The organism is Lentibacillus sp. L22, assembly GCF_040812445.1.
GTDB lineage: Bacteria > Bacillota > Bacilli > Bacillales > Amphibacillaceae > Lentibacillus_C > Lentibacillus_C daqui.
Window position 1 is genome coordinate 1 of record NZ_JBFNXI010000029.1, and the last position, 42,116, is coordinate 42,116.

At 40.4% G+C, this 42,116-nt stretch carries 41 protein-coding genes; 31 read left to right on the forward strand and 10 right to left on the reverse strand.

Annotation, left to right across the window (positions count from 1 at the left end; genetic code table 11):
* The first annotated feature begins 128 nt into the window (after positions 1-128).
* From ABRT01_RS12410 to mbcS, 7 genes are all read left to right on the forward strand, one after another.
* Complete coding sequence (locus ABRT01_RS12410) at positions 129-950, forward strand: YihY/virulence factor BrkB family protein (RefSeq protein ID WP_269410109.1); 822 nt, start codon at positions 129-131, stop codon at positions 948-950.
* Positions 951-1,107: 157 nt separating this feature from the next.
* Positions 1,108-1,944, forward strand: a complete 837-nt coding sequence (locus tag ABRT01_RS12415) for a transporter substrate-binding domain-containing protein (protein ID WP_367747560.1) — start codon at positions 1,108-1,110, stop codon at positions 1,942-1,944.
* Positions 1,945-2,637 (forward strand): amino acid ABC transporter permease, encoded by a 693-nt coding sequence (locus tag ABRT01_RS12420; RefSeq protein ID WP_367747563.1) that lies wholly within the window; start codon positions 1,945-1,947, stop codon positions 2,635-2,637.
* Positions 2,638-2,924: 287 nt separating this feature from the next.
* Positions 2,925-3,317 carry an OsmC family protein gene (locus ABRT01_RS12425; protein ID WP_269410106.1) on the forward strand — a complete coding sequence of 131 codons (393 nt, stop codon included), beginning with the start codon at positions 2,925-2,927 and terminating at the stop codon, positions 3,315-3,317.
* A gap of 214 nt (positions 3,318-3,531) precedes the next feature.
* The gene (locus ABRT01_RS12430) at positions 3,532-4,332 is read left to right on the forward strand and encodes a YfkD family protein (RefSeq protein WP_367747567.1); all 801 of its coding nucleotides are present in this window, start codon (positions 3,532-3,534) and stop codon (positions 4,330-4,332) included.
* A 111-nt stretch (positions 4,333-4,443) separates the two neighbouring features.
* Positions 4,444-5,241 (forward strand): delta-lactam-biosynthetic de-N-acetylase, encoded by a 798-nt coding sequence (gene pdaA, locus ABRT01_RS12435; protein ID WP_367747570.1) that lies wholly within the window; start codon positions 4,444-4,446, stop codon positions 5,239-5,241.
* Between the two features lie 231 nt (positions 5,242-5,472).
* On the forward strand, positions 5,473-7,053 hold the full coding sequence (gene mbcS / locus ABRT01_RS12440; RefSeq protein WP_269410103.1) for an acyl-CoA synthetase MbcS: 1,581 nt from the start codon (positions 5,473-5,475) through the stop codon (positions 7,051-7,053).
* A gap of 247 nt (positions 7,054-7,300) precedes the next feature.
* Here the strand turns inward: mbcS and ABRT01_RS12445 are convergent, their stop codons facing one another.
* Entirely contained in the window at positions 7,301-8,332 is a 1,032-nt protein-coding gene (locus ABRT01_RS12445; RefSeq protein ID WP_269410102.1) for an LCP family protein, read from the reverse strand.
* 375 nt (positions 8,333-8,707) lie between these two features.
* Here ABRT01_RS12445 and ABRT01_RS12450 point away from each other — a divergent pair, with 375 nt between their 5' ends.
* The gene (locus ABRT01_RS12450; RefSeq protein WP_269412600.1) at positions 8,708-10,840 is read left to right on the forward strand and encodes an ATP-dependent Clp protease ATP-binding subunit; all 2,133 of its coding nucleotides are present in this window, start codon (positions 8,708-8,710) and stop codon (positions 10,838-10,840) included.
* Between the two features lie 411 nt (positions 10,841-11,251).
* On the opposite strand, the gene ABRT01_RS12455 is transcribed toward ABRT01_RS12450, so the two are convergent.
* From ABRT01_RS12455 to ABRT01_RS12465, 3 genes are read right to left on the reverse strand one after another with little or no spacing between them, the layout of a single operon-like run.
* On the reverse strand, positions 11,252-11,869 hold the full coding sequence (locus ABRT01_RS12455; protein ID WP_269410101.1) for an ABC-2 transporter permease: 618 nt from the start codon (positions 11,867-11,869) through the stop codon (positions 11,252-11,254).
* Positions 11,853-12,728 carry an ABC transporter ATP-binding protein gene (locus ABRT01_RS12460; RefSeq protein WP_269410100.1) on the reverse strand — a complete coding sequence of 292 codons (876 nt, stop codon included), beginning with the start codon at positions 12,726-12,728 and terminating at the stop codon, positions 11,853-11,855. Before ABRT01_RS12460 ends, ABRT01_RS12455 begins: the two co-directional genes overlap by 17 nt.
* 2 nt (positions 12,729-12,730) lie before the next feature.
* On the reverse strand, positions 12,731-13,105 hold the full coding sequence (locus ABRT01_RS12465; protein ID WP_269410099.1) for a GntR family transcriptional regulator: 375 nt from the start codon (positions 13,103-13,105) through the stop codon (positions 12,731-12,733).
* A gap of 227 nt (positions 13,106-13,332) precedes the next feature.
* Between ABRT01_RS12465 and ABRT01_RS12470 the strand changes: the two genes are divergently transcribed.
* The 3 genes from ABRT01_RS12470 (at position 13,333) to ABRT01_RS12480 (ending at position 15,351) form a co-directional block, all read left to right on the forward strand.
* Positions 13,333-14,211: a ComEC/Rec2 family competence protein gene (locus ABRT01_RS12470; protein ID WP_269410098.1), complete on the forward strand. Its 879-nt coding sequence runs from the start codon at positions 13,333-13,335 to the stop codon at positions 14,209-14,211.
* 95 nt (positions 14,212-14,306) lie between these two features.
* Positions 14,307-15,152: an SPFH domain-containing protein gene (locus tag ABRT01_RS12475; protein WP_269410097.1), complete on the forward strand. Its 846-nt coding sequence runs from the start codon at positions 14,307-14,309 to the stop codon at positions 15,150-15,152.
* Between the two features lie 19 nt (positions 15,153-15,171).
* Complete coding sequence (locus ABRT01_RS12480; RefSeq protein ID WP_269410096.1) at positions 15,172-15,351, forward strand: type II toxin-antitoxin system antitoxin; 180 nt, start codon at positions 15,172-15,174, stop codon at positions 15,349-15,351.
* A 484-nt stretch (positions 15,352-15,835) separates the two neighbouring features.
* Here ABRT01_RS12480 and ABRT01_RS12485 read toward each other — a convergent pair whose 3' ends face one another.
* Positions 15,836-16,252, reverse strand: coding sequence for a helix-turn-helix domain-containing protein (locus tag ABRT01_RS12485; RefSeq protein ID WP_269410094.1), 417 nt, complete (start codon positions 16,250-16,252; stop codon positions 15,836-15,838).
* A 142-nt stretch (positions 16,253-16,394) separates the two neighbouring features.
* On the opposite strand from ABRT01_RS12485, the gene ABRT01_RS12490 reads away from it, so the two are divergent.
* On the forward strand, positions 16,395-16,742 hold the full coding sequence (locus tag ABRT01_RS12490) for a hypothetical protein (protein ID WP_269410093.1): 348 nt from the start codon (positions 16,395-16,397) through the stop codon (positions 16,740-16,742).
* Between the two features lie 141 nt (positions 16,743-16,883).
* Here ABRT01_RS12490 and ABRT01_RS12495 read toward each other — a convergent pair whose 3' ends face one another.
* Positions 16,884-17,015, reverse strand: coding sequence for a YfhE family protein (locus tag ABRT01_RS12495; RefSeq protein ID WP_269410092.1), 132 nt, complete (start codon positions 17,013-17,015; stop codon positions 16,884-16,886).
* Positions 17,016-17,197: 182 nt separating this feature from the next.
* Positions 17,198-18,094, reverse strand: a complete 897-nt coding sequence (locus tag ABRT01_RS12500) for a TIGR01777 family oxidoreductase (RefSeq protein ID WP_367747579.1) — start codon at positions 18,092-18,094, stop codon at positions 17,198-17,200.
* Between the two features lie 144 nt (positions 18,095-18,238).
* Between ABRT01_RS12500 and recX the strand changes: the two genes are divergently transcribed.
* From recX to ABRT01_RS12515, 3 genes are all read left to right on the forward strand, one after another.
* Positions 18,239-19,054, forward strand: a complete 816-nt coding sequence (recX, locus tag ABRT01_RS12505; RefSeq protein ID WP_269410090.1) for a recombination regulator RecX — start codon at positions 18,239-18,241, stop codon at positions 19,052-19,054.
* 525 nt (positions 19,055-19,579) lie between these two features.
* The gene (locus ABRT01_RS12510; protein ID WP_269410088.1) at positions 19,580-20,605 is read left to right on the forward strand and encodes an NERD domain-containing protein; all 1,026 of its coding nucleotides are present in this window, start codon (positions 19,580-19,582) and stop codon (positions 20,603-20,605) included.
* A 477-nt stretch (positions 20,606-21,082) separates the two neighbouring features.
* The gene (locus tag ABRT01_RS12515) at positions 21,083-21,415 is read left to right on the forward strand and encodes a YfhH family protein (protein WP_269412599.1); all 333 of its coding nucleotides are present in this window, start codon (positions 21,083-21,085) and stop codon (positions 21,413-21,415) included.
* 50 nt (positions 21,416-21,465) lie between these two features.
* Here ABRT01_RS12515 and ABRT01_RS12520 read toward each other — a convergent pair whose 3' ends face one another.
* Positions 21,466-22,452: a metal-dependent hydrolase gene (locus tag ABRT01_RS12520; RefSeq protein ID WP_269410086.1), complete on the reverse strand. Its 987-nt coding sequence runs from the start codon at positions 22,450-22,452 to the stop codon at positions 21,466-21,468.
* A gap of 167 nt (positions 22,453-22,619) precedes the next feature.
* On the opposite strand from ABRT01_RS12520, the gene mutY reads away from it, so the two are divergent.
* The 9 genes from mutY to ABRT01_RS12565 all read left to right on the forward strand — a co-directional run bounded on the left by mutY (position 22,620) and on the right by ABRT01_RS12565 (position 34,051).
* Positions 22,620-23,687 carry an A/G-specific adenine glycosylase gene (gene mutY, locus ABRT01_RS12525; protein WP_439649462.1) on the forward strand — a complete coding sequence of 356 codons (1,068 nt, stop codon included), beginning with the start codon at positions 22,620-22,622 and terminating at the stop codon, positions 23,685-23,687.
* A 123-nt stretch (positions 23,688-23,810) separates the two neighbouring features.
* Positions 23,811-24,038, forward strand: coding sequence for a gamma-type small acid-soluble spore protein (locus ABRT01_RS12530; RefSeq protein WP_269410084.1), 228 nt, complete (start codon positions 23,811-23,813; stop codon positions 24,036-24,038).
* A gap of 328 nt (positions 24,039-24,366) precedes the next feature.
* A complete protein-coding gene (ntdP, locus tag ABRT01_RS12535) occupies positions 24,367-24,894 on the forward strand; it encodes a nucleoside tri-diphosphate phosphatase (protein ID WP_269410083.1) in 528 nt (175 codons plus the stop codon).
* Between the two features lie 235 nt (positions 24,895-25,129).
* On the forward strand, positions 25,130-26,905 hold the full coding sequence (locus ABRT01_RS12540) for an ABC transporter ATP-binding protein (protein WP_269410081.1): 1,776 nt from the start codon (positions 25,130-25,132) through the stop codon (positions 26,903-26,905).
* Positions 26,906-27,705: 800 nt separating this feature from the next.
* Positions 27,706-29,295 carry a Vga family ABC-F type ribosomal protection protein gene (locus ABRT01_RS12545; protein ID WP_269410079.1) on the forward strand — a complete coding sequence of 530 codons (1,590 nt, stop codon included), beginning with the start codon at positions 27,706-27,708 and terminating at the stop codon, positions 29,293-29,295.
* Positions 29,296-29,559: 264 nt separating this feature from the next.
* A complete protein-coding gene (locus ABRT01_RS12550) occupies positions 29,560-30,258 on the forward strand; it encodes a response regulator transcription factor (protein WP_269410077.1) in 699 nt (232 codons plus the stop codon).
* A gap of 3 nt (positions 30,259-30,261) precedes the next feature.
* Positions 30,262-31,263 carry a sensor histidine kinase gene (locus ABRT01_RS12555; protein WP_367747588.1) on the forward strand — a complete coding sequence of 334 codons (1,002 nt, stop codon included), beginning with the start codon at positions 30,262-30,264 and terminating at the stop codon, positions 31,261-31,263.
* A 162-nt stretch (positions 31,264-31,425) separates the two neighbouring features.
* Complete coding sequence (locus tag ABRT01_RS12560) at positions 31,426-32,190, forward strand: ABC transporter ATP-binding protein (RefSeq protein ID WP_269412598.1); 765 nt, start codon at positions 31,426-31,428, stop codon at positions 32,188-32,190.
* A complete protein-coding gene (locus ABRT01_RS12565; protein WP_367747592.1) occupies positions 32,165-34,051 on the forward strand; it encodes an ABC transporter permease in 1,887 nt (628 codons plus the stop codon). The genes ABRT01_RS12560 and ABRT01_RS12565 overlap by 26 nt, the downstream gene beginning before the upstream one ends.
* A 63-nt stretch (positions 34,052-34,114) precedes the next feature.
* Here ABRT01_RS12565 and ABRT01_RS12570 read toward each other — a convergent pair whose 3' ends face one another.
* Complete coding sequence (locus tag ABRT01_RS12570; RefSeq protein ID WP_269410074.1) at positions 34,115-35,407, reverse strand: glutamate-1-semialdehyde 2,1-aminomutase; 1,293 nt, start codon at positions 35,405-35,407, stop codon at positions 34,115-34,117.
* 208 nt (positions 35,408-35,615) lie between these two features.
* Here ABRT01_RS12570 and ABRT01_RS12575 point away from each other — a divergent pair, with 208 nt between their 5' ends.
* From ABRT01_RS12575 to perR, 6 genes are all read left to right on the forward strand, one after another.
* Positions 35,616-36,059, forward strand: coding sequence for a potassium channel family protein (locus tag ABRT01_RS12575; RefSeq protein WP_269410073.1), 444 nt, complete (start codon positions 35,616-35,618; stop codon positions 36,057-36,059).
* Between the two features lie 58 nt (positions 36,060-36,117).
* Positions 36,118-36,588 (forward strand): thioredoxin-dependent thiol peroxidase, encoded by a 471-nt coding sequence (gene bcp / locus ABRT01_RS12580; RefSeq protein WP_269410072.1) that lies wholly within the window; start codon positions 36,118-36,120, stop codon positions 36,586-36,588.
* A gap of 119 nt (positions 36,589-36,707) precedes the next feature.
* Positions 36,708-37,367 (forward strand): sugar transferase, encoded by a 660-nt coding sequence (locus ABRT01_RS12585; protein WP_269410071.1) that lies wholly within the window; start codon positions 36,708-36,710, stop codon positions 37,365-37,367.
* A gap of 83 nt (positions 37,368-37,450) precedes the next feature.
* The gene (locus ABRT01_RS12590; RefSeq protein ID WP_269410069.1) at positions 37,451-38,401 is read left to right on the forward strand and encodes a D-2-hydroxyacid dehydrogenase; all 951 of its coding nucleotides are present in this window, start codon (positions 37,451-37,453) and stop codon (positions 38,399-38,401) included.
* Positions 38,402-38,403: 2 nt separating this feature from the next.
* Positions 38,404-38,964, forward strand: coding sequence for a cob(I)yrinic acid a,c-diamide adenosyltransferase (locus tag ABRT01_RS12595; RefSeq protein WP_269410068.1), 561 nt, complete (start codon positions 38,404-38,406; stop codon positions 38,962-38,964).
* Positions 38,965-39,182: 218 nt separating this feature from the next.
* Positions 39,183-39,626, forward strand: a complete 444-nt coding sequence (gene perR, locus ABRT01_RS12600; protein ID WP_269410067.1) for a peroxide-responsive transcriptional repressor PerR — start codon at positions 39,183-39,185, stop codon at positions 39,624-39,626.
* A gap of 87 nt (positions 39,627-39,713) precedes the next feature.
* Here perR and ABRT01_RS12605 read toward each other — a convergent pair whose 3' ends face one another.
* A complete protein-coding gene (locus tag ABRT01_RS12605; RefSeq protein ID WP_269410065.1) occupies positions 39,714-40,109 on the reverse strand; it encodes a YgzB family protein in 396 nt (131 codons plus the stop codon).
* A gap of 338 nt (positions 40,110-40,447) precedes the next feature.
* Between ABRT01_RS12605 and ABRT01_RS12610 the strand changes: the two genes are divergently transcribed.
* Positions 40,448-41,320, forward strand: a complete 873-nt coding sequence (locus tag ABRT01_RS12610; RefSeq protein WP_269410064.1) for a nucleotidyltransferase-like protein — start codon at positions 40,448-40,450, stop codon at positions 41,318-41,320.
* Positions 41,321-42,116 lie beyond the last annotated feature (796 nt).

Genomic DNA, 42,116 nt, shown 5'->3' on the forward strand with positions numbered 1-42,116 from the left:
TCAAAGGAAGGCCGACTAAAAACGGGCTTGCGCTCAGGCGTCGGCATACCCCTTTTGCAGGGGCATGTCATTTTTACCGGACTTTTTGAACATCCACTAATTGGTGAAAAAGGGGGGATAGACTTTCGATGATAAAGGCTAAGCCATTTTTAAAAAAGCTAGTTCAGCGGATTTTGGATGATGATGTATTTGGGTTATCCGCACAACTTGCCTACTTTTTACTATTATCCCTTTTCCCCTTTCTGTTATTTTTGGTGACATTGGTTGGGTATTTACCAATAGATGAAGATGCAGTGATGGACTTCATCAAAACATATGCACCGGCGGATATCACTGACTTAATTACCAGCAATATGAGCGAATTGGTAAATAATCAAAATGGCGGGCTGTTGTCGATCGGGATTATTGGTACACTTTGGTCTGCATCCAATGGAATTAAAGCAGTCATGAAGGCATTTAACCGTGCCCATGAGATTGAGGAAGATCGATCATTTGTGTTTGGCCGGCTGATCTCGATCGTGTTGACGATTGCGATGGTGGTGGTTATTTGTGTATCACTGTTGCTTCCGATTTTCGGGAAAATGATTGGTGAATATTTATTCTCATTATTTGGTGCCACCGACAGTTTCATTTATTTTTGGTCGGCGATGCGCTGGGTCATTTCTTCGGTGATCATTTTTATTGTGCTCATATTAATGTATAAATTGGCGCCAAATACGAAAATTTATTTTAAACAGGCCATTTGGGGGGCAATTTTTGCGACGATTGGCTGGCAATTGGTTTCATTGGCTTTTTCCTATTATGTCAATACACTTGGCAATTATTCCGCAACCTATGGCAGTCTTGGTGCAGTTATCGTGTTGATGATCTGGTTTTATATTTCCGGTATTATCATCATCATTGGCGGTGTCATCAATGCAACGATTATGAACCGAATACAGCGGGTTTAGCAGTCACAAACAAGTGGCTGCTTTTTTACTTTTTATCCCGGAACTATAACACAGAAACAGATATATAAATACAGGTTTGTTGATATATTGTTTTATTTGGTTGAACCTGTTACAATCATTTTGTAAATTGCATAGTACATACAGGAGGGGAGAAAGATTGCGAGTAAGGGGGATTATTTTAGTCACTTGTGTATTGATTATACTTGGAGCCTGTGGCAAATCCAGTGATAAAGATATGGATGAAGCTTGGGAAAAGATAAAAGATAGTGGTGAACTGGTGGTCGGTACGCCGGGAACCCTTTATCCAACCTCTTATTATCCAGAGGGATCGGACGAATTAACAGGATATGATGTAGAGATCATGAAGGAAATTGGTAAACGTTTAAACTTGGATATAAAGTTTGAGGAATTAAGTTTTGATGCTATGTTCGCCTCGTTAAAATCGGGACGAATTGATGTTGCCCAGGCAGGATTAAGGGGAGAAAGCAAGAAGAATTTCACTTATAGTAAACCGTATAAATACTCCTACGCAACGATGATTGTGCGGGATGATGAAGTGGATGACTTTACATCATTGAAAGATTTAGAGGGCAAAAAAGCCGGTGGCGCCGCGACAACGGTGTACAGTGATATCGCCAGGAAATATGGTGCCGAGGTGAAAACGTATGGGAACGTAACCAATGATGTTTACCTCCGGGATGTGGCAAATGGTCGAACGGATGTTGTTATTAATGATTATTATTTACAATTACTTGCATTAGAGGCGTTTCCGGATTTGGATATTTCCATTCAGCCTGATTTAAAATTTTATCCAAATACACAACATGTCGTGATGGAAAAAGGTGCTGATACATTAAAGAAAAAAGTGAATCAGGCATTAGCAGATATGAAACAAGATGGCACCATCACTGCCTTATCCGAGAAATTCTTTGCAGGCGAGGATGTTTCCCAAAAGCCGGATGCAGATATTACCGACATTGAAGGTATCGAGTAGATGTTTACTTGGCAAATTGATCAGATTCAATGGGACAAGCTGTTTGATTGGCATTTGGCATGGGAAAGCTTGCCATTTCTTTTAGGCGGCATCCCGGCAACATTATCAGTTTCCTTTATCGGTATGGCACTTGGTCTGGTATTGGGATTTTTCCTGGCGCTGGCACGTGGATCAGGACGAATCATACTCAGATGGCCGGCACGTGTCTACATTTCTTTCATGCGTGGTACACCAATTTTGGTCTTCCTGTTTATTTTATACTCCGGCTTGCCAGTGATCGGGATCCAGTTATCGGCCTTTTTAGCGGCATCATTGGCATTCGGGCTAAATAGTGCTGCCTATATTGCAGAAATCAACCGGTCTGCATTAAGCAGTGTACCGGGTGGACAATGGGAGTCCGCAACAGCATTGAATATGGGATACTGGCAAACAATGTGGCATATCATTTTACCACAGGCCATTCGTATTGCCATCCCACCGCTTACGAATGTTTACCTGGACTTGGTAAAAGCAACATCACTTGCAGCAGTAATTACCGTTCCCGAACTATTTCAGAAAGCACAAATCGTCGCGGGACGCACATATGATTCAATGACGATGTATATTCTGGTCGCATTGATTTACTGGCCAATTTGCATGCTTATTTCCTACTTACAAGATCGATTGGAAAAACGATATAGCAAGTTTATTTAATGACGATAGCAGACTGTACCATCACCAAAAGAATGTGATGGCGGGGCGTTTTAAAAGTTGATCGAAAACACAGGAAAGTTGATCGGATCAGGCCAAAAGTTGATCGGGAACGCAAAAAGTTGGTCAAGCCAGGTTGCAAGTTGATTGGGCGAACATAGCATTCGATCAAGCCGCGTTAAAAAAATAACGCAAGCCTTTTTTATAAAAGATCAATCATGGCATGTGAATTAATTGGGAGTTTACGATATGATGAAAACAGGAAATATATCTGAATCGGAGGGAATTATATGGATTTTTATTTAAAAGATAATGGTATGCGAAGTGAATTTGAATTTGGAACATTGTCGGTTTCAGGTGATGAACAATATGGATTTCGCCCATTCCAATTAATGGTCGCCTCGATTGCAGGTTGCAGTGCTTCTGTTTTTCGAAAAATATTGGATAAACAGCGTACCGATTATGAAGATTTAATCGTCCATGCAGACGTGGAACGTAATCCGGATGTGGCCAATCGTATCGAAAGGGTTGCACTGACCTTTACGATTAAAGGGCATCGCTTGAATGCAGACAAATTGGAACGTAATCTGGAACTTTCCCGGAAAAATTGTTCCATGATCCGTTCAGTGGAAGATAGTATTGCCATTGAAGAGAAACTGCACGTTATTGAGTTGAGCAAATAAAGTGAAAATTTATAGACTGTAATATTTCTATCTCGGAGCGTGCGAGGAAATCAAAAATTTGCAAGTTGGAGATAAACAGTCTGTGAACGCATGATACATTACAAATCTACCCGGACGAAAATTCGCTCGGGTATTTTTTATCTGAAAAGTTTCCGGCAAGTATAAATTTCATGTGTCCGAGGAAACTAAGGTAAAATGGAAAGGAATGGGGCACATGAACCGAAAGAGCGTATATCAGTTTGTCTTTATCGTAATGGTATGTTTATTACTGTTTCCACTAAATAGTTTTGCCGCGGAAAAGAAAAAATCCAAAGATGATTTCAAGGTGCCAAACCATGCATTGAACATCTCCAAGGATAACACCTTCCCGAATTCAACGGAAGATCAAGAAATCGTGGAGCCCAGTAAAGCGACAAAAGAATTAATTGAAGATGTGGATGTTCCGATTAAAAATCCGGATTTGATTAAGATGTTGAATGAAACAACAGTGAAACCATCATTTATGGCGGTAGGGTATCGCGGTATGATTTATCTGGGACGCTGGCCGGTAAATTATAAGTCACAGGAAACAACAATTAACTGGGAATACCAGCAAATTAATGAGAATGAACTGAACAATGTCGGTGGCGATCAAAACCAAAAGGTGAATTATATCCAAAAGGAACAAAAAGAAGTGGAAGGTGCACTAACGAACAAAATTTCCGAACCGGATCAAGTAAAGAAAATGATGTTACAGAAAGCAAAAGACAAAACAAAATTGCCATTGGCGTATAAAACAGTTATCGGCAAAAATACCAAAAAAGAAAATACTTATTCGGTACCGACAGAAAAAGCAGGTACATTAAAGGCATATGCGCCAGCGGTTAGTGAAAAAGGGCAGGTCACATTTGGTGAAGTCTATCTCGAATTAAAAGGCAGTAAAAAATCAATTGTCATCAAAAATGTAACCAAACAAGGTATTGGCGCCTGGGCACCGATTCAGGATTACGTTTCTTTTGCATTTAATTTACATTAATACTGCTCAAACCTCTTTGACCCTTTTGAAAGGCAAACACAAAAGGTTAAGGAGGTTTTTGCATAATATAGCAGCCTTTCTGAAAAGCTAAGAAAAAACAGGTGGGTTGTTATGCGAAAATTTATAATGACAATGTTATCCCTGATATTATTTGCAACTACCATGTTGCAGGCAAACACAACCGTTCATGCCGGTAGCTTTGGTTGGGGATATAAAAAGAATGATGAACATAAAATTCCGGAAATCGGCCATTATCGCGACATATTACATCAATATGGCGCCTATTATGCCGATGAATCTGGTGACAAGGTTGTATATTTAACCTTTGATAATGGTTATGAACAGGGCTATACTGATGATATTCTGGATGTATTAAAAGCAGAAAAAGTACCGGCAACGTTTTTTGTGACCGGGCATTATGTGGACAGCGAACCAGAACTTGTCAAACGAATGGTGAATGAAGGACATACTGTAGGTAACCATTCCTATCATCATCCCGATTTAACGACACTGACAAAAGCAGAAATGAAAAAAGAGCTTGAGGAACTAGAAGCAAAGGTAGCCAAAATTACCGATCAAAAACAGATGACCTTTATGCGGCCGCCAAAAGGGGTATTTAATGAACAATCCTTAAAATGGGCCAATGATTTGGGGTATGTTCATATTTTCTGGTCGCTTGCTTTTGCAGACTGGAATACCAAATCACAAAAAGGCGGCGATTATTCCTATAATCAGGTCATGAAACAGATTCACCCAGGGGCAATTATCTTGCTGCACACCGTATCATCTGATAATGCCCAATCGCTATCCAAAATCATTAAGGAATTAAGAAAACAGGGATACCAATTAAAAAGCCTAAACGATTTAGTGCTTAAAAATAACCTGCCAAAAGCAATTTACGGATTATAAAATACAGGTACGGCAGTTTTTTAGGGCGAGAGAATATTCTCTCGCCCTAAAATATTTGGTTGCATTTTATACGATATACATTATTAATCGACCAGAACAAAGCGCGCATATCAACACATTAGGCAGAAGCATCAATCAGATCTCTTTCATGCCAAACAAATTTCCTGTATCAAATTTTCGCAACGTTTGTTATAATAAATTTATACTTTATATTAGGAGTTGGTACTAAGAATGAACAGGGAAGATCTCATTGCTCCAAAAAATTATAATATTGTAATGGAAATGGAACGCTATGCCAAAGTATCAGATCGTGAGGCATTAATTTGGCAGGATGATCAAGGAAATTATGAACGCAAAACATATGCGCAATTAATGCAAAATGCGAATCGGATTGGCAACGTATTCCTTGATAACGGTTTGAAAAAAGGGGATAAAGTATTAGTCATGATTCCACGATTGATCGCCGCTTATGAAGTCTATTTGGCAGCATTAAAAACGGGAATTATTATTATTCCAAGTTCGGAAATGTTAAAAACAAAAGATTTGCAATACCGAATTACACATGGTGAGGTACGTGCGGTTGTTAGTTACTTTCCGTTTGTTGAGCAATATGAGGGAATTCATGAATATGACCAGCTAAAACGGTTTGTTGTCGGGGAACCGGTTGAAGGATGGCTCTATCTTGATCGTCTCAAAGATGAAGCCTCTGATCAGTTGGAAATCGCCGACACAACCAGGGACGATATTGCTTTTTTGCCATATACTTCGGGAACAACCGCCAACCCAAAAGGTGTCGTACATACCCATGGTTGGGGATATGCCCATTTGAAAACTGCAGCGGAAAATTGGCTCTGTATCAGAGAAGGCGACAAGGTCTGGGCAACGGCGGGTCCAGGCTGGCAAAAATGGATCTGGAGTCCGTTTTTATCGGTGCTCGGCTCTGGTGCAACGGGCTTTGTCTATCATGGAAAATTTGATGCCAAAACCTATTTAAATCTGTTGCAGGATCAGGAGATTAACGTTTTATGCTGTACTCCAACCGAATACCGGATTATGGCAAAAGCGGACAACCTGGAGGCATACCAGCTCTCGAAGCTTCGTAGTGCTGTGTCTGCCGGTGAACCGCTCAATCGGGAAGTTATTGATACATTCCGCAAGTATTTTAATATAACCGTAAGAGATGGATACGGTCAGACGGAAAACACATTGTTATTGGGTTTCATGGAGGGAATGAAGGTGAAACCAGGCTCCATGGGAAAACCAACGCCGGGAAATGATGTCGAGATTATTGATGATGAAGGTCAACCGGTTGCCCCTGGGGTAGTCGGCGATATTGCTGTAAAAAATGACTGTCCGGCATTGTTCCGTGAATATTATAAGGATGAAGAGCGAACCAAAAAGTCGCATCGGGGAGAATATTATGTAACAGGAGATCAAGCAAAGAAAGATGATGATGGTTATTTTTGGTTTGAAGGCCGCAGTGATGATATTATTGTGAGTTCCGGCTACACCATTGGGCCGTTTGAAGTGGAAGATGCTTTGGTTAAACATGCTGATGTTCAGGAGTGTGCCGTTGTGGCAAGCCCCCATCCAATACGAGGAAACATAGTCAAGGCATTTGTTGTTTTGAAAGATGGGGTTGATGCAAATAATCCTGATCTGGTAAAACAATTGCAAGATTTTGTCAAAGAGCAGACCGCCCCATATAAATATCCACGGGCGATTGAATTCGTTCAGGAATTGCCGAAAACCACATCAGGTAAAATCCGCCGGGTGGAATTGCGGAATAAGGAAAAAGCAAAAATCAATTAAAAGAAGGGGCATACCTCAAAACGATTGAATTAGGAGAGGGCCCCCGCTAGGAAAGTTACTTAATTCGCGAGAGGTTACCTGGAAGACGGGAGGAAACCTGTAAAGAACGGGAGAGCGCACCCGAAAGTCGGGACAAAATCCGCCAAAGCTGGGATAACACAAACAAAAATAACTTCCATTCATATTTATTCGATATATATAAATCCCAAACATGGTTCTTTCCACCATGTTTGGGATTTTCGCATTACTATTGCGTTGTTTCATTATCCACCGGCAATTCCAATTCCTGTTTCAACCTCCTGCTAACATCAGCCAATCCCTGATCGGTCGGAATGAAATAGGAAGCACCGCCAATCATTTGATCAGATCCATCAATCGAAATCGTTTCAATTCCCGAAGCATCAATCGATGAATATGCTTTTTCCAAGGCATAGATTTCCCCTGGTGACAAGCTTGTTTCCACATCCTTGCCGAGAATATCAGAAATCTCGCCAATTTTAAAGATGGTCCCTACCGAAATTGCTTGTTTAACAGTCGCTTGGATAAATTGTCGCTGTCGTTCTTCACGCGGATATTCACTATTGACCGCTCGTTTCCGCATACGAACAAAGGCTAAAGCTTCTTCGCCATTTAGTTTGGCTGGACCTGGTTTGAAATAGATGCGTTTATCATGATTATAAATATTTTTTTCCCAAAAACCTTTTTTTATATTAATAGTCACCCCGCCAAGGGCATCGACGATATCACGAAAACCGTCAAAATCGACTGTTACATATTCATCAATCGGAATATCAAGCAATCGTTCCGCTGTTTCTACCGTGAATTTATTTGGATCATACCCAGTGATGGAGGCATACGTATAAGCAGCATTGATTTTGTGAATGCCAGCATATTGTCCGGCACCTTCAGCAGGTAATTCCACTTGTGTATCGCGTGGTATCGATGTGATGGTCATTTTGTCGGTGTGCGGATTAAGGGTGATGATCATTTGCGTATCCGCCCGGCCATGTTCGCCTTTGGTCGCGTAATTTTCCAACCCTATAAGCATAATCGAAATGGGGTCTTTGCCGATTGCGACATCCTCTTGGCGGAGGGCTGATCGTTCCCCGGGCCGGTTTAAATCCTTATAGGAACCTTTTGCCGCTTGATACGCCTGATAAAATAGATAACTTCCCGCACCGACAACAATAATAAATAGAATGAGAAGGGTCCATATGATTCGTTTTTTCCATTTTCCATTTTTCTTTCGCTCATGTCGTTGTGTACGTGACTCATCCAAAATATATCACCCCAATCGATCTGTACTTATATAATATGTAGAAAGTCGTTAATCCTTATTATATGTAAAAACGTAAAACTTAACAATGCAAAATCTTGACCCTTTTGACCTTTTGAACTGAATTTTGATGTTTCATCGATGTGTAACGATCAGGTTAAACGGGAATAACGTATAATGAAAAGAGAAATAAACCCATTATTATCAAGGGTTTATAGATTTATAAAAAAGCCCAAAAAATTAATCAAACCCCTTGAAAGTCAAAGAAGGTCAGAGTATAATGTAGTTACAAGGTCAAAGATAGTCAAAGTCAAAATTGATCTTGGCTAGGCGGATAAATACCTAGTCATATAAGAAATCACAAGGAGGAATGGCATGATGAAATGTCAAAACTGTGGTATTCGTCCAGCAAATATTAATGTATCAATGCAGATAAACAATGAAAAAGTACAAATGCATGTTTGTCAACAATGTTTTGAAGAAATACAAGGAAAAATGATGAATCCATCCGGCTTTTTCTCCGGATTTGGTGGCCAAGACGCATTTGGTCAGAACTTCTTCCAAGGAAACGGTCAAAGCCAGGCGGGTGCAAGAACCCAGACAGCTCAAGGCAATGGTGGCAATGGATTGCTCGACCAATTAGGCAAGAACGTGTCACAAGCTGCTCGTGCTGGTTTGGTTGATAAAGTCATTGGCCGTGATAATGAGGTGAAACGGGTCATTGAAACGTTAAACCGTCGTAATAAAAACAACCCGGTTTTAATTGGCGAACCTGGTGTTGGTAAAACCGCAATTGCGGAAGGCCTAGCCGTGAGAATTGCAGAAGGTAATGTACCAACCAAACTAATGAACAAAGAAATCTATTTACTTGATGTAGCCTCCATGGTTGCCAATACAGGAATTCGCGGTCAATTTGAAGAACGGATGAAACAATTGGTTCAAGAAGTTCAGGAACGACCAGACGTTATTCTGTTTGTCGATGAAATTCACTTGTTAGTTGGCGCCGGAACTGCAGAAGGATCACAGATGGATGCCGGTAACATTTTAAAACCAGCACTTGCCCGTGGTGAACTGCAATTAATCGGTGCAACAACTTTGAAAGAATATCGTAAAATCGAAAAAGACGCAGCACTTGAACGTCGTTTCCAACCAATCATTGTCAAAGAACCAAGTGTGGAAGAGGCGGTAGAAATTTTAAAAGGTATCAAAGACCGCTACGAAAAATTCCATGAAGTCCGTTATTCAGATGATATTATCCGTTCGTTCGTTACACTATCACAACGATATATCCAAGATCGTTTCTTGCCAGACAAAGCGATCGACTTAATGGATGAAGTTGGTTCACGTTTAAACCTGTCCAATGCGGAAAAAGACTCAGATTCTATTGAACAAAAACTTAAAGAAGTGACACAGGAAAAAGAACAAGCCGCTGAAAAAGAAGACTATGAACGTGCTGCACATCTAAGATATCAAGAAATTCAATTGCAAAAACAACTGGAAAAAGCAAAAGATGAAGCACAAGTAACTGATGTTGGTCTGGAAGATGTCCAATTAATCATTGAAGAAAAAACAGGTATTCCAGTTACCAAGCTGCAAAAAGATGAACAAGAACAAATGAAATATCTTGCCGAAAATCTTGGTAAAAAGGTAATTGGACAAGAACATGCAGTAGACAAAGTTGCCAAAGCGATTCGCCGGAGCCGTGCCGGACTGAAATCAAAATATCGTCCAATCGGATCATTCCTGTTTGTTGGTCCAACTGGTGTCGGTAAAACAGAACTAACCAAAGCACTGGCTGAAGAATTGTTTGGTTCGCGCGATGCGTTGATTCGTCTCGACATGAGTGAGTATATGGAAAAACATGCCGTGTCGAAAATCATCGGTTCACCTCCAGGCTATGTAGGTCACGAAGAAGCAGGACAATTGACCGAGCGTGTGCGTCGTAATCCATATTCGATTCTCTTGCTTGATGAAATCGAAAAGGCACATCCAGACGTACAAAACATGTTCCTGCAAATCATGGAGGACGGACATTTAACCGACTCCCATGGTCGTACAGTAAGTTTCAAGGATACTGTGATTATCATGACAAGTAATGCCGGTACAGGTGACAAACAAATCAATGTCGGCTTTAACCGGAATGAGCATGAAGCAGTAACCACATTGGAAAACTTAAGTGCATACTTCAAACCGGAGTTCTTAAACCGTTTTGACTCGATCATTACGTTTAATGAATTAACCGAAGACAATTTACTTGAGATTGTTGATTTAATGCTGAACGATGTAACACAAAACATGGAAGAAAATAAAATCGATATTGCTGTAACAGATGCCGCTAAAAAAGCGCTAGTCAAGCTTGGTTATGACCGTCGTTTCGGTGCACGACCATTACGCCGAGTCATCCAGGATAAAGTAGAAGACCAATTAACCGATCTGTTACTGGAAAATCAAGATGTGAAAAAAGTAAATGTTGATGTAGTGGATGATGCCATTACGGTTCAACAAGCATAATGAATAACCTACTGTTAATCCTGTCCCAAACATCGGGGCAGGATTTTTTGTTACATACAGTTTATTAAACAAGGGTTTACTGATTTCTCGCATTATTAAATTTCTGCGATAATTTCTCGAACGTACATACGATGCCGTGTAATATCAAAATCATTATCCAGACGAATGTGAAATAGTTTAATTGTTCGGTATGATACATTGGAAACTTGTCAAAAAGCATATGTAATTTTGAAACGACCCACTCACCTTTTTTGTTTAAACCCAAGATGATCCAAATTTTAGAGCCATCAAATAAAATAAAAACGATTTGAAAAAATGCAAACAAGAGTAGATTCATCAACCAAGTAAAACGCCATTTGGAAGGTTTTTTTCCTGACACAGTTTCTGTCTTACAACATAAATCATCGACCATTATATAATCTCCCTTCTCTTGTAAATTGTTATGGAAAGCCTCCAAGACAGCAGATACAAACATATAGCTATCACGAAACCGGAGCCAAACAACTGCCCATTACTTAATACTTGAGGAACAATACGCGTATCTAACAGGTACAGATACAGATAGTAGAATGCATACGAGCCCGCTATGTGAAGGAGAACGTACAATATAAGCAATGTGAAAATAACTTTTTGCTTTGAAATCCAATAGAAAACAGGAAAGCATAATGCTCCTAAAAACATCATCAAGACCACACTACCGACCACTTCTTTCCAAAGTGACATATTCCAGCCGGCTTTAAAAATTAGCTCAAGCACCATGACTGCACTTGAGCAGATGAACGTTATAACTAGTAAACCAGCGTACCTGGAACTGACAACCTCACTACGGGTAAATGGCAAAGCATTCCATAATCTATGCCCATTCGCTTGCTCATCAGCATAAAATGCGTCCATCATTAAATAGGCGCTGATTAAGGTGATAATGAATATGGCATCTTTATCAAAGGCTATAAAAAAGATGAGCATTGCAAAATATATGATCCATAAAAATTTATGAATGGCTAAATCTTTTTTAATTAACTGAAGCATCCGCTTTACCTCCCCGGGAATAATACATAATCTCTTCCAAACTTGCTCTTTCAATGATTGCTTCATAACCAAATAATTCATCGACCGCCTCAAAATTAGCGCTTAAAGCTTCAAATCCGCTATCCGTCCGTTTAATGGATAGAAAATATTGCTCGGTATCCTGATCAAGCAATTCCACTTCGCCACGAACGATTGCATATTCCGCTTCTATTTCGGGCAATCCTTTTGAAAAGACGAGCTCTCCCTGATCAATAAAAGTGATATAGTCGGCAAGGGAAGATAAATCGCTCATAATATGGGTCGATAAAAAAATAGTTTTTTCCTCATTCAGCATGACGTCATGCAAAAGCTCCATCAATTCTCTGCGAAAAATCGGATCGAGGTTCGCGGCCGGCTCATCCATAATAAGAAGGTCTGCTTGATGCGACAATGCAAATGCGAGAGCGGCTTTCACTTTCATTCCATCTGAAAAAGATTTCATATTTTGTCTGAGTGGAAGTTCAAATCGCTCACAATATTGGTAAAACAAAGGATCGTCCCATCTCCGGTAACAAGGAGCGATCATTTTTTTCATATCACGTAATGTCAATTCTTTGTATAACATATCATCGTTAAAAACAAATCCGATTCTTTCTTTAATGGATTTTTCGTTTTGTTTGTAGTTCATACCCAACACACGGATTTCACCAGAGTCAGGATGAAGCAAATTCATGATCATTTTGATAACAGTCGACTTGCCGGCTCCATTGGCACCGATAAAACCTGTCACGAATCCCTTTTTTACTTGCAATGACAAATCTTTGATACCAAAGCTTTTGAATGATTTATGTACATTCCGTAATTCGATAGCATGCTCCATCTTTATCTCTCCTCATACAAAATGGTTAACCATTCCTTGATTTCTTTTAGTGACAACCCTATCTCTTTGCTGCCTGCAATGACTTCTAATAACTTCTCCTCAATGGTTGCCAATTTCTTTTCTTTCACGACATCTTCATTTTGTTCCGCGATAAAAGAACCTTTTCCTACGATTGAATAAATAAATCCTTCTTTCTCCAACTCCTCATATGCACGCTTGGTCGTAATGACACTTATATGCAGATCTTTTGCCAACTGACGCATTGAGGGAAGGGCATCTCCTTCTTTTAATTCGCCCGATAGTACTTTTTCTTTGACCTGACTTTTTATTTGATAATAAATGGATTCTTTGGAACTATTGGAAATCAGAATTTGCATCTTTGTCCTCCCTTTTGTAACAGTCACCAAGTAATATATACATTATATACAACAAATACATTATACACAATAAAAAATTATGGTTATCTTGAAAAATTAAAATGATGCCACAGTTATGTAGAGCATTGTAATGCAATTTTAAACAAGAAAATAGCTACTCTCTATCATAATACGCTTCAAACATGAAAAAACTATGATACATCAATTCATAAAAAGGATGTATCATCATGCGGATTTTTCAAGTTTTTCAAGTCGTTATCTTGCTGCAATTATTTTTTATCCCAACTACAATATCAGCCGAAACACCGCAGCCTAAGCAAATGAAGATCCATTTCATTGACGTAGGACAAGGGGACAGTACGCTTATTGAAACCCCGGGTAAGAAAAACATTTTAATTGATGCCGGGCCCCCGAGAGCGGGGAAGGATGTGGTGGAATTTCTTAAAGCGCGTGGCATCAAGAAAATTGATCTGTTAATTGCCACACATCCGGATATCGATCATATTGGCGGACTTCCAACAGTAATGAAATCCTTCAAGATTGACAAAGCATTGGATTCGGGCAAATTGCACTCAACCAAGACATATGTACGATATATTAATCAAATTCACAAACATAAAATTCCGGTTAACATTGCCAAGCAAGGTGACGTGGTGGATGTTGACCCATTAGTGGATATCAGTGTGTTGAATTCATATGAGGAACATAAAAATAATAATCAATCCTCCATTGTGTTAAAAGTCGGCTATAACGAGGTTGACTTTTTGCTTATGGCAGATGCAGAGCGCGGGCAGGAAGAACAATTGATGGAGCAAGAAAAAGATGTTCAATCAGACATTTATAAAGTTGGTCATCACGGATCAAATACAAGCACATCGTATCGATTTCTCAATTTGGTCAAACCGAAAGTAGCTATCTTAACCTATAGCAAAATGAATCATTATGGACATCCAGTCGACCGGGTTGTCGGCAATTTGCAGCGAATCCATTCCATGATATATTCTACCGCGGTCTATGGTGACATTTCCATTGTGACAAACGGGAAAGGATATTTTATTTTCACGGAAAAATCACCAATGGATGGATTAACCGGAAAAGCGGGATAGAATTAACAAATTTTCAGTAAAATATATTTACAAATTTAAACAAAAATGATATCATACTAATATAGTCATAATATGATATCAAAGGAGGAGACACCATGAAGGAACGAGCTGCATGGTCAATGAATGGATTTTTGGGGATTATTATCATAGCAGTCCTCATTGCTGGAACTGTTATTAGTTTCATTCAAACACAGTTTATTATTGGGGCGATTTGTTTGGTGGTTGCCATTGTATTGGGAAGCGGGGTCACATTGGTACAGCCTAACCAGTCAGTGGTCGTAATTTTTCTTGGGAAATATATGGGGACGATTCGACGGGAAGGAATTGTTGTTACGGTACCATTTTCCATACGAAGAACGATTTCATTACGGGTGCGAAATTTCAATAGTAAGCTGTTAAAAGTCAATGATGTCAATGGGAATCCGATCGAAATTGCTGCGGTGATTGTGTTCAAAGTAATTGATTCGGCAAAAGCGGTGTTCGATGTCGATGATTATAAACAGTTTGTTGAGATCCAAAGTGAAACTGCAATTCGCGCGGTCGCAACCAAATATCCGTATGATACATTTGAAAATACGAAGTTAAGTCTGCGGGGAAATGCGGAAGAGGTATCCAATGAGTTAACCGACGAATTACAGGATCGTCTAAAAGTTGCCGGCGTGGAAGTGATTGAGGCACGATTGACGCATTTGGCCTATTCGACCGAGATTGCCCAGGCGATGCTACAGCGACAACAAGCAGATGCCATTATTGCCGCTCGCTGGAAAATCGTTGAAGGCGCGGTTGGTATGGTACAGGACGCAATTAAGCAAATTGAGAAGCAAGGGATTGTTGATTTGGATGAAGAACGCCGGGTAGCAATGATTAATAATTTGCTGGTCTCGATTGTTTCCGATAATGGATCTCAACCGGTCATCAATACGGGATCACTGTATCAATAAGGTTTAAAAGAGGGATTCGATGGCGAAGAAAAAGAATTTCCCGTTACGCATAGATCCGGCACTATACGATATTTTACAACGATGGGCAAAGGATGAATTTCGCAGCGTCAACAGCCATGTGGAATTCTTGCTTAGAGAGGCGGCCAAGCGCGCTGGCAGGCTTCCGAAGAAGGACGATAAGAAGATTGGGGAAGATTAGTACAGGTTAGGAAAAGTGATCCCTTAGCGCCTGGTTAGAAGCACATGAAGGATTACTTTTTTGTTCTTATCGGACATATAAAAAGGCGTTGCACTATACATAGTGTAACGCCTTTTTAGTTTTTTTTGAAAATTATATTGACATCAACAAGTATAGCGGCATTGTTTAGGCCTAATGGTGGTTATCTTGTTATTCGGATTGGCGCAGGGTTTTCTAATCGACTTCATTATTGCTATTGCTCAATCATTTTCAATTGTGTTTTTCTATGAAATACTGTTGATTGCAATTGTATTATACGGGATCAGTTGGTTATTATTGAGGAAAATAACCATTCATGCTGCACGTTAGTCTTGTAGCATCGTAAAATTAAATCTTGAACGGAAATCAACCGGGGAACCTGTTGATATCAACTTGAGGGTGCAGGAATCAACCGAGTGTGAGCGAATAAAGCAGCTATCCGCTTCTAATGTGAATGGAATAGCTGCTATAATTGCTCACATTCTTGAATTAAATTACCAAATAAACGTTGAATGGATTGTTGTTTTTTTAAAGGAAGTCCTTTTAAGCGGTGAATGTTTGTTTTGAACTCGGGATGTTGCATGATATATTCAACGATCTCCATCGCCTCGACATCAAAGGATTCAGCATCGGAACTGTAGACACGTTTGAAGTCCCTCAACAGATCTTCGCGTACGGAATAATTGCCAACCAGTTGGTCAATGGATACGTCGAATACCATGCTCAATTCAATAAGGGAAGACACATCCGGGATCACCACGTTGTTTTCCCATTTGGCGATCACAGAGCGGGAAGTTGATAGTCGCTTTGCCAAGTCGTTTTGGGTCCACTTGTGTTGTTTACGCAAAAATTTGATGTTATAGGAAATCTGCTCCAAGTTCATGATCATCACACTCTGTTTAGATAGAATAAATAAAAAACATGTTAACTAGATTTATCCTATCAGACATTAGCGAAAATAAATGCTTTTCATTGTTCTGATATAGAACATATAGTAAAATATTCCTAAACAGAACGTGAAGGGGATGAGTTACTTGGTTAGCTGCCTGATTTTGTATCACCAAACCATTACAAGTCTAACAAAATGCTTCATGTTGCGGGTAATGTTTACGGAAGAAGAACTGGAAATTCATGTTGAAGGGGATCATACGGTGTATATTTTCCTTTGGAATGTCGATAAATCAGCCGTCTGGCAAGCAGCATTAATGTTTGAATTGACAAATATCATGACAGGGTATGGATTTGGCAAGCGAAAGGAAGATGCAGAAAGTGAAGCAAGAAAAATATTATATAAACGTATTGCTTTGGAATATAAGCAAAAGCCCTTTGTGAAGGAAAACAAGGCGAAATATTATGTCGATATGGCAGAATAAATATAATTCACCTTATCCACAAACTTATCAACAAACCGAAAGACGATATAGCAGTTTGTTGATAAGTTACCAACATGATTAACAAGTTGTGGATAAGTGTAGCCCGTTAGTGTGTGATAAACAAAAACGAAGCCGGATATGTTAGCTCCGGCTCCGTTTTTGTGAAAATTGTTCATACACCTTATCTGCACCCTTGAACTCGCGTTGGTACAATACTTCCTGCGTCTTGTTTAAAAATTTCTCTTGATGAACGTCCTTTTTATTTTTACCCATCGATATCCCTCACTTTTGTGTGGTTTGAAACCCCAGCAGCAAGCCGAGCATCTCGCGTTTTTCTATGTCTAGGTTTACCGGGATGGTAAAAATTATACGAATCAGGAAACTTCTTCATCCTTAATTGTAAATAGGCTTCATATGGATTTTTAGTTGAACAAGCGTACTATTTTTTCACTTATTTATTTTAAAATTTGTTTCAATGCACTTTCCACATCCGGATAACGAAACGGATATTGAAAAGTTTCCGCTTTTTTTGGGAGTACATATTGTCCCTTGGTGATTAGCTCACTCACTTGCCCAAGACTGGTGTGAATCAGTGTGGTGGGGGTGGGGAGCCAATATGGCCGGTGGAGCACCCGGGCTAATAGGCGGATGAACGCTTTATTCCGTTTCGGTTTTGGTGCGGTAACATTAACCGGTCCGTCAATATGTTCATTTTGTATACAAAACAGAATCAACTGAACGACATCATCAATATGAACCCAGGAAATCCATTGCTCTCCACTGCCGGTTTTCCCGCCGATGAACAATCTTACCGGTAAACTCATGTAGGGAAGTGCCCCTTTTTCTCCCAGGATCACGCCAAACCGGGTAAATACAGTACGGATTCCTAATTCACTTGCCTGGCTGGCAGTTTTTTCCCAATCGGTAACCACTTGGGCTAAAAAATCATTTCCTGGAGTCGTTGTTTGCTCGGTGAAAATCTGATCATCAGACATACCATAATAACCAACTGCGGAACCGCTGATAAATACCGATGGCTTCTTGTCCATTTGTTGCACAAGGTCAATCACAGTCTGTGTAGTTAAAATTCGACTATTTCGAATGGCTTCTTTTTTCCTCGGTGTCCAATAGCCAAACAGCGACTCGCCGGCCAGATTCACGACAGCATGGATAATCGGTAAAGCTTTGGGCGTTTCCGGATAGTGCAGATAGGTAGTGTTTGTTGTATTGTGATATTTTTCAGGAAACCGGGTGAGGACATAGGCATGATGACCTTCTTTTGTTAATAATTGGGTCAAATGACGGCCAACAAAACCGGTTCCTCCAGTAATTAAGATATTCAAGGTTTTCACTCCTTTTAGGTAAAGATCAGTTTATGTTGGTAATCTTGACATGCAGCATCTTCTTTATAGTATATTCCATAACCAGGATTGCTATTTGCTAAATCATAGTACATATGTTCATCGTTTTGGTATGATAAAGATGGGGGTGCTAATTTGACGAAAATCACACGAATTACGACGCAAAAAAGACAAAACAGCCGTTATAATATTTACATTGACAATGGGGACGGTGAACAATATGGTTTCAGTGTCGATGAAGCTGTCCTGATTGAATATCATCTGAAAAAGGGACTTGAACTGGATGATGCAATGATTACGACCCTATTGAAAAAAGATAGCTTTCATAAATCATATACCCTGGCGATTAATTATTTAAGCTACCGAATGCGAACAAAAAAGGAAATGCATGATTTTTTATTAAAAAAAGAAGTGGATGAAGAGCAGATTAGTAAGATTCTTAGCCGACTTGAGCAAGAAAAATTGATTGATGATAAGCAATTTGCCGAGTCTTTTGTTCGAACCAGAATCAATACAACAACAAAAGGTCCCAGACTTGTACAAAAAGAGTTACAAGAAAAAGGGGTGGCAGCAGATATTGCCGGTCAGGCAGTCACAGCTTATACCTACGAAATACAATATGAAAAGGCATGCAAAGTCGTGGAAAAAAAGCTGAATCAATCCAGCAAACATTCTTTTCGACAGCGACTTCAGCAGCTACAAGGAAATTTACTGCAAAAAGGTTTTACCCAGCCAATTATCAAGGATGTCCTTGACGAAATGGCAGAACAAAAAGATGATGACGCCGAATGGGAAGCGCTTGTCCATCATGGAGAAAAAGTCATGCGTAAATACGGGAAAAAACAATCCGGTCAGATGCTGGATCAAAAGGTGAAAGAGGCATTATTCCGTAAAGGGTTTGCCATCGAGCAGATTAATCGGTTTTTGGATGAATACAGTGGGGGAGAGTAACCGGAAGCTTTAAATGCTTCCGGTTGAAAGTTGAAATTAGCATGTGCGTCAATAACAACGCTTTTGTGGTTGATAGAAGCGTGCAGGTGATTGATATCTGGTTTTCCCGGTCGTAATAGAGGCGAAGAAGGTCGATATTTCCTTCATTCCGGTTGAAACCGACGTGTAAGTGGTCGATAACATCATGCAAGCGGTTGATACCGGTCGAAATAACTGCGATGGGGGTCGATATATCTTTCTTTCTGGTTGATATCATCATGTGAGTGGTCGATAACACCACTTTTTGGTTGATAGTAATATACATGAGGTTGATATTCAGGCCTTTCCGGTTGATGTTCTGTTCTATCCAGTCGATATTTCAACAAATTCTACCGATATTCATCTGCCATCAAGTGCTACACGACATTTTTACCATCACAATTACATATATATTATTCTCACAAAAAAATTCCACTTAAAAAAGAGGAATTTTTTATCTTTTGTCGAAATTGTAACGTATAAACCAATGTAGGAAGGAGCAATCCATTGAAAGTTATTAAACACAGAAAAAAACCTTATGTTATTTTATGTTATGAGGCGCTATTTCGTAATTTGAAAGAACGTTACAGGAAGAATCCAAAACTCTTAGAACGCTATAACCGCTTTAATGCAGGGTATTTAGGAGAAAAAGATGTTGACTTTAGCCTAATGCAGTTCCCCCGGAAAAATTTCTACGTCATTCATGATATCCGTCTAAAAATCCACAACTTTCATTTTCAAATAGACACGTTAATTATTTGCGATAAATTCATCTGTATCTTGGAAATAAAAAATATCGCTGGAATCATAGAATGCGATAGCAAATTGAATCAATTAGTTCAAATTAATGGGGATAAAAGAATGGCTTTACAAGATCCTATACTACAGGCCGAAACACAAAAAAGACATTTACAAGATTGGCTGCATCAATTTAACATATCAATCCCACTAGATACATTAGTGGTTAGTAGCAACCCCTCCACCATTATTAATATAAAGCAAAACGCCCCCATTATTTATAGAAAACTGATACGAATGGAAAGTTTGCATTTACATTTGGATCAACTAGCGGAAAAATATACAGCTCATCCCTTATCAATCCAGCAAATTAAAAACTTGAATAACCTAATTTTACATGCCAATGCACCACTTCATCCAGATTTAATTAAACGGTTTAACATTCAGGAAAGACACCTTCACACCAGAATTTCATGTCCTAAATGTGGACAACCTGCAATAACCCGGACGTATGGAAAATGGGTATGCCAAAAATGCTCAGCAACAGAAATAAAATTGCATGAGCGGGTTATTTTAGACTATTTTTTGCTCTACCATGACACCATAACAAACAGCCAGTGCCGACGTTTACTAAGCATTGATTCCCCCAGAGTTATTTATCGGTTACTAAAATCAATGGGTTTGAAATATTCCGGGAAAAATAGTGGAAGAATCTACTATGCTCCAAAAGTTGATGAGTATCCACAGGATTCAGATTTCCCTGGTAAGTTCCAGTCTGTATTGGACATTTTTTGATTGATCAAATTTCCAATGCTTAAGGACAGGGGTGACTCCATGTTTTTATGTTTACATGGTTGATATCCTCTATTTATCGGTTGATATGCGTGCCTCATTGGTCGATATTATGTGCTATGTGGTTGATATAGCACGCTATCTGGTCGATATGCGCACATTATGGTTGATAAAAAGCGCTATCTGGTCGATATCCTGCACTCCCCGGTTGATAAAGAGTGGCACTCGGTCGATAAACGAACGCTGCAGGTTGATGCAACACGCCATTCAGTCGATATCCTTTCCTGCCAAGCAAATATCCTCGCATAACACTTGTTTAAAAATATGACGACATAAACCATTCATTTTTATTGTCTTAAACTAGTGGAAAAATGTAAACTGATAGGTAGTGGGTAACTTGCAAAGGACTAAGGCTTTTTAATTATAGTAACCATGGTTTTAGTCTTTATAGAGTGCCTTACTGGAAAGGGGACAATGATGTTGGACTATCGTTACAGTGATTATTCGATTGAGCAGTTACGCCAGGAGGTTGGCCGGCTTAAGGAGAAAGCGCAAAAAGCCGAACAGCTTGGCAATATTAGCGAAGTTGCCGTCAATGAACGGAAAATGCAAGTTGCCATGGCTTATATGTTGAACCCGGAAGATTTTCACCCGGATGATATTCATCAAATTGCTGGTGATCCTGGTCATACTTTTAAAATAAATTATATTAACGGTGTGTTTGCTTGGGGTCATCGGTTGAATTTGTTGAACGAGCAATATGAAAAGGAAGAAGCAGTTCCGATTTCGGTATTGGGGGAAAAAGTAAACTAGGGATCGCCACCCTTTGCGAGGGTGCGATCCCTAGTGTTTTGCTGATTTCGTTACACCGGATTATCTCCAAACAACAGTTTATTCTGCAGCTTCTGTTCCGAATAAATCCAACCGGTATACGAACTCATAATTTTCATATTATCATCAATGTGCACAACGGCTATAAATGGGTAATGTCCTTTGGAGCGATACCGAAGATCAATAAATCGCACTTCGGTAAAATCATCAAAGTCATTAATTTCCCAACGATAGACCGGGGAAAAGGACAAAAACGCCGCAACGTTCGAATCCTTTTGCGCGACCCTCATAATTTCCGTATTTGGCAATGGAACGCGATCAAATTTGTCGACAATTTGGATATGACCATTTTCAACACGGCTGACATAAAATTTATCCGTTGTTGTAATCGCCACACGCCATGTGTTTTGCTTGATAGTCGGTGACGTGGTGATTGACTGGATATCCGGAAAGTAATCACGTATTTTTTTTACAATTTCCCGCTTATCAAGGTACCGTTTAATGTAATATAATAAGATAACCGTGTAAACGATGATCCATGTATAGCCCGGATTAGCACCGAGTATCCAGGCGATAATTCCGGCGATATGCAAAAGAAAAATATACGGGTCGAATGTATTGATGAACCCATGTGCGATCCAGCGATCGGTAAAGGGCCGGTATGCCTGGGTTCCATATGCGTTAAAAATATCGACAAGCACATGGATAACCACAGCTACAAACGTCCAGAGCCATAAATGGAAAAAGTTAACCTGTGGAACAAACGCGTGGATCAAACCGGCAATTAACACGCCCCACATGAGTATCGCAGGAACGGAATGGGTCGCTCCACGGTGGTTTCGGATATAAGCGTCATTGCCTTTCATTTTTAGGATTGTATCAAAGTCAGGTGCATGGGAACCTACAACTGTTCCAACTAAGATAGCGTGAAATAGTGTAGGATCGTTGTGGACGGCTGGATCAAGTGTTGCTAATCCGCCAAGCGCTATCCCCATGACGATATGGGTGCCAGTGTCCATGAAGCAAGTTCCTCCTTATAAATTTTTCTTTTGTGTTAAAAGGAAACCTTTTGAACACAAAATTTTATACGATTGGTGCAATAATTATATGCCGAAAAAAGTTTGTGCATGATGATGTTTACTGTTAGTACTACTTATTATTGTATCATAAAGGGTGAAATATTTTGATAGATAAACGGTTACAGAATTTTGACATTCTGGAATTTCAACGGGATTTAATCGCTTGGTACAAACAAAATAAGCGTGATCTTCCCTGGCGAAAAGTGCGGGATCCTTATAAAATATGGGTTTCCGAAATTATGCTTCAACAAACAAAGGTTGATACGGTTATCCCTTATTTTCACCGATTTATTGAAAAATATCCAACCCCAAAAGCATTGGCTGAAGCAGATGAGCAGGACGTACTGAAGACATGGGAAGGATTGGGTTATTATTCCCGCGCCCGCAACTTGCAAACGGCTGTTAAAGAAGTGGTTGCCAGTTACGGCGGTGAAGTACCGGATACGCCTGAAGATTTGGGTGCATTAAAAGGTGTTGGCCCTTATACAAAAGGTGCCATTTTATCAATTGCGTTTGATCAGCCAGAACCTGCAGTGGACGGGAATGTCATGCGTGTTCTTTCCCGCGTGCTGCTTGTTGACGATGATATTGCCAAATCCAGTACAAAAAAACGGTTTGAAAAGCTGGCGGCAGCACTTATTTCAAAAGAAGATCCGTCGTCGTTTAACCAAGGAATCATGGAATTGGGGGCGCTTGTTTGTACGCCGAAATCACCTGCATGTCTGCTTTGCCCACTACAACGGCATTGCCGGGCATTTGCACAGGGATTGGAAGAAGAGTTACCGGTTAAATCGAAAGGGAAAAAACAAAAAACGGTTCCCTATGCTGCATTATTAATCAAAAATGAGCATGGTCAATATGTGATTGAAAAACGTTCCGATCACGGTTTATTAGCTAATCTTTGGCAGTTTCCAATGGTTCCAATCGATGAAATTGGAATGGATCATATAGCAAATTGGCTATTCGCCGAGTATGGTTTGCGGATCAACCTGGGTGCTGAAGCTGGGACCCTCAAACATATTTTTACCCATTTAATTTGGCAATTAAACATATATTACGCTACTACAAAGCAGACAGAGACGGCTGATGATCGGATCCGCTTTGTGAACCAGTCTGATTTGGCAGCCTACCCATTTCCTGTTTCCCATCAAAAGATGCTGAAATATATTGGGTAAATGGTGGATTTGATTAAGGATCCTTTACTTCGAGGCGTCATTTGTGAGGTAAATTTTACCTATTATTTAGTTTGGATAACTTCCGCTATGTGGAGCATGTTAAGTAGTGCGGAGGTGATATTGATGGCTAAGAACAACAAACAGGGTGCAAATGTTCAAAAGGCTTCCCAAGGTCAATTCGGTACTGAATTTGCATCTGAGACAAACGCTCAAAAAGTGAAGCAGCAAAACAATAAAGCTGCTCAAGGACAGAGCCAAGGCCAATCTCAATTTGGTACTGAATTTGCATCTGAAACAGAAGCACAAAAAGTAAGAAAACAAAATCAAAAATCTCAACAAAATAAGCAGTAACCACCTACCCCGATTTTTGCAAAAAGAGTTTCCTGCCCAGGAAGCTCTTTTTGTCATTATGAGCTTGTACAGCTGATTTCTGTGTCCTACAGAACATGGGCGGCTTTGGCAGAAGATCCCCACCTCGATGAGAAGCGGAAATACAAGCCAACGAGCAAGGAAGGCCGGCTTAAAACGGGCTTGCGCTCAGATGTCGGGATAGCCTTTTGAAGGGGTATGTTATTTTACCCGGACTTTTTGAACATCCTTTTGAAATGGCGGTTTGAGCTTTTCCTATTCCAGTTATTTACGTTATAATGATCATAAAGGGTGAGGAAGGGTAGATAATATGGCAGGTCCCGAAGCAGGTTCAAAAATTGAAATACATAGTTATAAACATAGCGGCCAACTACACCGAATATGGAAGAACAGTCTGGTTCTAAAGGGTACTGACTCCGTTGTCATTGCGGCAAATGATAAAACTGATGTTATCGAAAGTGATGGACGAACATGGGTAACCAGAGAGCCGGCAATTTGCTACTTTGATGCGAACTTTTGGTTTAATATTATCGGCATGCTGCGAACGAATGGGATTTATTATTATTGCAATATTGGATCTCCATTTGTGTATGATGAAGGAGCTTTGAAATATATTGACTATGATTTGGATGTAAAAGTATACCCGGATATGACCTTTGATATTCTTGATGAAGATGAATATGAAGAACATAAAAAGCAAATGAATTATCCGGATGTAATTGATCGGATTTTACATAGAAATTTGGACATTTTATTAAGATGGATTCACCAGCGGAAAGGTCCATTTGCCGCTTATTTTGTTGATCAATGGTATGAGATGTATCTGACATACAGGTAGTTTTTTCGCCGAATTTTTGTTAAGAGTATAGCGTCTATAACAAATGATAACCACAATTATCGAGACAGTGAGCTATTTAGTTGCTCGCTTGCACCATTCACTTTATAATACTGGGCGTAACCAATGATATCCTGTCATAAACGAATTGATTAAAGAAATAATATATACACTAGAGAAGTTCCTTGTTACACTGTAGCAAGGGTTTTCTATTGTTACGCACAAGGTAGGTGCAATCATGAGTAGTATTAAACAATATTTACGGTTTGTGAAACCATATAAATGGAAAATCGTCTGGACGGTACTGATCGGGATTATTAAATTTGCGATCCCATTACTCATGCCATTGATTTTAAAATATGTAATCGACAATATTATTAGTGTCGATGATTTGACTCATGCGGAAAAACTGCACAAACTATTTTGGATAATGAGTGGAGCGTTTGTCGTCTTTATCATTTTGCGTCCGCCAGTTGAGTATTATCGACAGTATTTGGCGCAATGGGTTGGGAATAAAGTCTTGTACGATATCCGTGATCGCTTGTTTGACCATATCCAAAAACTGAGCTTGAGATTTTATGCCCAGACAAAAACCGGCGAAATTATTTCCCGGGTAATACATGATGTCGAACAATCGAAAGTCTTTGTCATTACTGGACTGATGAATGTTTGGCTGGATATGATTACAATTGTTATTGCGATTGGGATCATGCTGACGATGAATATTCCGTTGACAATTGTCGCAATCATCCTTTTTCCGTTTTTCGGTTTTTCTATTAAGTATTTTTATGGGAGATTACGTCGGTTAACCAGGAATAGATCGCAGGCGCTTGCCGAAGTCCAGGGACACTTGCATGAGCGGGTCCAAGGATTGCCGGTAACGAGAAGCTTTGCACTTGAAGATTATGAGCAATCCCAATTTGATAAACGCAACATGAATTTTCTTGATCGGGCGCTGCTGCATACAGACTGGAATGCTAAAACATTTGCAGTAACCAATACCATTACTGACCTTGCTCCATTATTAGTCATTGCCTTTGCCGGGTACCAGGTGATTAACGGTCATCTGACAATAGGAACGATGGCTGCTTTTTATGGCTATATGGAGCGCGTGTACAGCCCTTTGCGTCGCCTGATCAATTCATCAACGACTTTGACACAATCAATCGCCTCGATCGATCGTGTATTTGAATTTATGAATGTAAAATATGATATAACGGATAAACCTGATGCAAAGGAACTCCGTCATGCAGAAGGAACGATTGATATAGAGAACGTGTCGTTTCAGTATGAGGAAGAAGAGCCTCCCGTGCTGAAGGATGTTTCTTTACATGTGAAAAAAGGTGAAACTATTGCCTTTGTTGGCATGAGCGGAGGTGGAAAGTCAACAATTGTTAGCCTGATACCCCGATTCTATGATGTTACAGCTGGTTCCATTAAGGTAGATGGCATGGATGTCCGTGATTTAAAGGCTCGTTCATTGCGTGATAACATTGGTATGGTACTTCAGGATAATACGCTATTTTCCGAATCGATCGCTATGAATATTCGTATGGGAAAACCTGATGCAACCGATGAAGAGGTGGTTGCGGCCGCTAAAGCAGCGAATGCAGACATCTTTATCAAGGATTTACCTCATGGATACGACACCTTGGTTGGGGAACGCGGTGTAAAATTGTCTGGTGGACAAAAACAACGAATCGCCATCGCCCGTGTCTTCTTGAAAAATCCGCCAATCCTGATTTTTGACGAAGCAACCTCTGCCCTTGATTTGGAAAGTGAGCACACCATACAGGAAGCGATGGAAAAACTGGCATCAGACCGGACCACATTTATTGTCGCCCACCGTCTGGCAACGATTACCCATGCCGATCGCATTGTTGTTATTGAAAATGGCAGGATTATCGAAGTCGGCTCACATGATGAACTGATGCAAAAACAAGGCAGCTATTATGATTTATATCAAGTACAGAATCTTGATCAGGACGAACCGGTACGTGCAAAATCGCATTAGTTTGTAAAAAACTCCCCCGTTGAGCCTGCTGACATAAGAAAACATGAAGAAACCTTATAAAATCAACGTTTTCAGGGGGGATACCATACAAACTAACTTCAATTGTACTCTTTGACTTTATGCCTAAAAAGGTACCGGCAACAAGTATTGTAATTTATCCGAGGTTAGTATCCCTCCAACAACAAAATCCGCTGCGATGTGTAAAACAACCGCTGTGAGAAGAACACCGCTAAGCATAGCAAGAATAAAAAAGAGATAGTGACTTGAGTCTTTTACTTATTATAGCCGGCTTCTTTTTGTGGGCGGCTGGGGAGGGTTGGGATTATTATTTATGGCTAGCTGTGCTTTGCTCGCCTCCATTTTAAATATTATAATCATGGCGCTCATAACACGGTTTAAATGGAAGAACTCTGAAAATTAACCGGCTATCCATTTTCTTTTAATGACAAATGCTTCTATTTCCGCTATACTATAATCAACAATTATCGAAAGGGTGAACAAAGGGAACATGAAGTACTAATCCTGTTTTTTAAAAGAATGAATTCCATAGGAGTATGATAACAGCAGATTGTAAACTCGAAATCTGTGTGCCCTCTTGCTGTATTATTTTTCATGCTCTCATGGAACGATTTCAGAACAGGATTAGCCTTTATCCTTTGTGATAAATACCCGTATGAAATGAGCGATATGTATGCCCATTTCCTTTTTTTGGCGACTCCTGTTCTGAATGTAGAATAGGGGTTTTTCTTATGCAGTTACCCTCCCCTATTCCCATCCTTCATAGATACGGAGATGATTTTATGACAATTTTAGAAGCACATCATATCAAACACAGTATCAAAGACCGGGAACTATTTTCGATAGAGCATTTAGTTGTTCATGCCAAAGACCGTATTGGTTTAGTCGGGAAGAACGGCTCAGGAAAAACAACTTTGCTCAACCTCCTTGCCGGTAAGATTCCGCCAGAACAAGGTACGATTCACATGCATACTTCCGTGGAATTATTGCCACAATTAAAAGAGAAGCGTGATGAAAAAAGCGGCGGGGAAGTGACGCAGGCTTATATCGTAGAAGCTTTACAGAAGCAAACCGGCCTCCTTCTTGCTGATGAGCCGACAACCAATCTGGATACAGCCCATATTGAATGGCTTGAAAAACAGCTGTCCCATTGGCAGGGAGCATTAATTGTCGTCTCTCATGATCGCAATTTTTTAGATAAACTATGCCAGCAAATTTGGGAAATTGATGAAAAGAGCATCCAAATTTATTCCGGCAACTATACAGCATACCGGGAGCAGAAGGAAAAAGAAATCGAAAAACAACGTCTGGATTATGAGCATTATCAGCAGAAAAGAAGGCAGCTTGAGCAGGCGATACAGAAAAAAGAGCAAAAAGCACAGCGGGTAACTAAAACACCAAAAAGTAAAATTGGTTCCACGGAAGAATCATTAAAAGGAGCGAAGCCCTACTTTGCGAAAAAGCAGAAAAAGCTGCAAAAAACATCCAAAGCTTTGGAAAGCCGATTAGAAAATCTGGAAAAAGTGGAGAAGGTAAGAGAGGCTGCTCCCTTGAAAATGACACTTCCCCATCAAGAAAAATTGCAGCAGAAAATTATTTTACGAATAGAGGATGTAGAAGGTGCTGTTCCCGGGAAACAATTATGGAAAAAAGCCAGTTTAAATATAAAGAGCGGAGATAAGGTTGGCATCATCGGCCCAAACGGAGCAGGCAAAACAACGTTTATTAAAAAAATAATGAATAGAGATTCCGGCATCACGTTAAATCCGTCTATTAAAACAGGTTATTTTCAACAGGATTTATCTACCTTAAATCAGGAAAAGTCGATTCTGGAAAATGCCAAAGAAACCTCTAAGCAGGATGAAACCCTGATTCGGACGGTTTTAGCAAGACTGCATTTCTATGGTGATGATGTATTTAAGCCTGTTCACGTGCTTAGCGGCGGTGAGCAGGTTAAGGTGGCATTTGCAAAGCTATTTGTCAGTGATATCAATATGCTTATTCTGGATGAGCCGACAAACTACCTCGATATAGAGGCGGTCGAAGCATTAGAGGGTCTGCTTCAAGCCTATGAGGGTACTGTTTTATTTGTATCCCATGACCGGCAGTTTATCGAAAATATCGCAACCAAGGTCATTGAAATAAATCAGCAGCAGCTCACCTTTTTTGATGGGAACATCCAGCAGCTCCATCAAGAACCAACGGAAAAAGAGACGCAAGAAGATCCAATCGAACAGCAGTTAATGATTATTGAAACGAAGATAACAGAAACATTAAGCAAGCTCAGCCTGGAGCCATCGGATGAACTGGATCAGGAATTTCAAAAGCTTCTCCAGCAAAAACGCGCGCTTTTAAATCAGCAAAAGGAATGATAGAATAAGATTTGTTCAGCAGGAGGTTCTCTCTCCTGCTTCTCTTTTATACCTATTTCAGAAAAGAACTTCACCATGGAGTAAACAACGAAATCAATCGATAGAGCAGCCATAGAACTAAACCATGTCAGCTATTCTGATGAAGATTTAGATATTATTACTCGATCGAAAAAAGGAAGGACTCGATCGAAACCAAGAGGCGCCGCATGGATATAATGAAAGAACCACACAAGTAATTGATACCATTCCAAGGGGGAAACATGCATGGAAAAAATCATGATTGTAGAAGACGACTTGAAAATTGCCGAATATCTTCATTCCTATATTACGAAATACGGTTATGCGGTTGCTGTAACGGATGATTTTGAACATTTAATGGATGCATTTAACAAGGAACAGCCAGATCTTGTTTTGCTTGATATAAATTTACCTAGTTATGATGGTTATTATTGGTGTCGGCAAATTCGTAAACAGTCGATTTGCCCGGTCATTTTCATTTCTGCACGCACCGGAGAAATGGACCAGGTCATGGCATTGGAAAATGGTGGGGACGACTTCATTACCAAGCCATTTTCTCCGGATATTGTCATGGCCAAAATTCGCAGCCAACTAAGGCGGGCGTATGGAGAATATGCAGTGAAGCACGAGGAAAGAGTGTTAGTTAAAGAAGGACTGCGGTTGTTCCCCGAACGATTCGAATTGCGGTTGGGAGATGATGTTGTGTCCTTGACAAAGAAGGAAACGGATATCTTGGAAAGTCTGATGGATCGGTATCCGCGTGTTGCCGGCAGAGAGGATTTGCTGGAAAAACTATGGGATGAGCAAGCATATGTGGATGAAAATACACTAAATGTAAATATCACCCGCGTTCGGAAAAAGTTTCAGGAGCTTGGGATTGAGGACGCGGTAGAAACAGTAAGGGGTGCAGGATATCGGCTTCAGATTACGTGGAAGGAGGACTAGACAATGAAACTGTTTATTCGCGAACATGTTTTGCTAATCATTGTGCAATGTCTCCAATGTGTGATTATTCCTATTATATTATGTCTGGATGGCTACCGGAATATCAAGTTAATCGGTTATGCCATCTTTCTTTCATTTTTCTTCCTTATCTGTTACCTCATCTACCGGTATGTGAGCAGACGCTATTTTTACCAAAAACTATCCCAACCGATGAAAACATTGGATGCATCGCTGGAACAAACCGATCAGACACCGATATCCCATGCGCTTGATCAATTGTTGCATACGCAATACCGCTTATATCAAGAACAACTCCGAACTGCAATGGATCAACAGGACGAGCACTTAATGTTTATGGATCGCTGGGTACACCAGATGAAAACGCCGCTCTCTGTAATTCGGTTAACCGCGCAAAATCTGGATGAACCGGAATCTTCAAGCATTCGGGAGGAAACCGATCGCATCAGTAATGGGTTAAATACCGTATTGTATATGGCGCGACTGCGAACCATTGAGGAAGATTTTCATATCAAACCGGTTGTTCTGTCCAAACTTGCACATGAGGTGAATCAAGAAAATAAGCGATTTTACATACGTAATGAAGTCTATCCGCAGCTACACGAAGCAAAATCTGGGATAACGGTTGAAACAGATGAGAAATGGCTGTTTTTCATGCTGTCACAGCTTGTCCATAATGCTGTAAAATATTCTGCCGGAAAGGATAAGCGCATTATCCTGTCATTGTACGAACGAGACGGAGAAGCAGTACTGGAAGTGAAGGATTTTGGCATTGGTATCGCTGTTGCTGATCAAAAACGCATTTTTAATAAATTTTACACCGGAGAAAATGGACGCAAATATCGTGAATCCACGGGGATGGGCCTTTATCTGGTGAAAGAAGTATGCAACAAGCTGGAACATGGTTTAGAATTTGATTCCGAGGTAGGCAAAGGAACAAGCATAAGGATCATTTTTCCCCAGTCGCAAAATCTTACATCGGTGTAAGAAACGTGAAAGCATAATCGATAGTAACTCCTTATCAATCGCGCTATACTAATTCCAGAAAAGATGTTCAAGAGCGTGCTTAAAAAGACTGGTAATAATAATGACACAGCAATCCTGGTCTTTTTGAACGCGATCAGAAACGAGCTGGAAAGGAGAACGATGATGCTTAAACTAACCAATGTAGGCAAAGTATATGAGGGAAAAGTTGCTTACAGGGCATTGACCGATATTAATTTAGAAATTGAAAAGGGGGAATTTGTCGCAATTATGGGGCCGTCTGGCAGTGGGAAAACGACATTGCTCAATATTATTTCCACAATTGATGCCCCAACAACCGGAGACGTGGCAATCGAAGGGAAAAACCCGCACACGCTCAAAAAAAATGCACTCGCCAAATTTCGCCGGCAGGAACTTGGGTTTGTGTTTCAGGATTTTAACTTACTGCACACGTTGACCGTGGAGGAAAATATCGTTTTGCCGTTAACGTTAGACGGGAAACCAGTAAAGGAAATGAAGGAGAAAGCCCAACAAATTGCCGATGTATTAGGGATTACTTCTATTATGGGAAAGCGGACATACGAAATTTCTGGCGGTCAGGCACAGCGGGTTGCCGTTGCACGGGCTATGATTCATGAACCAAAGTTGTTACTTGCGGATGAACCGACTGGAAACCTTGATTCAAAGGCGTCCAAAGATGTGATGGAAATGCTTGTGTCCATTAATAAACAGGAAAAAACAAGTTTATTGATGGTGACACACGACCCACAGGCAGCCAGTTATTCAGATCGTGTCATATTTATTCGGGATGGCAAGCTGCATTCCGAAATCCACCGCGGGGACAGCAGGCAGGCATTCTTCCAGAAAATCATTGATATGCTTTCCTTGATGGGAGGGGATGACAATGACTTTTCGTCAGTTCGCGTTTAATAATGTTTTACGCAACAAACGGCTATATGTCGCCTATTTCCTAAGCAGCATGTTTACGGTGATGGTATTTTTCACGTTTGCCATTTTTGCCTTTCATCCTGCTTTTTCAGGGGGATCGGTGAATTCAAAGGCAATGTTTGGTATGGCAGTTGCCGGTGGGATTATCTACGTTTTTTCTTTCTTTTTTGTATTGTATTCGATGAGTTCATTCTTGCAATCGAGAAAGAGAGAGTTTGGGTTGTTGATGATCCAGGGGGCATCCAGCGGGCAAATTCGTTGGATGGTATTTTTGGAAAATATGCTGATTGGCTTTTTTGCAACTGTTGGCGGGATAGTACTTGGACTAGTATTTGCTAAAGTGATCCTCATGCTTGCGGAAAATGTGCTGATCATTAGCGAGTCGCTGGATTTTTATTTTCCAACACTAGCAATTATCATAACGTTTATTAGCTTCATCATCTTGTTTTTGTTTATATCCTTGTTTGTTTCGTTTATATTAAGGACAAAGAAACTGATTGATTTGATCAAGGGAGATAAACAGTCAAAAGGGGAGCCAAAAGCTTCTGCATTACTGGCCATTTTTGCTGCGCTATTGTTGATAGCCGGGTATGCAACTGCATTATTTGTCAAGGGTACAATGGTCGTTATGGTGATGGTTCCGGTTATTATTGTGGTAATCCTCGGAACCTATCTGCTGTTCACCCAGTTGAGTGTGTCCATCATTCGCCGCTTGAAAAAGAATAAACCAATTTTTTGGCGGCAAACGAATATGCTGCTTTTCTCTGACCTGTCATTTCGATTGAAGGATAATGCCAGAACATTTTTCATGGTGGCGATTATTTCTACGGTAGCTTTCAGTGCGATTGGAACGCTGTATGGTTTTCAATCGTATCTGACAAATGGAATGAAAGAAGCCAATCCATATTCCATTACGTATTATCCGCTTGAAGATGAGAGTAAAACCGATATGAAGCAAGACGTTAAGCAGATTAATACGATTTTACAAGAAGAAAACATTCAGGCAGCAACGGAAAAGGTAACATTAAATTACTTCGATCTTGGAGATAACCAGAATGTCTTAATAGCCAAGGCATCGGATTATAATCGATTTGCCAGGCTCATTGACGAAAAGGAACTGCATCCAAAAGAAAATGAAGCGGTTGTGATGGATAATAGTCAGAGCTTGACGAATACAAATGAGGGTGAAACCTTGATGAAATCCCCGGTTAAACTGGATGATGGCAGGGAGATTCAACCTTATCGAAAAGCAACTTCCAGTGTACTACCTGAATTTAGAGCTTACTATGTTGTCAATGACCATGTATATGATCAACTGGGAAAACCGGTAAGAAGCGGGGATCATTTTGTTTGGCAAGCAGAATCCGGTCAATCCGATCAACTCATTAACGCCGGCAAAAAAATATCTGAACAAGTTGGATTTACAGCACAAGCATTCGATTATATAGATTACCAAATCAATAAAGCCTATGGTCCAATTATGTTTATTGGCTTATTCATCGGGATTGTGTTCTTTGTATCGGCAGGAAGTTTCCTCTATTTCCGATTGTATACCGATTTGGATGAGGATAAGCAGAAATTCGGTTCCATTGCCAAAATCGGGCTGACGCAACGGGAATTGAAAAAAGTCGTGAACAGACAAACAGCGATCCTATTCTTCGCACCAATTGTTGTTGCCTTGGTACATGGAGCGGTCGCACTTACAGCATTGGCGCACCTTTTCGAATATAATTTGTTTAAGGAGGCTTCTCTTGTACTGGGAGGATTTGCCCTTATCCAAATTGTTTATTTCTTGATTGTACGGTATTTCTATGTGAAGCAGATTAGGTCGGCGATTTATTAACAAGATTATTGTCCTATCAAAAACGCACCCTTCGCAGTTAAAGGGTGCGTTTTTAAGATTAAGTTATTTACTCATTTCCTGAAATGCATGATCACACGCTTCAATCGTTGTATCGATATCAGCTTCGGTGTGTTCGGTCGTTAAGAACCAGGCTTCATATTTGGATGGGGCCAGATTAATGCCTTGATTTAACATTAATTGAAAGAAGGTCGCGAATGCCTCTCCATCGCTTGCTTCAGCCTCAGCATAGTTGGTAATTTCCCCGTTTCCGAAATATACGGTCATGGCGCCACATAAGCGGTTGATCGAAATTGGCACACCGTGTTCGGCAGCTTTTTCCAGAATGCCAGCTTCCAAACGTGCGCCCAAGCGATCGAGTTTTTCATAGACACCATCTTCGTGTAATACCTCCAGGCAAGCAATTCCGGCGGCCATCGAGGCTGGATTTCCTGCCATGGTCCCGGCTTGGTAGGCGGGTCCAAGCGGCGCAACCTGTTCCATGATGTCTTCACGTCCACCGTACGCACCGATTGGCAAACCACCACCGATAATTTTACCCATGGCGGTCATGTCCGGTTCAATGCCATAAATCTGTTGAGCGCTGCCGTATGTAAACCGAAAAGCCGTGATTACTTCATCATAAATCACTAATGCACCAGCAGCATGCGTAATGTCGTTAACCGATTGTAAGAAACCTTCATGCGGTTCGACAATGCCAAAGTTGCCAACGATTGGTTCTACTAACACCGCAGCAACGTCATTTCCCCATTTATCCATGGCTTCTTGAAATGCGTCAAGGTCGTTAAAAGGGACGGTAATAACATCTTCAGCAACTGCTTTCGGAATACCAGCGGAGTCAGGTGTTCCCAGTGTTGCCGGACCAGATCCTGCCTGGACTAATACGGAGTCAAAATGTCCGTGGTAACAGCCGGCAAATTTAATTACCTTGGTACGATCAGTATATGCGCGTGCCACTCGAACGGTTGTCATGACTGCTTCCGTCCCAGAGTTGGTAAACCGCACCTTGTCAAGGGAAGGAATCGCTTCTTTGAGCATTTTGGCAAATGTGTTTTCCAAGCGGGTTGGTGTACCATACAGTGTCCCGTTTGTTGCGGCGTAGGTGATTGCCTCCGCGATATGTGGGTGTGCATGCCCGGTGATAATCGGACCGTATGCGCCAAGGTAATCAATATATTTATTGCCATCTACATCCCAAAAGTACGCTCCTTTTCCATGCTCCATATAAACCGGAGCGCCACCGCCAACGGCTTTATAGGAACGAGAAGGTGAATTGACCCCGCCAACAATATGGGTAAGTGCCTCTTCGTGTAATTGTGTTGATTTTGTCAAATCCATATTTATAAATGCCTCCTTATTCGGGGATTAATCCTTTGTTGCTTTAGCACTTTAAAACAGTGGGAGACTAACCCCCCGTTTCCTATTTTACACGACTTTTTTCTGTTTCGCAGTATCGACATGTTGAATGATGAAAAGATGACAACCTTCTCTTGGGATAGGCATATATATGGTACAAGCAGGAAAGTGAAGAAGGAGAATTCGTTATATGCATATATTTTTATGGATTGTGTTGATCGTTCTCATCTGTATCATTATTGGCAGCAGTCTAATTAGTTTTATTCGCGATTGGCCCTTGCATAATCGGCGTTTCGAGATGAAAGATGTTCGTTTTTCCTCAGAAATTTTTTATACCCTATTAGTGATTTATGTCCTGGTCATTCTTGGTTTTGCACTGATTTATTTTATTCTTTCCTTTGAGCATGTGACATTGGCGGAGGGTGGTGAGCTAAGAGAGGTGGGGGTAATCGGCACACTGATTCATTCCATCTATTTTAGCGGTGTGACGTTGTTGACGATTGGCTATGGCGACATCGCGCCGGTTGGAATTGGTCGATTTATTGCCTTGGTGGAAGCACTGATTGGATATGTACTGCCAACCGCGTTTGTCCTGAAGCTGGTGCAATATTCCTATCATAGCCGCGATCATTAGCAAACAGAACTTGTACATGTTATAGTATTGTTAGAATATTGTAATGGAGGGATGTAGCATGTCTGTTGAAGTAGGAAAAACAGCACCAGATTTCACATTACCAAATCAAAACGGTGAGCAGGTAAGCTTGAAGGATTTCCGTGGAAAATATGTTGTTCTTTATTTTTATCCGAAAGATATGACTCCCGGCTGTACAACGGAGGCCTGTGACTTCCGCGATCAGCATGAAAGCTTTGGTGAACTTGATGCCGTTATTATCGGGGTGAGCCCAGACCCAGTCGATCGTCATCAGAAATTCATTGACAAACACGATTTACCGTTTCAACTTTTGGCCGATGAAGATCATCAGGTTGCTGAAGAATATGGCGTGTGGAAATTGAAGAAGAACTTTGGCAAGGAGAGTTACGGACTGGAGCGTTCGACGTTTATTATTGATAAGGAAGGCAAGGTACAAAAAGAATTCCGCAAAGTTCAGGTCAAGGGTCACGTGGACGAAGCATTGCAATTCATTCGCGACAATCAGGAATAGGAACAAAGGATAGTCCTTCGATCGGGGCTATCTTTTTTAGTATTAGTCTTTCTTATGTTCTATCATTTCTCTCCTGTGAATAGACTATCACTAACAAATCTATTAACGAGGTGGAATGAATGGAACTAAGAGAAGATACAAGGACGTATACAGTCAGAAGGATAACGGCATATTCAGGTGTGAAACGTGGAATCGATATGATGGTCAGTCTTCTGGTGTTGCTATTGTCCGCGCCAGTGATATTGATCATCTATATGATTCTCCGTAAAAAAGAAGGAACCCCCTGTTTACTGCGAGAGGAACGGGTAGGCAAGGATAATCGGATCTTTACGATGTGGTCATTTCGGACAACCACAGTTCCATCGCGAGTTATTCGTGGTTTTCCGCCATACGCGTTTGCGAATTCATGGACAGAGGGGGTGCCGGATTCCTTTATCCGACAAGCAGATACGGGGATTCGGGTTACAAAAATTGGTGCATTTTTATATAAATACAAGCTTGATAAGTTACCGCAATTCATGAACATTTTAAAAGGTGATATGAGTTTGGTTGGTCCGCAGCCGGAAATACCGGAACTCGCCGATTATTATAACGTGGTTCAACAAAAGCGGCTGCAAATACGTCCGGGAATGACCGGATATGCACAAGCAAACGGATTGGTCACCGAAGAAAAGCATGGTCGGAAAATCGCCTATGATCTCTATTATTTGCGTAACTATTCATTCTGGTTTGATATCAAAATCATTTGGTACTCCCTTTTTCGCAGGGCGCTTAATTAAATTTTAGCCAGCTTCTTTCTGTTCAAATAAGCGGAAAACGTTTACGATAGAAAGAGAACGCATCAAGCAAGGAGGGAAAACCAGTGACTATTCTTTTTTCTTCACAACCATCAAGCAAACACCGGGAAAGACTAATGAAGCAGTTTCCGGAACAATCATTTACGTTTTGTAACACAATGGATGAAGCTATTTCCTATTTGCCGGAAGCTGAGGTGCTGGTAACTTACGGAGGGGATTTGACAGCTGATTTGCTTGAACAGGCAACACAGTTAAAATGGATGATGATCCTATCCGCGGGAATGGATAAAATGCCGTTAAAAGCAATTGAAAAACGGGATATTCTTGTTACCAATGTACGGGGCATCCATCAAACACCAATGGCTGAGTATGCCATAGCGATGCTTTTGCAAGTATTTCGCCAGAGCAAAACAATTATTAAAAATGAGACAAACCATGTTTGGGATAAGCAGATACACATCGTGGAACTAAACGGGAAAACGATGCTTATTGTGGGTGCAGGGGCAATCGGACAAGAAGTTGCACGTCTGGCCAAGGCATTCCGGATGCAGACAATCGGTGTATCGAAAAGTGGGAAAACAGTTGAACATTTTGATGAAAATCATCCGAATCATGAGTTGGAAAAATTGCTGCCAAAAGCAGATGTTGTCGTGTCAGTCCTGCCAAGCACACCGGAAACAAGCTATTTTTATACGGAAAAACACTTTCAGCTTATGCCCGAACATGCCGTTTTTTTAAACATGGGACGCGGGGATGTGGTAGCAAGTGATGTACTATTACAGGCTGTCCGTAATAGGGAAATTGCCCATGCTGTTTTGGATGTCCAGGAACAAGAACCGCTTCCAGATAACAGTCCATTTTGGGAGGAAGAGCGTATTACAATTACGCCACATATATCAGGTTTATCACCACATTATGTCACCAGGGCATTAGAGATTTTCAGTAAAAACTTATCGATTTACCTGGAGAATCGGACTGACTTCATCAACCAAATTGATGTATCAAGGGGGTATTAACGGTGGTACGAATTTATACGCGATCAGGGGATAAAGGTACAACATCATTAGTATATGGAAAACGGGTGCCAAAAAATGATTTACGGGTGGAGGCTTATGGAACCTGCGATGAAGTAAATTCGATGATCGGACTGGCCTTAAGCTTTTTGGATAAGGAACAATGGGATGGAAAGGATAGCTTTCTGCAAAGTATGCACCGGGTACAGACTATTTTATTTCACGTGGGAGCTGAGCTGGCGACCCCCAATGATAAAGAAGTAAAATGGAAACTAAAACAAGAGTACATTGATGAATTGGAACGGCAAATTGATGCATGGGACAAGCATTTGGAACGATTGCATAACTTTATCCTGCCGTCCGGTCATTGTGCATCAAGTGCGCTACATACTGCACGTACGATAGCGAGACGTGCCGAACGTACTGCCGTCGGATTAGAGTCTGAACTGGCGAACCCGCTTGTTGTCTCCTATTTAAATCGATTATCCGATTATTTATTTGTAGCAGCACGATACGTGAACCAAAGCCTGGGCGGAACTGAAACAACGCTGAAGGCAGATATTTAAAAATGAGAAGCAAGCATAATCTTCTATATGGAGATGCTTGCTTTATTATTTTCAGGTGATAATAATTCTTGAAAGGGAATATACTTGTATTGACAGAACTTGAGTGGAACAGTTACACTAATTATAAGAATTACAATCTAATAATTTGACCAGTTAATTTTTGGATTTCTTTTTTTGAACATCCTCTGTATTATTAAAGGAAAGTGGGGTGCATGACGATGTCTGAACAAAGATTGCGTGAAGCGATTAGTACTTTAAAAGAATCAGGCGTAAGGATCACACCACAACGTCATGCGGTTCTTGAATATTTGCTTAATTCCAGTACTCACCCAACAGCAGATGATATCTATAAGGCACTTGAAGGGAAGTTTCCCAATATGAGTGTTGCCACCGTCTATAATAATTTACGTGTATTAAGGGAAATTGGCTTGGTGCGTGAATTGACATATGGCGATTCATCCAGCCGTTTTGATTGTAACACAACGCAACACTATCATATTATTTGTGAAGAATGTGGGAAGATTGTTGATTTCCATTATCCAAGCCTGGATGAGGTGGAGTCACTTGCCGAACAGGTGACAGGATTTAAAGTTAGTCATCACCGGTTGGAAGTTTACGGGAAATGCGAAGACTGTCAGGGACTTGAAACACAAAAGCACTAATATTTTTTATTTGAAAACACCAGCTGTAAATGACTACGGCTGGTGTTTTTGTTGTTCAGAAGATATTGTTATGATCACGCTCATTGGTTATTCACCATTTTTTTCTTTTGCCTTCATTTCTTCCCGGAAACGCCGTTTATTATAACGTTCATCAAATTCCTTGCCTTCGAGTTCCTTATCGAGGGTTAATGGTTGCTTGCAGTGCATACAGGCATCAACCCGTCCCAGCATTTTAGTTGGCTTGCCACAGCTTGGACAAATAATTGGCACAGCCCTGGTCGACAACATGCCGATCCAAAAGTAAACAACACAGCTAAAGATAACCGCAAGCATTCCCAAAATGAAAAAGATCGCCATTAACCAAGGTATCTTTTTGGTTAAAATACCGACATACATAAGGGCAATCCCGAAAAAGATTAAGCTCAAGGCAAAAGTACGAATCTTATTGATTTTACTGGAATAGACTATTTGTTGATCAGCCATGGGTGGTATTCCTCCTTCAATAGTACACAAGCAAGTATAGCATATTTTAAACGATATTTCGTTTCGGAAAAAGGATATTGCGGTTTTTCGGCGAATTATATTACTATTGAGCGTGTTCAATATCTGGATAAAATGGAATAAAAATAAATGGGACGGGTGATTCTGCCCCTTTTTGAACATGCTTACCTTACATATGGCTGGAAAACAACGTCCCTTTTGTGGAGAAAAGTCAAATACTAACATACGTTCAACCGACAATTACTGAAGAATAACAGCAATCTGATTAACCATGTGTTGCCCCTTCACCGATTGGAGCTTCACTTAATGGAGGAATGGAAATGGAAGATTTACTACGGCCAATTTATCAGGAACGAGCAAGTGATGTTAACACGCTCGGCGTATTAGTGATCGAAAAGCTGAAACCTAATAGCACAATTACCGATAATTTCGATGTCATTTTGTTGATTATTGTGAGGCAGCAAGATCCATCGTGGCATGTTAAGCATTATGAGTTTAATGACCAAACAGCCGCCATGCACGTCGTAACCAACGATCTGTTAATGAAGTGGATTGATACAAGTGGATATCGCAAGGCAATAGCTTGGTTAGTTCATGGAAAAGTTATCTTTGACCGGAATGAATTTATTGCAAATTTGCAAGAGCAGTTAAGAGAATTCCCCCGAGAGAAACGGGATTTACGTAAGGCTATCGAATTTGGCAAACTGATTAAAAGCTATAGTGATGCAAAAGACCTTTATGAATCGGCACAATATAAAGATGCTTACAGCAGAATTGTTAATTCACTGCATTATTTGGCACGTCTTGCAGTTATTGAAAAAGGCTACCATCCCGAGGTAACTGTTTGGAGTCAGGTGAAATCGATCGATCCGGAAGTATATAAGTTATATGATGAGCTAATTGAAAGCCACGAGGAATTAACCAAACGAATAGAGCTGATGATTCTGGCCGCTGACTATGTGATTGCCAATCGTGCAAAGACATCAGCTGCGCATCTATTGGATGTCCTTCAATCAAAGAAGGATCCCTGGACGTACGGCGAACTAGTGTCTGAGCCGCGTGTATCCGCCTATTCACTTGATTTAACAGCGATGATGAGTTACTTGATCGAAAAGGATATTATTCAAACAGAATTAACCGAAACGAAGGGTGCGGGTGTCTACCATCGGAAGTACCGGGTTGATATGGATTGATGGAAATCCCCATTCAGTAAAGGATGCAGTTGTTACACATCTCTTTATCGAATGGGGGTTTGTTATTGGAACTAAATAATATGAAAAGGTGATGTTTAATAATTATGGATGTGGTTAACCTTGGCTTAAAAGCATTATTGCAGGAAATGGCAGGTTGTTAATTGTGATGAGCTTGCGGATCCATATTTAAGATTCAGACATTGAGGGATGTCAAAGGGTTCGATGGAAATAACCTTTGAGATAATAAAGCTTTTACTGATTATGGATATGTTCAATGACGAATGTCCAGTTACCACGTCCAGTGTAAGCTCGTTAATGAAAAGAAATTCTCCATGTTATGGGACAACGAAGTCAATACAGCCTATATAAGCGCGCTGTTCAAAACCACGCCAATTTGAATTTTAACAAACAGGAGGACTGAGACGTAAGCCCACCTTTATCCACCTCTTGAGCACGCGCTATTAGAGAGAGGTACAGTGTATAAGTTCGGACGGTTGAGAAAGACACGATAAGTTTTGAATGTCAAAGGGAAGATTTCAATTAATAGGAAAAGTTTTTTAATAAAAGTAGGCGTTGACTTTGTATTATATGCATGGTAAAGTTAATTTCGTTGCCAAGATGAACGCAATTGAACAAAGCAAACAAGATTAATAAAATAAAATTTCTTGTTGACATAACATTGCAAATCATGGTATTATAATAAAGTCGCTGTTAAGAGACGGTGATCAGAAATTTGCTCTTTGAAAACTGAACAAAACAACCAGTATGTAACAGATGTCAGAGGTTGAGGTTAGAA

Coding starts and splice junctions, on each gene's coding strand:
- ABRT01_RS12410 (WP_269410109.1), top strand. CDS start 129: ATGATAAAGGCTAAGCCATTTTTAAAAAAGCTAGTTCAGCGGATTTTG.
- ABRT01_RS12420 (WP_367747563.1), top strand. CDS start 1,945: ATGTTTACTTGGCAAATTGATCAGATTCAATGGGACAAGCTGTTTGAT.
- ABRT01_RS12425 (WP_269410106.1), top strand. CDS start 2,925: ATGGATTTTTATTTAAAAGATAATGGTATGCGAAGTGAATTTGAATTT.
- ABRT01_RS12430 (WP_367747567.1), top strand. CDS start 3,532: ATGAACCGAAAGAGCGTATATCAGTTTGTCTTTATCGTAATGGTATGT.
- pdaA (WP_367747570.1), top strand. CDS start 4,444: ATGCGAAAATTTATAATGACAATGTTATCCCTGATATTATTTGCAACT.
- mbcS (WP_269410103.1), top strand. CDS start 5,473: ATGAACAGGGAAGATCTCATTGCTCCAAAAAATTATAATATTGTAATG.
- ABRT01_RS12450 (WP_269412600.1), top strand. CDS start 8,708: ATGAAATGTCAAAACTGTGGTATTCGTCCAGCAAATATTAATGTATCA.
- ABRT01_RS12455 (WP_269410101.1), bottom strand. CDS start 11,869: ATGCTTCAGTTAATTAAAAAAGATTTAGCCATTCATAAATTTTTATGG.
- ABRT01_RS12460 (WP_269410100.1), bottom strand. CDS start 12,728: ATGGAGCATGCTATCGAATTACGGAATGTACATAAATCATTCAAAAGC.
- ABRT01_RS12465 (WP_269410099.1), bottom strand. CDS start 13,105: ATGCAAATTCTGATTTCCAATAGTTCCAAAGAATCCATTTATTATCAA.
- ABRT01_RS12470 (WP_269410098.1), top strand. CDS start 13,333: ATGCGGATTTTTCAAGTTTTTCAAGTCGTTATCTTGCTGCAATTATTT.
- ABRT01_RS12475 (WP_269410097.1), top strand. CDS start 14,307: ATGAAGGAACGAGCTGCATGGTCAATGAATGGATTTTTGGGGATTATT.
- ABRT01_RS12480 (WP_269410096.1), top strand. CDS start 15,172: ATGGCGAAGAAAAAGAATTTCCCGTTACGCATAGATCCGGCACTATAC.
- ABRT01_RS12485 (WP_269410094.1), bottom strand. CDS start 16,252: ATGAACTTGGAGCAGATTTCCTATAACATCAAATTTTTGCGTAAACAA.
- ABRT01_RS12490 (WP_269410093.1), top strand. CDS start 16,395: ATGAGTTACTTGGTTAGCTGCCTGATTTTGTATCACCAAACCATTACA.
- ABRT01_RS12495 (WP_269410092.1), bottom strand. CDS start 17,015: ATGGGTAAAAATAAAAAGGACGTTCATCAAGAGAAATTTTTAAACAAG.
- ABRT01_RS12520 (WP_269410086.1), bottom strand. CDS start 22,452: ATGGACACTGGCACCCATATCGTCATGGGGATAGCGCTTGGCGGATTA.
- ABRT01_RS12530 (WP_269410084.1), top strand. CDS start 23,811: ATGGCTAAGAACAACAAACAGGGTGCAAATGTTCAAAAGGCTTCCCAA.
- ntdP (WP_269410083.1), top strand. CDS start 24,367: ATGGCAGGTCCCGAAGCAGGTTCAAAAATTGAAATACATAGTTATAAA.
- ABRT01_RS12540 (WP_269410081.1), top strand. CDS start 25,130: ATGAGTAGTATTAAACAATATTTACGGTTTGTGAAACCATATAAATGG.
- ABRT01_RS12545 (WP_269410079.1), top strand. CDS start 27,706: ATGACAATTTTAGAAGCACATCATATCAAACACAGTATCAAAGACCGG.
- ABRT01_RS12550 (WP_269410077.1), top strand. CDS start 29,560: ATGGAAAAAATCATGATTGTAGAAGACGACTTGAAAATTGCCGAATAT.
- ABRT01_RS12555 (WP_367747588.1), top strand. CDS start 30,262: ATGAAACTGTTTATTCGCGAACATGTTTTGCTAATCATTGTGCAATGT.
- ABRT01_RS12560 (WP_269412598.1), top strand. CDS start 31,426: ATGCTTAAACTAACCAATGTAGGCAAAGTATATGAGGGAAAAGTTGCT.
- ABRT01_RS12565 (WP_367747592.1), top strand. CDS start 32,165: ATGACTTTTCGTCAGTTCGCGTTTAATAATGTTTTACGCAACAAACGG.
- ABRT01_RS12570 (WP_269410074.1), bottom strand. CDS start 35,407: ATGGATTTGACAAAATCAACACAATTACACGAAGAGGCACTTACCCAT.
- ABRT01_RS12575 (WP_269410073.1), top strand. CDS start 35,616: ATGCATATATTTTTATGGATTGTGTTGATCGTTCTCATCTGTATCATT.
- bcp (WP_269410072.1), top strand. CDS start 36,118: ATGTCTGTTGAAGTAGGAAAAACAGCACCAGATTTCACATTACCAAAT.
- ABRT01_RS12585 (WP_269410071.1), top strand. CDS start 36,708: ATGGAACTAAGAGAAGATACAAGGACGTATACAGTCAGAAGGATAACG.
- perR (WP_269410067.1), top strand. CDS start 39,183: ATGTCTGAACAAAGATTGCGTGAAGCGATTAGTACTTTAAAAGAATCA.
- ABRT01_RS12605 (WP_269410065.1), bottom strand. CDS start 40,109: ATGGCTGATCAACAAATAGTCTATTCCAGTAAAATCAATAAGATTCGT.
- ABRT01_RS12610 (WP_269410064.1), top strand. CDS start 40,448: ATGGAAGATTTACTACGGCCAATTTATCAGGAACGAGCAAGTGATGTT.